Annotated in this window: 61 protein-coding genes and 2 tRNA genes (2 of these 63 only partly in view); 31 read left to right on the top strand and 32 right to left on the bottom strand. The window is 64.3% G+C overall.

Features of this window, described 5'->3' with window-relative positions; genetic code table 11:
- Nucleotides 1-1,627, top strand: the 3' portion of a protein-coding gene (locus VRZ08_RS14110; protein WP_414532930.1) for an amidohydrolase. Its footprint begins 248 nt before the window's first position; 1,627 of the gene's 1,875 nt are visible here — the last part of the coding sequence; its start codon lies off the left edge, out of view; it ends in the stop codon at nt 1,625-1,627.
- A 48-nt stretch (nt 1,628-1,675) separates the two neighbouring features.
- Here the strand turns inward: VRZ08_RS14110 and VRZ08_RS14105 are convergent, their stop codons facing one another.
- Nucleotides 1,676-2,239: a nitroreductase gene (locus VRZ08_RS14105; RefSeq protein ID WP_199851839.1), complete on the bottom strand. Its 564-nt coding sequence runs from the start codon at nt 2,237-2,239 to the stop codon at nt 1,676-1,678.
- 280 nt (nt 2,240-2,519) lie between these two features.
- On the opposite strand from VRZ08_RS14105, the gene VRZ08_RS14100 reads away from it, so the two are divergent.
- Nucleotides 2,520-3,098, top strand: a complete 579-nt coding sequence (locus VRZ08_RS14100; RefSeq protein WP_164636950.1) for a hypothetical protein — start codon at nt 2,520-2,522, stop codon at nt 3,096-3,098.
- Between the two features lie 277 nt (nt 3,099-3,375).
- On the opposite strand, the gene thrS is transcribed toward VRZ08_RS14100, so the two are convergent.
- The gene (gene thrS, locus VRZ08_RS14095; RefSeq protein WP_414532929.1) at nt 3,376-5,439 is read right to left on the bottom strand and encodes a threonine--tRNA ligase; all 2,064 of its coding nucleotides are present in this window, start codon (nt 5,437-5,439) and stop codon (nt 3,376-3,378) included.
- 222 nt (nt 5,440-5,661) lie between these two features.
- Between thrS and VRZ08_RS14090 the strand changes: the two genes are divergently transcribed.
- On the top strand, nt 5,662-6,780 hold the full coding sequence (locus VRZ08_RS14090) for an MFS transporter (RefSeq protein WP_414532970.1): 1,119 nt from the start codon (nt 5,662-5,664) through the stop codon (nt 6,778-6,780).
- A 361-nt stretch (nt 6,781-7,141) separates the two neighbouring features.
- Here VRZ08_RS14090 and VRZ08_RS14085 read toward each other — a convergent pair whose 3' ends face one another.
- Nucleotides 7,142-7,792, bottom strand: coding sequence for an O-methyltransferase (locus tag VRZ08_RS14085; protein ID WP_414532928.1), 651 nt, complete (start codon nt 7,790-7,792; stop codon nt 7,142-7,144).
- Nucleotides 7,793-7,887: 95 nt separating this feature from the next.
- Between VRZ08_RS14085 and VRZ08_RS14080 the strand changes: the two genes are divergently transcribed.
- Together VRZ08_RS14080 and VRZ08_RS14075 are read left to right on the top strand one after the other, a co-directional pair.
- The gene (locus VRZ08_RS14080; RefSeq protein WP_414532927.1) at nt 7,888-8,520 is read left to right on the top strand and encodes a TetR family transcriptional regulator; all 633 of its coding nucleotides are present in this window, start codon (nt 7,888-7,890) and stop codon (nt 8,518-8,520) included.
- Nucleotides 8,521-8,526: 6 nt separating this feature from the next.
- Complete coding sequence (locus VRZ08_RS14075) at nt 8,527-8,952, top strand: DUF3574 domain-containing protein (protein WP_414532926.1); 426 nt, start codon at nt 8,527-8,529, stop codon at nt 8,950-8,952.
- Here the strand turns inward: VRZ08_RS14075 and VRZ08_RS14070 are convergent.
- From VRZ08_RS14070 to VRZ08_RS14060, 3 genes are all read right to left on the bottom strand, one after another.
- Complete coding sequence (locus tag VRZ08_RS14070) at nt 8,942-9,139, bottom strand: TenA/THI-4 family protein (protein ID WP_107345193.1); 198 nt, start codon at nt 9,137-9,139, stop codon at nt 8,942-8,944. The genes VRZ08_RS14075 and VRZ08_RS14070 overlap by 11 nt on opposite strands.
- 43 nt (nt 9,140-9,182) lie before the next feature.
- Nucleotides 9,183-9,434 carry a transcriptional regulator gene (locus VRZ08_RS14065; protein ID WP_107346663.1) on the bottom strand — a complete coding sequence of 84 codons (252 nt, stop codon included), beginning with the start codon at nt 9,432-9,434 and terminating at the stop codon, nt 9,183-9,185.
- Between the two features lie 99 nt (nt 9,435-9,533).
- A complete protein-coding gene (locus VRZ08_RS14060; RefSeq protein WP_107346662.1) occupies nt 9,534-9,743 on the bottom strand; it encodes a cold-shock protein in 210 nt (69 codons plus the stop codon).
- Between the two features lie 278 nt (nt 9,744-10,021).
- On the opposite strand from VRZ08_RS14060, the gene VRZ08_RS14055 reads away from it, so the two are divergent.
- Complete coding sequence (locus VRZ08_RS14055) at nt 10,022-11,275, top strand: arsenic transporter (protein WP_414532925.1); 1,254 nt, start codon at nt 10,022-10,024, stop codon at nt 11,273-11,275.
- 115 nt (nt 11,276-11,390) lie between these two features.
- Nucleotides 11,391-12,128, top strand: a complete 738-nt coding sequence (locus VRZ08_RS14050; RefSeq protein WP_414532924.1) for a DUF3750 domain-containing protein — start codon at nt 11,391-11,393, stop codon at nt 12,126-12,128.
- Here VRZ08_RS14050 and yidD read toward each other — a convergent pair.
- Nucleotides 12,115-12,504 (bottom strand): membrane protein insertion efficiency factor YidD, encoded by a 390-nt coding sequence (gene yidD, locus VRZ08_RS14045; protein WP_414532923.1) that lies wholly within the window; start codon nt 12,502-12,504, stop codon nt 12,115-12,117. The genes VRZ08_RS14050 and yidD overlap by 14 nt on opposite strands.
- A gap of 239 nt (nt 12,505-12,743) precedes the next feature.
- Between yidD and VRZ08_RS14040 the strand changes: the two genes are divergently transcribed.
- Complete coding sequence (locus VRZ08_RS14040) at nt 12,744-13,634, top strand: hypothetical protein (RefSeq protein WP_264052766.1); 891 nt, start codon at nt 12,744-12,746, stop codon at nt 13,632-13,634.
- A gap of 185 nt (nt 13,635-13,819) precedes the next feature.
- Here the strand turns inward: VRZ08_RS14040 and VRZ08_RS14035 are convergent, their stop codons facing one another.
- Entirely contained in the window at nt 13,820-14,272 is a 453-nt protein-coding gene (locus VRZ08_RS14035; protein ID WP_012496819.1) for an iron-sulfur cluster assembly scaffold protein, read from the bottom strand.
- A 267-nt stretch (nt 14,273-14,539) separates the two neighbouring features.
- Between VRZ08_RS14035 and folE the strand changes: the two genes are divergently transcribed.
- Together folE and hisI are read left to right on the top strand one after the other, a co-directional pair.
- Complete coding sequence (folE, locus tag VRZ08_RS14030) at nt 14,540-15,229, top strand: GTP cyclohydrolase I FolE (protein WP_107345188.1); 690 nt, start codon at nt 14,540-14,542, stop codon at nt 15,227-15,229.
- Between the two features lie 28 nt (nt 15,230-15,257).
- Nucleotides 15,258-15,713, top strand: a complete 456-nt coding sequence (gene hisI / locus VRZ08_RS14025; protein ID WP_264052764.1) for a phosphoribosyl-AMP cyclohydrolase — start codon at nt 15,258-15,260, stop codon at nt 15,711-15,713.
- A gap of 9 nt (nt 15,714-15,722) precedes the next feature.
- On the opposite strand, the gene VRZ08_RS14020 is transcribed toward hisI, so the two are convergent.
- Nucleotides 15,723-16,430 (bottom strand): hypothetical protein, encoded by a 708-nt coding sequence (locus tag VRZ08_RS14020; protein ID WP_414532922.1) that lies wholly within the window; start codon nt 16,428-16,430, stop codon nt 15,723-15,725.
- A 194-nt stretch (nt 16,431-16,624) separates the two neighbouring features.
- On the opposite strand from VRZ08_RS14020, the gene VRZ08_RS14015 reads away from it, so the two are divergent.
- Entirely contained in the window at nt 16,625-17,665 is a 1,041-nt protein-coding gene (locus tag VRZ08_RS14015; protein ID WP_414532921.1) for a transglycosylase SLT domain-containing protein, read from the top strand.
- 7 nt (nt 17,666-17,672) lie between these two features.
- On the opposite strand, the gene VRZ08_RS14010 is transcribed toward VRZ08_RS14015, so the two are convergent.
- The 5 genes from VRZ08_RS14010 to VRZ08_RS13990 all read right to left on the bottom strand — a co-directional run bounded on the left by VRZ08_RS14010 (nt 17,673) and on the right by VRZ08_RS13990 (nt 23,079).
- The gene (locus VRZ08_RS14010) at nt 17,673-18,620 is read right to left on the bottom strand and encodes a LysR family transcriptional regulator (protein WP_414532920.1); all 948 of its coding nucleotides are present in this window, start codon (nt 18,618-18,620) and stop codon (nt 17,673-17,675) included.
- Nucleotides 18,621-18,698: 78 nt separating this feature from the next.
- A complete protein-coding gene (locus VRZ08_RS14005; protein ID WP_414532919.1) occupies nt 18,699-20,372 on the bottom strand; it encodes a carbon-nitrogen hydrolase family protein in 1,674 nt (557 codons plus the stop codon).
- Between the two features lie 60 nt (nt 20,373-20,432).
- Entirely contained in the window at nt 20,433-21,230 is a 798-nt protein-coding gene (locus tag VRZ08_RS14000; protein WP_414532918.1) for an ABC transporter ATP-binding protein, read from the bottom strand.
- A gap of 35 nt (nt 21,231-21,265) precedes the next feature.
- Nucleotides 21,266-22,258, bottom strand: a complete 993-nt coding sequence (locus tag VRZ08_RS13995; protein ID WP_414532917.1) for an ABC transporter substrate-binding protein — start codon at nt 22,256-22,258, stop codon at nt 21,266-21,268.
- A gap of 35 nt (nt 22,259-22,293) precedes the next feature.
- Nucleotides 22,294-23,079, bottom strand: coding sequence for an ABC transporter permease (locus tag VRZ08_RS13990; protein WP_119017966.1), 786 nt, complete (start codon nt 23,077-23,079; stop codon nt 22,294-22,296).
- A 445-nt stretch (nt 23,080-23,524) separates the two neighbouring features.
- Here VRZ08_RS13990 and VRZ08_RS13985 point away from each other — a divergent pair, with 445 nt between their 5' ends.
- Nucleotides 23,525-24,694 (top strand): DUF2336 domain-containing protein, encoded by a 1,170-nt coding sequence (locus VRZ08_RS13985; protein WP_414532916.1) that lies wholly within the window; start codon nt 23,525-23,527, stop codon nt 24,692-24,694.
- A 296-nt stretch (nt 24,695-24,990) separates the two neighbouring features.
- Here the strand turns inward: VRZ08_RS13985 and VRZ08_RS13980 are convergent, their stop codons facing one another.
- Both VRZ08_RS13980 and VRZ08_RS13975 read right to left on the bottom strand, forming a co-directional pair.
- A complete protein-coding gene (locus VRZ08_RS13980; protein WP_414532915.1) occupies nt 24,991-25,581 on the bottom strand; it encodes an Hpt domain-containing protein in 591 nt (196 codons plus the stop codon).
- 17 nt (nt 25,582-25,598) lie between these two features.
- Nucleotides 25,599-26,144 (bottom strand): response regulator, encoded by a 546-nt coding sequence (locus VRZ08_RS13975; RefSeq protein WP_011158922.1) that lies wholly within the window; start codon nt 26,142-26,144, stop codon nt 25,599-25,601.
- Between the two features lie 226 nt (nt 26,145-26,370).
- On the opposite strand from VRZ08_RS13975, the gene VRZ08_RS13970 reads away from it, so the two are divergent.
- From VRZ08_RS13970 to VRZ08_RS13960, 3 genes are all read left to right on the top strand, one after another.
- Entirely contained in the window at nt 26,371-26,556 is a 186-nt protein-coding gene (locus VRZ08_RS13970; protein ID WP_234832199.1) for a hypothetical protein, read from the top strand.
- A 363-nt stretch (nt 26,557-26,919) separates the two neighbouring features.
- Nucleotides 26,920-27,096, top strand: coding sequence for a hypothetical protein (locus tag VRZ08_RS13965; RefSeq protein WP_011158920.1), 177 nt, complete (start codon nt 26,920-26,922; stop codon nt 27,094-27,096).
- Nucleotides 27,097-27,358: 262 nt separating this feature from the next.
- Nucleotides 27,359-28,063, top strand: a complete 705-nt coding sequence (locus VRZ08_RS13960; protein ID WP_414532914.1) for an SDR family oxidoreductase — start codon at nt 27,359-27,361, stop codon at nt 28,061-28,063.
- A gap of 172 nt (nt 28,064-28,235) precedes the next feature.
- On the opposite strand, the gene VRZ08_RS13955 is transcribed toward VRZ08_RS13960, so the two are convergent.
- Nucleotides 28,236-29,060 (bottom strand): NAD kinase, encoded by an 825-nt coding sequence (locus VRZ08_RS13955; protein WP_414532913.1) that lies wholly within the window; start codon nt 29,058-29,060, stop codon nt 28,236-28,238.
- 306 nt (nt 29,061-29,366) lie between these two features.
- Here VRZ08_RS13955 and VRZ08_RS13950 point away from each other — a divergent pair, with 306 nt between their 5' ends.
- The 5 genes from VRZ08_RS13950 to VRZ08_RS13930 all read left to right on the top strand — a co-directional run bounded on the left by VRZ08_RS13950 (nt 29,367) and on the right by VRZ08_RS13930 (nt 31,659).
- Complete coding sequence (locus tag VRZ08_RS13950; RefSeq protein ID WP_107345173.1) at nt 29,367-29,663, top strand: His-rich protein BRANT; 297 nt, start codon at nt 29,367-29,369, stop codon at nt 29,661-29,663.
- 92 nt (nt 29,664-29,755) lie between these two features.
- Complete coding sequence (locus VRZ08_RS13945; RefSeq protein WP_414532912.1) at nt 29,756-30,175, top strand: hypothetical protein; 420 nt, start codon at nt 29,756-29,758, stop codon at nt 30,173-30,175.
- 188 nt (nt 30,176-30,363) lie between these two features.
- Nucleotides 30,364-31,077, top strand: a complete 714-nt coding sequence (locus tag VRZ08_RS13940; protein WP_199851837.1) for an outer membrane protein — start codon at nt 30,364-30,366, stop codon at nt 31,075-31,077.
- Nucleotides 31,078-31,260: 183 nt separating this feature from the next.
- The gene (locus VRZ08_RS13935; RefSeq protein ID WP_012496802.1) at nt 31,261-31,386 is read left to right on the top strand and encodes a hypothetical protein; all 126 of its coding nucleotides are present in this window, start codon (nt 31,261-31,263) and stop codon (nt 31,384-31,386) included.
- Between the two features lie 159 nt (nt 31,387-31,545).
- Nucleotides 31,546-31,659, top strand: a complete 114-nt coding sequence (locus VRZ08_RS13930; protein ID WP_107356214.1) for a sodium:solute symporter — start codon at nt 31,546-31,548, stop codon at nt 31,657-31,659.
- Nucleotides 31,660-31,773: 114 nt separating this feature from the next.
- Here VRZ08_RS13930 and VRZ08_RS13925 read toward each other — a convergent pair whose 3' ends face one another.
- Nucleotides 31,774-33,459 carry a methyl-accepting chemotaxis protein gene (locus VRZ08_RS13925; RefSeq protein WP_414532911.1) on the bottom strand — a complete coding sequence of 562 codons (1,686 nt, stop codon included), beginning with the start codon at nt 33,457-33,459 and terminating at the stop codon, nt 31,774-31,776.
- Nucleotides 33,460-33,759: 300 nt separating this feature from the next.
- Here VRZ08_RS13925 and VRZ08_RS13920 point away from each other — a divergent pair, with 300 nt between their 5' ends.
- A complete protein-coding gene (locus VRZ08_RS13920) occupies nt 33,760-34,221 on the top strand; it encodes a GNAT family N-acetyltransferase (RefSeq protein WP_414532910.1) in 462 nt (153 codons plus the stop codon).
- A gap of 16 nt (nt 34,222-34,237) precedes the next feature.
- Here the strand turns inward: VRZ08_RS13920 and VRZ08_RS13915 are convergent, their stop codons facing one another.
- Nucleotides 34,238-34,471: a hypothetical protein gene (locus tag VRZ08_RS13915; RefSeq protein ID WP_164573722.1), complete on the bottom strand. Its 234-nt coding sequence runs from the start codon at nt 34,469-34,471 to the stop codon at nt 34,238-34,240.
- 419 nt (nt 34,472-34,890) lie between these two features.
- On the opposite strand from VRZ08_RS13915, the gene VRZ08_RS13910 reads away from it, so the two are divergent.
- Together VRZ08_RS13910 and VRZ08_RS13905 are read left to right on the top strand one after the other, a co-directional pair.
- Nucleotides 34,891-35,472, top strand: a complete 582-nt coding sequence (locus tag VRZ08_RS13910) for a hypothetical protein (protein WP_414532909.1) — start codon at nt 34,891-34,893, stop codon at nt 35,470-35,472.
- Between the two features lie 146 nt (nt 35,473-35,618).
- A complete protein-coding gene (locus VRZ08_RS13905) occupies nt 35,619-36,065 on the top strand; it encodes a BLUF domain-containing protein (protein WP_414532908.1) in 447 nt (148 codons plus the stop codon).
- A gap of 25 nt (nt 36,066-36,090) precedes the next feature.
- On the opposite strand, the gene VRZ08_RS13900 is transcribed toward VRZ08_RS13905, so the two are convergent.
- Nucleotides 36,091-36,165 (bottom strand) — tRNA-Thr (locus VRZ08_RS13900).
- A gap of 215 nt (nt 36,166-36,380) precedes the next feature.
- On the opposite strand from VRZ08_RS13900, the gene VRZ08_RS13895 reads away from it, so the two are divergent.
- Nucleotides 36,381-36,851 (top strand): hypothetical protein, encoded by a 471-nt coding sequence (locus VRZ08_RS13895; protein WP_414532907.1) that lies wholly within the window; start codon nt 36,381-36,383, stop codon nt 36,849-36,851.
- A 46-nt stretch (nt 36,852-36,897) separates the two neighbouring features.
- Nucleotides 36,898-37,398, top strand: coding sequence for a hypothetical protein (locus VRZ08_RS13890; RefSeq protein ID WP_414532906.1), 501 nt, complete (start codon nt 36,898-36,900; stop codon nt 37,396-37,398).
- 72 nt (nt 37,399-37,470) lie between these two features.
- On the opposite strand, the gene rlmB is transcribed toward VRZ08_RS13890, so the two are convergent.
- The gene (gene rlmB, locus VRZ08_RS13885) at nt 37,471-38,298 is read right to left on the bottom strand and encodes a 23S rRNA (guanosine(2251)-2'-O)-methyltransferase RlmB (RefSeq protein ID WP_107356206.1); all 828 of its coding nucleotides are present in this window, start codon (nt 38,296-38,298) and stop codon (nt 37,471-37,473) included.
- Between the two features lie 209 nt (nt 38,299-38,507).
- Between rlmB and VRZ08_RS13880 the strand changes: the two genes are divergently transcribed.
- The 3 genes from VRZ08_RS13880 (at nt 38,508) to VRZ08_RS13870 (ending at nt 39,665) form a co-directional block, all read left to right on the top strand.
- A tRNA-Tyr gene (locus VRZ08_RS13880) sits at nt 38,508-38,593 on the top strand.
- Nucleotides 38,594-38,826: 233 nt separating this feature from the next.
- Complete coding sequence (locus tag VRZ08_RS13875) at nt 38,827-39,207, top strand: hypothetical protein (RefSeq protein ID WP_414532905.1); 381 nt, start codon at nt 38,827-38,829, stop codon at nt 39,205-39,207.
- 230 nt (nt 39,208-39,437) lie between these two features.
- Nucleotides 39,438-39,665 (top strand): hypothetical protein, encoded by a 228-nt coding sequence (locus VRZ08_RS13870; protein ID WP_264052744.1) that lies wholly within the window; start codon nt 39,438-39,440, stop codon nt 39,663-39,665.
- 56 nt (nt 39,666-39,721) lie between these two features.
- Here the strand turns inward: VRZ08_RS13870 and VRZ08_RS13865 are convergent, their stop codons facing one another.
- A complete protein-coding gene (locus VRZ08_RS13865) occupies nt 39,722-40,003 on the bottom strand; it encodes a hypothetical protein (protein WP_107345160.1) in 282 nt (93 codons plus the stop codon).
- Nucleotides 40,004-40,188: 185 nt separating this feature from the next.
- Complete coding sequence (locus tag VRZ08_RS13860; RefSeq protein ID WP_164571698.1) at nt 40,189-40,440, bottom strand: hypothetical protein; 252 nt, start codon at nt 40,438-40,440, stop codon at nt 40,189-40,191.
- A 762-nt stretch (nt 40,441-41,202) separates the two neighbouring features.
- Between VRZ08_RS13860 and VRZ08_RS13855 the strand changes: the two genes are divergently transcribed.
- Both VRZ08_RS13855 and VRZ08_RS13850 read left to right on the top strand, forming a co-directional pair.
- Nucleotides 41,203-42,411 carry a polysaccharide biosynthesis/export family protein gene (locus VRZ08_RS13855; RefSeq protein WP_264073913.1) on the top strand — a complete coding sequence of 403 codons (1,209 nt, stop codon included), beginning with the start codon at nt 41,203-41,205 and terminating at the stop codon, nt 42,409-42,411.
- A complete protein-coding gene (locus VRZ08_RS13850; RefSeq protein WP_414532904.1) occupies nt 42,408-43,841 on the top strand; it encodes an O-antigen ligase family protein in 1,434 nt (477 codons plus the stop codon). The genes VRZ08_RS13855 and VRZ08_RS13850 overlap by 4 nt, the downstream gene beginning before the upstream one ends.
- Nucleotides 43,842-43,896: 55 nt before the next feature.
- Here the strand turns inward: VRZ08_RS13850 and VRZ08_RS13845 are convergent, their stop codons facing one another.
- From VRZ08_RS13845 to VRZ08_RS13820, 6 genes are all read right to left on the bottom strand, one after another.
- The gene (locus tag VRZ08_RS13845) at nt 43,897-44,559 is read right to left on the bottom strand and encodes a transglutaminase-like cysteine peptidase (protein ID WP_414532903.1); all 663 of its coding nucleotides are present in this window, start codon (nt 44,557-44,559) and stop codon (nt 43,897-43,899) included.
- Nucleotides 44,560-45,110: 551 nt separating this feature from the next.
- Nucleotides 45,111-45,275, bottom strand: coding sequence for a hypothetical protein (locus VRZ08_RS13840; protein WP_414532902.1), 165 nt, complete (start codon nt 45,273-45,275; stop codon nt 45,111-45,113).
- Between the two features lie 94 nt (nt 45,276-45,369).
- Nucleotides 45,370-46,044, bottom strand: coding sequence for a sugar transferase (locus tag VRZ08_RS13835; RefSeq protein ID WP_414532901.1), 675 nt, complete (start codon nt 46,042-46,044; stop codon nt 45,370-45,372).
- An 809-nt stretch (nt 46,045-46,853) separates the two neighbouring features.
- Entirely contained in the window at nt 46,854-47,510 is a 657-nt protein-coding gene (locus tag VRZ08_RS13830; protein ID WP_414532900.1) for a hypothetical protein, read from the bottom strand.
- Nucleotides 47,511-47,566: 56 nt separating this feature from the next.
- On the bottom strand, nt 47,567-49,915 hold the full coding sequence (locus VRZ08_RS13825) for a polysaccharide biosynthesis tyrosine autokinase (protein WP_107345154.1): 2,349 nt from the start codon (nt 49,913-49,915) through the stop codon (nt 47,567-47,569).
- Between the two features lie 58 nt (nt 49,916-49,973).
- A complete protein-coding gene (locus VRZ08_RS13820; protein WP_164636868.1) occupies nt 49,974-50,612 on the bottom strand; it encodes a hypothetical protein in 639 nt (212 codons plus the stop codon).
- A 309-nt stretch (nt 50,613-50,921) separates the two neighbouring features.
- Between VRZ08_RS13820 and VRZ08_RS13815 the strand changes: the two genes are divergently transcribed.
- Entirely contained in the window at nt 50,922-51,638 is a 717-nt protein-coding gene (locus tag VRZ08_RS13815; protein WP_414532899.1) for a metallophosphoesterase family protein, read from the top strand.
- Here the strand turns inward: VRZ08_RS13815 and VRZ08_RS13810 are convergent.
- The 3 genes from VRZ08_RS13810 to VRZ08_RS13800 form a co-directional block, all read right to left on the bottom strand.
- Entirely contained in the window at nt 51,635-52,753 is a 1,119-nt protein-coding gene (locus tag VRZ08_RS13810; protein ID WP_414532898.1) for a glycosyltransferase, read from the bottom strand. The genes VRZ08_RS13815 and VRZ08_RS13810 overlap by 4 nt on opposite strands.
- A 30-nt stretch (nt 52,754-52,783) precedes the next feature.
- Nucleotides 52,784-53,590, bottom strand: a complete 807-nt coding sequence (locus VRZ08_RS13805) for a glycosyltransferase family 25 protein (protein ID WP_414532897.1) — start codon at nt 53,588-53,590, stop codon at nt 52,784-52,786.
- A gap of 75 nt (nt 53,591-53,665) precedes the next feature.
- On the bottom strand, nt 53,666-53,839 hold the 3' portion of the coding sequence (locus VRZ08_RS13800) for a DegT/DnrJ/EryC1/StrS family aminotransferase (protein WP_164636859.1). Its footprint extends 972 nt past the window's final position; 174 of the gene's 1,146 nt are visible here — the last part of the coding sequence; the start codon falls outside the window, past its right edge; it ends in the stop codon at nt 53,666-53,668.

Genomic DNA, 53,839 nt, shown 5'->3' with positions numbered 1-53,839 from the left:
GATGGAGCGCGGCGCGCCGGAGGCGACCGCGGTTGCTGTGGCCGGCAAGCGGATCGTCGCGGCCGGCTCGCTCGACGAGGTCAAGGCGGCGCTCGGCAGTCGGCCGTTCACGGTGGACGAGACCTTTGCAAGCAAGATCGTGATGCCGGGGCTGATCGATCAGCATCTGCATCCGGTGCTCGGCGCGCTGACGCTGGCGGTCGAGGTGATCGCGCCGGAGGATTGGGTACTGCCGGGCGGCACCCACAAGGCCGCCGGCAGCGCCGACGCTTACCAGGCGCGGCTGAAGGCAGCCGATGCCAAGCTCGACAAGCCCGATGCCTGGCTGCTGACCTGGGGCTATCACGCGCTGTGGCACGGTAAGCTCGACCGCGCCGCGCTCGACGCCATCAACCCGACCCGGCCGATTGCGGTGTGGCATCGCTCCTGCCACGAATTCTATCTGAACACCCCGGCGCTGGCGGCGCTCGGCATCACCGAGGCGATGACGCAGAACCAGGGGCAGGCGAGCGAGCAGTCGAACTGGCGCGAGGGGCATTTCTGGGAGGGCGGCCTCAACCTGATGATGACGCCGATGCTCAAGGTGCTGGCAACGCCTGAGCGGCTGGCCTTCGGGCTGAAGCAGATGGTGAGCTATCTGCACGCTAACGGCGTCACCGCCTATATGGAGCCGGGCGCGCTGTACACGCCGGATATGTGGAAGCTGTACGAGCAAATCCTCGGCGCGCCCGAGACGCCGATGTATTCGACCTTCATCGCCGACGGCCGCGGCATCGTCGACCGGGTCGGGCTCGACGGCGCGCTCGATGCGGTGGAAGCGCAGATCGCGGTGGCGCCGGAGGCGCCCGGCCGCAAACTGATGTTCTTCCCCGGCCAGATCAAGCTGTTCGCCGACGGCGCTATCATCTCGCAGCTGATGCAGATGAAGGACGGTTATCTCGACGGCCACCAGGGCGAGTGGATCATTCCGCCGGACGAGCTGGAGCGCCGTGCCCGGCTGTTCTGGAATGCCGGCTACCAGATCCACACCCACGTCAACGGCGATCTCGGGCTGGAGAAGCTGCTCGACATTCTGGAGAAGCTGAACGCCGAGCATCCGCGCGCCGATCATCGCAGCGTGATCGTGCATTTCGCCAACTCGACCGAGGATCAGGTCGCGCGGATCAAGCGGCTCGGTGCGCTGGTCAGCGCCAATCCGTACTACACGACCGGCTTTGCGGATAAATACAGCGCGGTGGGGTTGGGGCCGGAGCGGGCGGACGCGATGGTGCGGGCCAAGTCGGTGCTCGATCAGGGCGTGCCGCTGTCCTACCACTCGGACCTGCCGATGGCGCCGAGTGCGCCGTTGTATCTGGCGTGGTGCGGCGTCAACCGGCTGACGCCGTCCGGGCGTGTCGCCGGTCCCGAGCAGCGGGTCTCGGTCGATGCGGCGCTACGCGCGATCACGATCGAGGCGGCGTATTCTTGGCGCCATGAGGACCAGCTCGGCAGCATCGCGCCGGGCAAGATCGCCAACTTCACCGTGCTCGAGCAGGACCCCTACGCCGTGCCGCCGGAGCAGCTCAAGGACGTGCCGATCTGGGGCACGGTGTTCGAAGGCCGGGTGTTTCCAGTCAGCCGCGCCTAGCGCGCGGGTGGCTGCGGTGCGCTGCCAGCGGCCGCAGCCGGGGTGCGCTTAGAACCGCGTCACGATCGCGTTCAGCTCCGGCCGTGGCCGGTCTTCGATCTCCTTCGGCCGCGTGCCGATGTGGATGAAGCCGGCGAGCTTCTCGTCGCCGCGCAGGCCGAGGCCGCTCAGCACTTCGGGATCGAACGCGATCCAGCCGGTCAGCCAGTTGGCGCCGTAGCCGAGCGCGGTCGCGGCCGAGACGATGTTCATGCAGCTCGCGCCGGCCGACAATTCCTGCTCCCACACCGGCACCTTGGGATGCGGCTTGGGTGACGACACCACCGCAATCACCAGCGGCGCTTCGGACAGCCGGCCCTTCTCGGCGGCGATCTGCTCGGCGGTCGCTTCAGGATGTTTGCGGGCGAACACCGCGCCGATCACCTCGCCGGCGCGGGCGCGCGCGTCGCCTTCGAACACGATGAACCGCCACGGCGCGATCTTGCCGTGGTCCGGCACCCGCGCGCCGATCGTCAGGATGGTCTCCAGCTCGTCCGGCGTCGGACCGGGCCCGGTCATCTCGCGCGGCTTCACCGAGCGGCGGGTCTTGAAGAATTCGATAGGGTCGGAAATGGCCATTCTCCATCAGGTCCAGCGCCGCCCGCAGGCGTGATCCGCAAGGCGCGCGCGTCGGCCGGCAATCTACCGCATGTCGGCGCAGGGTTCGATCAGAACCATACCAAATGCATCAGCCGCGGAATCGACCTTCGGCATAGGAAAAGCTTGCCGGCATTCGGCAATTGTCGCCGTCTATGCGGCCGCCGCGGTTCGCGATCGCATTGATCGGCAAGGCTTCTTTGTGGCGCGAAGTTTGCAATCCCACCACTCGGACGAATTTGGAGTGGGGCGCATTATGAATATCACCGACCGCCAAGGCCTTGGGCTGACACCGTACATGCACGTCACCAAGGCGGATTCGGAGAAGTCCACCGACAAGAACGGGCTCGCGTTCGAAGGCGACGTGTACAGCTTCGCGGACTTGATGAAGGCGCATCCCGAAGCGGTGCGCAAAGTGACGTCCCCCGAAGTCGACGAGATTGCGCGCGTCTGGCTGCAGCAGCAGGATGTCGCACCGACCGGCGCCTCCGACAACGAACCCAATGACGTCTATGCCACCGTCAAGGTCGGCAACGAGGTGGTGGCGACGCTCTACAACAGCGGCCTCGTCAAGATGAGTAATTCCACCGCGGCATCCGTGGACGGCATCGACGAGCCGTCGCTGACAGGGCCGGCGCTGGCGCAGTGGCGGGCCGAGACCTACGCCAAGCTGCTCGGCGGCAAGGTCGAGATCGCCGACACCGCCAAGTCGCAAAGCGAATGGACGCCGCGCGCCGGCAGCGAACGCCAGTACAGCCGCGCCGAACTCGACGCCGCAATCGCCGCCATGCAGAAGGGCACCACCCAATCCCCCGGTGTCGACCGCAGCGCGTAAGCGCGCATGCGCAAATCTTGGTAAGGCGGGCGGCCGCTTAGTCAATCGCGGTTCGCCTACCTATTCGTCAGCGCCGGGTTAGTACCTGCCATCTACGTCATTGCTGCACGCCCCGCCAAAAACGAAAATGCCCGGGACCAGCCCGGGCATCACGTTGAAGAAATCGTGTCGAGATCTTTGCTGAACTCTGCAACAGAATAGAGCTTAGCTCCTTCCATCAGCGCACCGACGAGTATCTGGCTTTTCAAGCACGATACTCGCCGCTAGCCGACGGCTGTTAAGCCGTCCCCCGCATCCGCTTGACGTCCGGCGGGGTCGCCTCGTCCACCAGCGAGGCGATGGCCTCGTCGGTGGGCATCACCTTCTGGCCTTCGCTGCCGAGGCGGCGGACGGAAACCGAGTGGCTCTCGGCTTCCTTTTTGCCGACCACCAGCAGGGCAGGGACCTTGGCGAGCGAATGCTCGCGCACCTTGAAGTTGATCTTCTCGTTGCGCAGATCGATGTCGGCGCGCAGGCCAGCCTTGCGCAGCGCCGCCAGCACCTTCTTGGCGTAGTCGTCGCCTTCCGACGTGATCGTGGTGACGACGACCTGCACCGGCGCCAGCCACAGCGGGAAGTTACCGGCGTAGTGCTCGATCAGAATGCCGGTGAAGCGCTCCATCGAGCCGCAGATCGCGCGATGCACCATTACCGGGGCCTTCTTGGCGCCGTCGGCGTCGATGTAGAACGCGCCGAACCGCTCCGGCAGGTTGAAGTCGACCTGCGTGGTGCCGCACTGCCAGTCGCGGCCGATCGCGTCGCGCAGCACATATTCGAACTTCGGCCCGTAGAACGCGCCTTCGCCGGGGTTGATCTCGGTCTTGATGCGGTTGCCACCCTTGGCCTTGATCTCGGACAGCACCGTGGCCATCACGCGCTCGGCGTGATCCCACATCTCGTCGGTGCCGACGCGCTTCTCAGGTCGGGTCGACAGCTTCACCGTCAGTTCGCCCTCGAAACCGAAGTCGGAGTAGGTCGACAGGATCAGGTCGTTGATCTTGATGCATTCCTCGGCGAGCTGCGCCTCGGTGCAGAACACGTGCGCGTCGTCCTGGGTGAAGCCGCGCACCCGCATCAGGCCGTGCATGGCGCCCGACGGCTCGTAGCGATGCACCACGCCGAACTCGGCGAGCCGCAGCGGCAGATCGCGGTAGCTCTTCAGGCCGTGCTTGAAGATCTGCACGTGGCCGGGACAGTTCATCGGCTTCAGCGCAAACCAGCGTTTGTCCTCGGCGTCATCGCCGGCCGACTGCGCGGCGAACATGTTCTCGCGATACCACTCCCAGTGGCCCGAGGTCTCCCACAGCACCTTGTCGAGGATCTGCGGTGCGTTGACCTCGTCGTAGTCGCCGGCGAGGCGGCGGCGCATATAGCCGACCAGCGACTGGAACAGGCTCCAGCCCTTGGCGTGCCAGAACACCACACCCGGACCTTCTTCCTGGAAGTGGAACAGGTCGAGTTCACGGCCGAGCTTGCGGTGGTCGCGCTTCTCGGCTTCCTCGATCTGATGCAGGTAGGCGTCGAGGTCCTCCTGCTTGGCCCAGGCGGTGCCGTAGATGCGGGTCAGCATCGGGTTGTTGCTGTCGCCGCGCCAATACGCGCCGGCCACCTTCATCAGCTTGAAGGCGGTGCCGATCTTGCCGGTCGAGGTCATGTGCGGGCCGCGGCACAGATCGAACCACTCGCCCTGCTTGTAGATCTTGATGGTCTGGTCTTCCGGAATGGCGTCGACCAGCTCGACCTTGAACGCCTCGCCGTTGTCGGCGAACACCTTCTTGGCTTCGTCGCGGGTCCAGACTTCCTTGGTGAACGGTTTGTCGCGCGCGATGATCTCGCGCATCTTCTTCTCGATCGCCGCGAAGTCTTCCGGGGTGAATGGCTCGTTGCGGAAGAAGTCGTAGTAGAAGCCGTTTTCGATGGTCGGGCCGATGGTCACCTGGGTGCCCGGCCACAGGCTCTGCACCGCTTCGGCGAGCACGTGGGCGCAATCGTGCCGGATCAATTCCAGCGCGCGCGCATCGTCACGGGCGACGAAGTCGATCTGGGCATTGTCTTCGATCGGATCGGCGAGATCGGTCAGCGTGCCGTTCAGCGCCATCACGACAGTGCGCTTGGCGAGTGAGGGCGAAATGCCCTTGGCGATGTCGAGCCCGGTGGTGCCGCGGGGATATTCGCGGGTCTTGCCGTCGGGGAAGGTGATGGTGATCTGGTCCATGGGGGCTACCGGCTTGAGGTTGGAGAGCGTGTATTGGAAGCCGGAGGTGGACGCGGAAGGCTTGTCGCCCGAAGTCTTTTCGGTCATCGGAAGGCTCCTCTGGCTCACTCCTGCGTACGAGCGCAGGTAAGCGGAAAGGGGCTGTATAGCAGGGGAATCGGACGATTCAAGGAACCCGGACCCCGCGGCGGCGCGCATTTCGTCCTGCTGGTGTCGCGGCGCATGCCGGTCTGGCAGAATTTTAATGCACTTGCATGGAAACCCTGCTAGCCTTCCGGAGTGTCCCGCTCGTTCGCCCCCACCGCCCTGATGCTCGGCAATTTCGTCACCGGAACCTCGGTTCTGGCGCCTGCCGGCATGTTGCCGGATCTGGCGGCCGGGCTCGGGGTGACGATCCGCGACGCCGGGCTGCTGATCACCTTCGGGGCGATCGTGCTGTGCATCGGCTCGCCGCTCACCGCCTGGCTGACCAGCCGGATCGATCGCCGGCTGCTGCTGACCACGACGCTGGCGGTGCTGGCGCTCGGCAATCTCGCCTCCGCCTTTGCGCCGAACTATGCGGTGCTGCTGGTGCTGCGGCTGGCGATGCTGTCGGTCGGCGCGCTCTACACGCCGCAGGCCGCCGGCGCGGTGGCGCTGATCGTGCCGCCGGAAAGCCGCGGCGGCACCATGGCGTATGTGTTTCTCGGCTGGTCGCTTGCGGTGGCGCTCGGCGTGCCGCTGGTCACCTTCGCGGCCGATCATGCCGGCTGGCGCGGCGCCTATCTCACCGTCGGCGGCATCGGGCTGATCAGTTTCGTCCTGTTGTGGCTGCGGCTGCCGGGCGGCCTGACTGCGGCGCCGGTGAGCCTGCGCACCTGGGCCGCGGTGGGGCGCAACCGCCGCATCCTGACGCTGCTCGGGGTGTCGTCACTGCAGACCTCCGGTCAGTTCGTGGTGTTCACTTTCTTCGGACCCTTGCTCACCGGCTTGACCGGTGCCGGGCCGCGCGAGATCGCGCTGGTGTTTGCGATCTACGGCGTCTGCGGCTTCGTCGGCAACGTCATCGCCAGCCGCATCGTCGATGGCTGGGGCGCGTACCGCACCTCGGCGCTGTTCACCTCGCTGATGTTGGCCGGCATTCTCGGCTGGACCTTCGGGGCCGGGCATTTCGCCGTGATGGCAGTTGCGGTGGCGGTGTGGGGGCTGGGCTTTGCGGCCTCGAACTCGATGCAGCAGGTGCGCTTGGTCACGGCCGATCCGACGCTCGCCGGCGCAACGGTGTCGCTGAACACGTCGGTGCTGTATGTTGGTCAGGCGATCGGCTCGGCGATCGGCGGCACGCTGTTCGCCGCCGGGCTGCTGCATGTCAACGGCTACGTCTCCACCGCGGTGCTGGGTCTGGCGCTGTGCATGGTGGTGGCCGCGACCCGCGACCGCAACGCTTGAGCGCGGCGCAGCCGCATCGCGCCGCGCTCCGACGTCTCACATAGTTGATCACGCCCAATAGCAGCCGCGTTCCGATCAGCACCGGCGCGTGGGACGGTGAGGCGTGCGGCGGGATCAGCACCGCGATCGCGGTGAAGACGAGGCAGGTGTGTAGCGCCAGCCGGCGGCGCAGCGACAGGGCGGGGGCAGGCGAGGCATCGATCGAACGGACGGCCATGGGAGTCTCCAGGCTGGTCCGCGATCGGCGGCGTCATCAGCGCACGCCGACCGCGATGGATCGGGACGTGCGTTGATTGACGTCGAACGCTTACGGCCGGCGATGCTGGCGGCGGACCGCGGGGCGCGCGCCCCGTCGGAAGTATCAGCCGAGCCGCATCGACAGCTCGACATCGGCGGCGAACGGCACTGACAGATAACCGTTCGCTGGATCGCGCACCCGAGCCAGATAGTCCGGGCAGTGATCGGCGTTGTCGGCGACGATCAGCGCGCCGGGCGCAAGCCGGCTTTCGAGCAGGTCGAGAATATCCGCATACAGCGCCTTGGCGCCGTCGAGCAGCACGAGATCGATGCGGTCGGGCAGATCCTTGCTGAGCGTCTGCAGCGCATCGCCTTCGCGGAATTCGACCAGATCGGCGAGATCGCCGGCTTCGAGATTGGCCTCGGCGCGGACCAGCTTGGCGTGCTCGAACTCGGTGGTGATCAGCCGGCCGCCGCCATTGTCGCGCAGCGCTGCGGCCAGATGCAGCGTCGAAATGCCGAACGAGGTGCCGAACTCGACGATGCTCCGGGCGCGGCACCCTCGCGCCAGCATGTAGAGCAGCACGCCAGTCTCGGGCGACACCGCGAGGGCGTAGTCTTTCAGCCGGCCGTACAGCGTCGCGTAATCGGTCTTGCTACGCATCAGCCGCATCGTGTCGGGTGCAAGCTGGTCGAGCTGCGGCTGTGTGGCCTCGGCTTCGTCGAACAATCGTGTCAGCAGCGGGGCCAGCGGTGAGGTGGTGAGGGTGGTCATGGCGAACTCCAAAGGGAGTGATCAGCGCGATGTTGCGCGTCCTCAGAAATACGAATAAATATTCGCATTCGCTAATCGCATTCCCCGAGACGCCGATGGCCGAACGCCGAAGTGGCTCTATTTCCACGCGAAAACAGCCCCAGCAGGCGCGCTCGACCGAGCTGGTCGCGGCCATCCTGGAGGCGGCTGTTCAGGTTTTGGCGAAGGAGGGCGCGCAGCGCTTCACCACCGCGCGGGTCGCCGACAAAGCCGGCGTCAGTGTCGGCTCGCTGTATCAGTACTTCCCCAACAAGGCCGCGATCCTGTTCCGGCTGCAGAGCGACGAGTGGCGGCAGACCTCGGAGATGCTGCGCGACATCCTCGAGGATCGCCGCGATCCGCCGCCGCAGCGGCTGCGCCGGCTGGTGCACGCCTTCATCCGATCGGAATGCGACGAAGCCGAAGTGCGCGGCGCGCTCGATGATGCTGCGCCTTTGTATCGCGACGCGCCTGAAGCCCGTGCGGCCCGCAAGGCAATGGACGGCACCATGGCGGCGTTTCTGCACGAGGCGGCGCCGAACAGCTCCGAGGCCGCGCGCCTGCGTGCGGCGGAGCTGATCAGTCGCACGATCGCCGCGCTCGGCAAGGACTTCTCCAGCCGCCCGCGCACGGCGGCCGAGATCACCGCGTATGCGGACGCGGTTGCCGATATGCTATGCGCTTATCTGAAGACGCTGCGACGAGGTTGAGAAAAGATGCCGAAGCCGGTCCTGACACGGCTGCTGATCGCCTGCCTTGCAGCGGCGTCGCTCGGCGGTTGTGCGACTCTGCCGACGGCGGCGTGTCTGCCGCCATCGCAGCCGATGCTGAATGCCGAACTGGCATTCGGCCGCAATATCGGCGATCGGCTCGGCGTCAGCGATGCCGAGTTCAGGCGCTTCACCGCGGAAGAAATAACGCCGCGGTTTCCGGATGGGCTGACGGTGGTGGATGGCGTCGGGCAGTGGCGCGACAGCGAGGGCGGCCACATCGTTCGGGAAAAGGCCAAGCTGGTGACGCTGGTGTTCGCCGACGATCCGGCCAAGCGCGCGGCGCTGAGCGCCATCGCCGACGCCTATAAGCAGCGCTTCAAGCAGCAGGCGGTGATGATCTCGGTGCGGCCGAGCTGCGTCAGCTTCTGAGTGCAGCGGCGGTGCCGCGCTCGGTGATCTGATAGTGCGTCGATCGGGGATCGACCGAGGAGCGCTTCAGCCAGCCGAGTTCGACCAGATTTTCGAACGGCTTCTGCTCACGCGCGCCGAACACCTGGCGGCGGCCGCCGTTGGTCTGAATATCGCGGATCAGCTTGAAATCGTCGGCGGTCGCCATCGTCGTCTCCAGCCGGGACCGCGCAAGCAGCACTCCGCATGCGTCAGCTTACGGACGTCTTGCGCGCCCGCTTCTTCGGCGTGGCCGCCGATGGATCTGCCGAAGCCGCCGCAGCGGCCTGTTCGGCCTCGCGGGCGAGCCGCAGCGCGCGCAGTCGCTCCATGTTCTTGCGAAGCGCGACGCCTTCACGCGCGACCTCCGCCATCCGCTGCGCACCTTCCTGCTGTTCGAGCGCCTTGCGGCGTGCCCGTTCGATGCTGGTCGGGGAGGGAGTGGTGGTCTTCTTGTCAGTCATATCCGTCTCCTTCGGCACGCGCGGCAAAACCCGCTCGATCGCAGGGATCGAACGGGCCCATCTGCCGTTTCAGTACATCCGTGAAACGGAGACGCCGGATCAAGCCAGCGCGAGATTTTCCGCGCTGCTCTTGCCGCGCATTCTGTCAACCTTCACCTCGAACGAGACCTGCTGGCCTTCGGCGAGGCCGGACAGCCCGGCGCGTTCAACCGCGCTGATATGCACGAACACGTCGTTGCCGCCGTCGTTCGGCGCGATGAAGCCAAAACCCTTTTGGCCGTTGAACCACTTTACGGTACCAGTCGTCATTTCCATTCTCCAAAGCACATCGTCCGCGCCAACGTGGCACGTGACGTTTCAACTAATCGATGACTTTGGGAAGGAGCCCGCGGGCGCATTCAGAAAGGCACAGCGGCTAATCGAATAACCAAACCGTATAGCATCCGCCCCCGTCATACAAGGACTATATTGTCGCGCGCTGCCTGCAGGGACTGCAACCGTACCGATAGAGACAATCGCAGCATCATCGCTTATCGGTTAGTTCCGCTTCATTCAGCTTGATGTTCCACTTCGCAATGCCAAGTTTCATGCTCTCCCACGATCCTGTTCTGACCTGGAGTATCGTCGCCCTCGCCACCGCAGGGGTGATCATTCGGCCGCTGCGTTGGCCCGAAGCGGTATGGGCGGTCGCGGGTGCAGTGGCGCTGGTGCTGCTCGGTTTACTGTCGTGGCAGGACGCGCTCGCCGGCGTGCGCAACGGCATCGACGTGTATCTGTTTCTGATCGGCATGATGCTGATCGCCGAACTGGCTCAGCGCGAGGGGCTGTTCGATTATCTCGCGGCGTTCGCGGTCCAGCACGCGCACGGTTCGCCGCAGCGGCTGTTCCTGTTGGTATATGTCGTCGGCGTGTTTGTGACGGCGCTGCTCTCGAACGACGCCACCGCGATCGTGTTGACGCCGGCGGTGTATGCGGCGACGCGCGCGGCGGGTGCTGCGCCACTGCCGTATCTGTTCGTATGCGCCTTCATCGCCAATGCGGCGAGCTTCGTGCTGCCAATCTCCAACCCGGCCAACCTGGTGGTGTTCGGCGAGCACATGCCGCATCTCGGCGGCTGGCTGCAGCAATTCACGCTGCCGTCGCTGGCGGCGATCGTCGCGACCTATCTGGTGCTGCGTCTGGCGCTGCGCCGCTCGCTCGCCGCGCAGAGGATCGAGATGCGGGTTGAGACGCCGCACCTGTCGCGCGGCGGCAAGCTCGCGGCCGTCGGCATCGGAGCGATCGCGATCGTGCTGCTCACCGCCTCGGCGCTCGACGTCGCGCTCGGCCTGCCGACCTTCGTGTGCGGCCTCGTCACCACGGCGGTGGTGTTGGCGGTCGCTCGGCAGTCGCCGGTTCCGGTGCTGAAGGGCGTGTCGTGGAGCGTGGTGCCGCTGGTCGCAGGGCTGTTCGTGATGGTCGAGGCGCTGAGCCGCACCGGGGTGATCGGTGCGCTCGGCGGCCTGCTGCGCGAAGTGGTGGCGGACGCGCCGCGGCTCGGCTCGTGGGCGGCCGGCATCGTCACCGCGATCGCCTGCAACATCGGCAACAACCTGCCGGTCGGCCTCGTTGCCGGCTCGGTCGCGGCCGACAATCACCTGCCGCGCGAGACCATCGCGGCGCTGCTGATCGGCGTCGACCTCGGGCCGAACTTCTCGGTCACCGGTTCGCTCGCCACCATCCTGTGGCTGGTGGTGCTGCGCCGGAACCAGATCGAAGTCACCGCCTGGCGGTTCCTCAAGCTCGGCCTCGTGGTGACGCCGCCGGCGCTGATCGCAGCGCTCGCAGCCGCGGTGTGGTGAGAATTCCGCGCTGCTAACAACGCGCCGTTCCTGCACGTCCGCGTGATCGGTTCTGGCGAGGGCAGGGGTGCCGTCTATATTGTTCGGCATCCTCATTCGCATCGACCATCCCCACGTGAGACGTTTCGTGCTGATCCTGTTGTTGTTGCTGATCGTGCCGATCGCCGTGTCGGCCGGAAAATATTGGCTGGGTGATCGAAGCGTCGATTGGCAGAGCGCCGACCGGTCCAGCGCCGGACTGCTGCCGCCGGCGGCGCAGAATCCCGATGCGGTGGTGCGGGTGTTTGCCGCGCGTACGGTGCGCTGGCGCGGCATCTTCGCCGTGCACAGCTGGATCGTGGTGAAGCCGGCGAACGCATCGCGCTACACACGCTACGACTACACCGCGTGGGGCACGCCGATCCGCGTCAACGGCTTCGTCGCCGACGGCCGCTGGTTCGGCGACGAGCCGCAGCTGATCGCTGCCGCCGACGGCGAGGCCGCCGCGGCGATGATCCCGAAGATCGAGGCCGCGGTGAAAGGCTATAAGCTCGCCGCGTACGGCGACTATCGCGCCTGGCCGGGGCCGAACTCCAACACCTTCGTGGCCGCGGTGATCGCGGCGGTGCCGGAACTGCGCACCACGCTGCCGCCGACCGCCATCGGCAAGGACTATCCGTGGGACGGCGGCTGGGTTGCCATGACGCCGTCCGGCACCGGCGTGCGCGCGACGCTCGGCGGTTATCTCGGCCTGACGCTCGGCTGGATCGAGGGCCTCGAACTCAACGTGCTCGGCGCCGTTATCGGCCTCGACCTGCGCCGGCCGGCGGTCAAACTGCCGGGTCTCGGCCGTATCGGTGTCAGTGCGGCGTAAGCTGCGAATGTGAGCTGCAGCCGCATGGCGCGGCAACATCCGGCGGCGGCGCGTTGACGCCGCGCCAGCGGGCGTAGCGCCACGGCAGATACCAATGTGCGCCGGGCGGCAGGACTTGCGGAACCAGATCGATCCCGGACGTGCCCCACGGCTGGCAGCGCAACAGCCGCGCCAGCGTCATCCAGCCACCCGCCCACAGTCCGAACCTGCTGATCGCTTCGTCCCCGTACATCGAGCAGGTCGGATAGTGCCGGCAGTTGTAGCCGACCAGCGGCGACAGCGTGTGACGATACAGCCAGATCAGTCCGCGCCCGATGTTCCGCGGCAGCCGCAGCACTGCTGCGATCCAATCAGTTCCGCGACTTGGTAGTTGCATGAGCAGATGCCGGTTCGATGAGCGGCGGTTTGCGCGGTTCCGTTGCGGGGAACCGCGAGGCGCCGACATTTGCGCAACACTCACCCGAAACTCGCGCGCTGTTGAGCGCATCGCAGCAAAACGCGGTGGTGTTTGCGGTTGATCAAAGTTAGCTTTTTCACAACGGTTAAGTAACAGACACGTGACAGATTCGCGTTGGAACTTGTGACGCAGTTGCTGCCGGAGCGAAGGAAGCCAGGTTGGGACGCGCAGTTCTTTCTTGTCTGAACGGTGGGGCGCTGGGGTTGGTCGCAGCGCTCGGCATCGTTCTACTCGGGTTCGCAGCCGACAGCAGCATTCCTGTCACGGCCGGCGCCGCCAGTCTCGAAGCGCGGCGGCAGCCGATGAAGTTCGGCTGGGTCGCCTGCGATCCGGATTGCGGCGGCTGGATCAGCGCCATCGGCATCGTCACCACCGATACTCCGAAGGATTTTGAGGACTTCGCCCGCGATCGCAAGCTCGGCGGCGCCACTGTGGTGCTGGATTCGAGCGGCGGCTCGGTCAACGACGCCATCACGCTCGGCCGACGCTGGCGCAAGCTCGGGCTGGCCACCACGGTCGGCACCAGCGTGCCGTCCGCATCGCCGCTTGGCAGCCGCGCCCGGATCGAGCCCGGCGCCTACTGCGAATCGATGTGCGTGTTCCTGCTGCTCGCCGGCAATTCCCGCTATGTGCCGGAAGGCGCCCATGTCCGGGTGCACCAGATCTGGATGGGCGACCGCGCCGAGGATGCCCGCGCCGCCAGCTACACCGCACAGGACATGTCGATCGTCGAGCGCGACATCGGCCGATTGGCGAAGTTTACGTTCGAGATGGGCGGCACCGGCGATCTGCTGTCGCTCGCCCTCAGCGTGCCGCCGTGGGAAGACCTGCACGAGCTGTCGCGGCAGGAGCTGCGTGACACCAACCTCATCACCACCCAGGCGATCGCCGATCTGTTGCCCGGCCTCGCCGGTGCATCGGCCAAGACCGTGGCATCGGCCGAGCCGAAGCCGGTGCAGGATCGCTTCACCCCGCAGCCGGCAGCCGCCACCAAGACCGCCGAAGCGCTCCCGACCGGCGGCACCGCCGCGGCGCAGCCGGGACACTGAACCCGCCGACGATCCAGTCGTCATTCCGGGGCGCTCGCGACAGCGAGCGAACCCGGAATCCCGAGATTGTTGTGCGTTGTCTTTCACAACGTCGAGATTCCGGGTTCAGGCGCTGCGCGCGTGCCCCGGAATGACTCGGAGGGAGCTGAGCTCGCGCCCCGGAATGACTTGTGGAGAGGGCGGGCTTAGGCCGTCGCCTTGGCGCCGTCGTTTTGCGCTTCGATCTGGCCGATCGCGTCGACCACCGCGTCGAAGGTCAGCAGCGTCGAGGCGTGGCGGGCCTTGTAGTCGCGGACCGGCTCGAGCATCGCGATGTCGGCCCATTTGCCGTCGGGCGGGGCGCCGTTCTCTTTCAGCATCTTGCGCACGGTCTCGCGCAACGCCTTGAGTTCGCTGGCGGTCGAGCCGACCACGTGGCTCGCCATGATCGACGACGAGGCCTGGCCGAGCGCGCAGGCTTTGACGATGTGGGCGAAGTCGGTGACGGTGTCGCCGTCCATCTTGAGGTCGATCGTCACGGTCGAGCCGCACAGTTTGGAATGCGCGGTGGCGCTGGCGTCGGGATGCTCCAGCCGCCCGATCCGCGGAATATTGCCGGCCAGTTCGATGATGCGCTTGTTGTAGACGTCGTTGAGCATGCCGCGAATTCCGTGCCGGCGCTGGGCACGCCGGTCGCCCGGAGGCGGCGACCTTGGCGGTTCCGGCTTGCCGTCTTATATAGGAAGCGTGGCTTTCGAAATGAAGCCTCGCCGTGCGGCTGACTGCGCCGCGCGGAGGCCGCGAGCCGAAATCGGTCAAACACTTGGCCGGCCGGGCTCGCCGAAGGGATCAAGACGACCGGCTGTTGTCCGCCCGTCTGCCCGGTGACACATCCGGCCCAACAAGGCCGGTCGAACGGAGAGAAGATGGACGCCAAAATCAAGCCGATCCGCGGCACCAAGCCGGCCGAAGGCCGCCCCGAATTCCAGCCCGCCGAGCTCGATCCGTCCGAGTTCCTCGAAGTCGCGGTGCAGCCCGATCAGCCGCGCCCGTCGCGCGCCGAGGCGGAAGCCGCGGTGAAGACGCTGCTGTCCTATATCGGCGAGAACACCGAGCGCGAGGGCCTGCTCGACACCCCGCGCCGGGTGGTCGAAGCCTATGACGAGCTGTTCCAGGGCTATCACCAGTGCCCGAAGGAAGTGCTGGAGCGCACCTTCGGCGAGACCGCCGGCTATGACGACTTCGTCCTGGTCCGCAACATCAGCTTCACCTCGCATTGCGAACACCACGTGATGCCGTTCTATGGCAAGGCGCACATCGCCTACACGCCGGTGGAGCGCGTGGTCGGGTTGTCGAAGCTGGCGCGGCTGGTCGACATCTTCGCCCGCCGGCTGCAGACCCAGGAGCATCTCACCGCGCAGATCGCCGCCGCGATCGACGAGGTGCTGAAGCCGCGCGGCGTCGCGGTGCTGCTCGAAGCCGAGCACACCTGCATGTCGGTCCGGGGTATCGCCAAGAAGGGCGCCACCACCTTCACCAGCCGCTACACCGGCGTGTTCCGCGATAATCCGGCGGAGCAGGCGCGGTTCATGTCGATGGTCAGGGACCGCGGCTAACGCGCGAGTCCTGCAAGGCAATTCAATCGTGTCCAGCGAATCGCGTTCAAGCTCTTCACCCGTTGCGCCCGATGACATCGAGGAAGGCGTTGTGCTGCGCCCGAAATTCGATGCGCACGGGCTCGTCACCGTCGTCACCACCGATGCGCGGACCGGCGACGTGCTGATGGTCGCGTTCATGAACGACGAAGCGCTTGATCGCACCATCCAGACCGGCGAGGCCTGGTACTACAGCCGCTCGCGCAAGCGGCTGTGGAAGAAGGGCGAGACCTCCGGCCACATCCAGAAGGTGCTGGAGATGCGGGTCGACTGCGACCAGGACGCGGTGTGGATCAAGGTCGATCAGACCGGTGGCGCCGCCTGTCACACCGGCCGGCATTCCTGCTTCTACCGCCGCATCGACCGCGGCGGCGACGGCGCGCCGGTGCTGATCGAAACCGACTCCGAGCGCAAGTTCGACCCGGACAAGGTCTACGGCAAATAGCCCTGTGGATCAGGCCAGCCGGCTGGCGACCTCGCGCTGCTGCTGCACCAAGTCCGGACCGGTCTTCGCGCCGGTCGGATCGGCGATGCTGTCGATGTAGTCCATCGCCGCCGATCGCAATTGGCCATCCTTCAGGCTGATCACGCCCGACAGCGTCTGAATATTCATCGAGCGGACGTTGTAGTTGCTCCAGGCGGTTTGCTGCTGTTTGCTGCCCTGGGCGCTGGAGCCCTTTTCCTTGTTGTAGAGCTCGAGCGCGGCGTTTGCCGCCTTCAGCGCGTTCAGGCCGGAGATTTCCTTCAGCTCCTTGGCGACATCAGGATTGTCGGCGAAGTACTTCTCGATCTTCGCTTTCCACGGCCCTTCGGCGGTGACGTTGCCGAATTTGTCGACCTGCAGCCTGACGGCGTCGTCGAGATTGACGTTCATTTTCTTGAACGCGTCGGTGAGCTTGGCGGTCAAGGCATCGGTGCGCTTCTGCAGGCTCTCGTCGAACGACAGCGCGAGCTGGTCGCTGGCGGCCGTGTCAGCCTTGGCCTTGTCGAGAATCGCTTTGGCGCGATCGGAGAGCGTGACGGTGTCGACCGCACCCGTGGCCGCGGTGGTGGCGGACTGCGATGTCGCCGATGCGGTGGCGGATGGGATCGCGCCGGCCTGCGCCTGGCTCGCCAAAAAGGCCGAGGTCCCAGCGGTGGTGGAGTTGGTGATCGCGGCCATGGCTTTCTCCCGATGACTCTGCGCCCCGGTCAAACTCCGAGCGGACGGGCAAGAGTCTAGCCATCTTGAGTTAAGCGAGCGTCAAAACGCCCGTGCAAGCTGTATCGGGTTTCAGTCGTTAACACTGCGTTAACCATAATCCCGCAGGGTCGCCGTGGCGGAAGGGCGCTCGCAGCGGAGAGCGGGCAGGGGCTATGGCGGTCGAGATTTCAAATCCGGCGGTGATGATCGTCGATCCGGCGCGGACCAAGGTCGCCGGCGCGATCAAGCAGGCTGCCGGCGCCACCGGCACCAGCTTCCAGTATCTGCTTGCCACCGCCAAGATGGAGTCGGACTTCAACCCGACCGCCCAGGCCAGCACTTCATCGGCACAGGGCTTGTTCCAGTTCATAGAACAGACCTGGCTCGGCACAGTGAAGGAAGCCGGCGCGCAGCTCGGCTACGGCCAATATGCCGATTCCATCACCCGCTCGGCGTCGGGCAGCTATTCGGTCAGCGACCCGTCGGCGCGTGCCGCAATCATGAATCTGCGCAACGATCCGGTGGCGTCCTCGGCGATGGCCGGGGTGCTGACGCAGTCGAACAGCTTCAAGCTGACTGGCGAGATCGGTCGCCGCCCGTCGGATGCCGAACTCTACATGGCGCACTTCATGGGCGTTGCCGGCGCCGCCAAGTTGATCAACGCCGCGAGCGACACGCCCAACGTCGCCGGCGCCGCGCTGTTTCCCTCGGCGGCGGCGGCCAATCAGTCGATCTTCTACGATCGCTCCGGCAACGCCCGCAGCGTCTCCGAGGTGTATTCCAATCTCGCGACGCGCTACGAGGCGGCCGCCAATGCACCCGCAACGCAGAGTGCGATCGCCTCGGTCGCCGGCCTGCCGGTGACGCTGGCTTCGGCCGCACCGCAAGTGCCGGTCGACAACGCCGCTTATCTGGCGAGCTTCCCGGACGTGCGCAACGTCACGCCCGCGCAAGCCGGCGACGCCACTCGCACCGCGACATCGCAGCGCGGCAACGAGCCGATGTTCCGTTCGCTGTTCCTCGGCGGCGACCGCGCCGAGCCGATATCGCCTGCTGTGCAATCGCTGTGGACCTCGCCGTCGCAGACGGCCATGCCGTCACAGACGACGATTCCGTCACAGACCGCGCTGCCGGACCCGCCGCGCACTCCCGAAGTCCGCACGCCGACTCCGCTCGATCTGTTCAGCGACCGCAACGGCACGTTCGCGAGCTGAGCTTAGTTCAGCCATTCCGCTTGCGGCGACTGCGCTGATTTTGCACCGAGTTCAGGAACGCCTTGTCGGCCTCGATCCGCTTTTCCAGAAACGTCGTGACCGCCTTGATCCGCGCGACGTGAAGCAGGTCTTCGTGGACCGACAGCCAGATGTCGCGCGTGGTGAACAGTTCGGGCATCACCGGAAATAGCTCGGCATTGCCGGACGCCACGTAGGACGGCAGCATTGCGATCCCTTGGCCGGCCGAAACGGCGATCGACTGCGCCACCAGACTGGTGCTGCGGAAGATCGTGTGCGGCGGCCGCAGTACGTCGGACAGCCAGCGGTTTTCCTTGCTGTAGATGTAGTCCTCGATGAAATCGATGAAGGCGTGGGTTTCCAGCTCCTTCACCGTTGTCGGCGGGCTCCGGCCTCCGAAATACGCATCCGTCGCGTACAGCGAGATCCGGAATTCACCGACCTTCTTGATCGACAGTCGCTTTCCGTGCGGCCGGAAGAAGCTGACGAAAATATCCGCCTCGCGCCGGCTGAGGTCGAGCAGCCGCGTGTCGGTGATCAGTTCGATCTGGATCGACGGGTAGATCCGGTTGAAGTCGGCGATGCAGCGCGTGAGATAAAAGCTGCCGATCCCTTCCATCGCGGCGATCCGCACCGCACCGCCGGCATCGGCGGTATCGGTCCCGATCGCCTCGACGATCGAGTTGGCCTGGCTTTCCATGCCCTCGGCATATTGCAGCAGCCGCATGCCGATCTCGGTCAGCGTGAAGCCCGACTTGCTGCGTTTGAACAGCGTCGAGTTCAGGCTGCGCTCCAGCTCGCGGACGCGGCGGCTGACGGTGGTGTGGTCGACCTTCAGCTTGGCGGCGGCGCGGACCAGACTGCGCTGCCGCGCCACTTCGAGGAAATAGACGACGTCGTTCCAGTCGTACCTGATGGTGCGCTGAGTCTTCGCCACGCCTGCTGCGGTCTCCCCGGCACGGCCGGCGCCGATGCGCCGACCTTCCGTTTGTGTCCGGACAGCCACCGAACGGGACTACGCCGCGACGATGGGAGCGTACGTCTCCACCAGCCGGTTTGCAAACATGTCCACCTTCGGGATCATCATCTTCTGGCGGCAGACCGCCAGATCGATGTGCTTGGGCATCACCGCGCCGAGCTTCATGACGCGCGGCGCGGCGATGTTGATGTCCCATTGCGGAAAGCCGGTCGGCGGGATCACCACGCTGCCGCCGGGGTAGGGGCTGTCGACCCGGTTGGCGAGGACGACCGCGACCCGATTGTCCTCGGCCCGCAGCACGGCGAGCAGTTCGCGCTCGAACGGCTCGCGCAGCGCCGCCGGCCATAGGATGATGTCGGCCGCGCCGATCGCGAGGCAGCGCGAGGTCTCGGGAAACACCGCGTCATAGCCCGACATCACGCCGATGCGGCCGAACGGTGTGTCGAACACCGGATAGTCGAAGCCGGCGACGGCCCATTTGCGCTCCTCGGCGGTGAGATGCGTCTTGCGATAGCGGCCGATCTCCTTGCCATCGGGACCGATCAGCACGGTGGTCACATAGAGCCCCGCAGCGGCACGCTCGACGATCGGCGCCGCGATCAGGCAGCCGTAGCGCGCGCTGATCTTTGCCGCCGCGGCAAGGTTCGCCGCGGCCTGATCGGCGGCCGCAGCCGCTTCCGCGGGCGTCAGGATGTACTGCGCACTGAACGCGTATTCGGGCAGGGTGATGACCTTGGCACCGAGCTTGGCGGTGTGGTCGACCATGTCCAGCACCTCGGCGACGCTGCAGTCCGGCGTGACGTGGATCTGCACCGCCGCCACCTTGGTCACCGATTTCGACGGGATCAGCGGACGATCGGCGACGCCATAGACCGGCGTCTTTTCATAGGGCAATGCCATGATGCCGTATGTCTCGGGACGGCGGTCGGCGATCTTGTCGTTGGCGGTGTAGATCGATTTGTCTGCTGCGGCGTCGAGGTCGATGGTGGCGATCGACATCCCGTGGGTGTCGTAAGGCACCTTCGACAGCACGCGGCCCTTCGGATCGACGATCATGCTGCCGCCCGGATAGTAGATCGAGCGCTCGTAACCGGCCTTCGTGGCAGCCACCAGCCACACGCCGTTCTCGTAAGAGCGCGCCGGGCCCCACATGTCTGCCTGGTCCATCGCAAAGAAGTTCGCCATGTCGACGATCACCTCGGCGCCTTGCATCGTCATGGCGCGGAAGATCTCGGGGATGCGGCCGTCGAAGCAGATCAGGAGGCCGATCTTGCCGAGATCGGTATCGACCACCGGGCAGCCGCGCTCGCCGAACGCGAACCAGTTCTGATCGTGGGTGGCGAGGAACTGCTTGTGATAGTGGCAGGCAACTTCGCCCTTGCGGTCGAACATGATGCCGGTGTTGAAGATCTTCTGCTTGGCCGGATCCCATTCGGTGATGCCGCTGGCGATATAGACGCCGTGCTTGCGGCTCAGCGCCGCCAGCGCCTTGACGAACGGACCTTCGGTCAGCGTCTCGGCCAGTTCGCGGCAGTGCTCGGGCGAGTCGAACAGATAGCCGGTGTCCATGCATTCCGGGAACACGATCAGTTCGGCGCCCTGCCGGACGGCGTCCTCGACGTAAGCCGTCGCGAGCGCGATGTTGAAGTCGAAATCGCCCAACTTGGCGAGTGTCTGCACCGCAGCGGCGCGAAACCGGCGCTTCGTCATGTCAGTCTCCAGATTGTAGGGGTGGTTCGGATCTTTCAGGTCCGGCTCAGCCGGCGCCCGTCATTTCTTTACTTCCTGCCAGAAGCGATCGAGGCAGTGACGCTTGAGCGTCATGAACGCATCGCCGGTGGTGACGGCGCGGTCGCGCGGCCACGGCAGACCGATCTCGACGATCTCCGCGACCTTGGTCGGGCGCCGCGTCAGCAGCACCAGCTTGTCAGCCTGCTCGATCGCCTCGTCGAGGTCGTGCGACACCAGCAGCATGGTGGTCTTGGTCTTCATGAAGATCTTCTGCAGCTGCTCGCGCATCGACATCGTCATCTCGTAGTCGAGCGCCGAGAACGGCTCGTCGAGAAACAACACCTCGGGCTCGGTCACCAATGCACGCAGGATCGACACGGTCTGCTGCTGCCCGCCCGACAGCGTGTAGGGATAGGCATTGAGATCGATGCGGATCTCAAACTCGGCCAGCAGCTTCTCGATCCGCCGCTTGCGCTCGGCGCGCGGCACGCCCATCACCTTGAGAGGGTAGTGGATGTTGTCGATCGCCTTCAGCCAGGGAAACAGTGCCTCGCGATAGTTCTGGAATACGTAGGAGATTCGCGTCTCGCTGATGCGTCGGCCATCGTACAGCACCTCGCCGGCGTCCATCGGCATTAGGCCCGAGATCATGTTGATCAGCGTGCTCTTGCCGCAGCCGTTCGGACCGAACACCGAGATGAACTGGCCGAGCGGCAAGTCCAGGTCGAAGCCGTCGTAGATGACGGCGTCGTTGAAGGTCTTGCGCAGGCCGCGGATCGTCATCTTCGCCTGCCGACCGGGCTTCGCGGCGGTGGGCGTAGGGGCAGTCTCGGTCATCGGCTCCGGCCGCAATTGGAGGACGCTGCTCGGGCTCATTCGCCGAGATCCGCCTTGGTCAGCAGCTTCTCGCGAACGTTGATCGGCCCCGGCACCACGCCTTCGGCGATGAACACATCGACCAGCGCCTGATAGGATTTGACGTCGGTGTCGTTGAGATCCTTGAAGCCGCGCAAGTAAGGCTGCGCCACCAGATCGAGCTGATCGGCCTTGATCGGCGTGTAGGCCGGCAGCACCGCCTTGTATTTGTTGAAGTCGGCGTTGACGAGGTCGGTGGCCTGGTCGATCACCGCAACGACGCGGCGGGCGACCTCGGGGCGCTCGGTCATGAACTTGGTCGTCATCACCGACGCGCCGGAGTAGAACGGATCGGCGATCACGCTGGCGACCGGATTGGTCATCGCGCGCTTGGCCTTGCCGGAGGCGACCGCGATCGAGCCGACCGGCTCCAGCGACAGCGTGGCGTCGGCCGTGCCGCCGACCACCGCCGGCACCTGCATCGCGACCGCAAGGTCGACCAGCTTGACGTCCTTGTCGGGATCGAGGCCCGCCGCTTTCACCATGTGGCGGGAGATCGTCCGCCACATGATGCCGGGCACGTGGCCGAGCGTCTTGCCTTTGAGATCGGCGAAGCTCTTGATGGTGCTGTCCGGCTTGACGATCAACCCGTCATTGATGCGGTCGACCTTGATGCCGCCGCCCTGCAGTCCGAAGACCTTCAGCTTGCCGGGAAATTTCGACTCCGCGATCATCGCGATGCCCGCGGCAGCGCCGGGCGGGCCGAAATCGGCGCGGCCGGCGATCAGCGCGTCGATGATCTGGTTCGGCGATTCCATCTTGGCGGAGTCGATCTCGATGCAGGCCTTCTCGAACAGCTTCTGATCGAGCGCGACGTAGTAAGCGGTGGTCTGCATGATCGGCAGCCAGGCTGCGGTGACCTTGTCCATCTTGTCGCAGGCCGCCTGCGCGCCGCCGACGGTGGAGAGCGCAGCCGTGAGCGTGGCGGCCAGCAGGAATGATTTGGACATCGTCGTCTCCTTGTGAACGAGGGCAGCGGTGCGGATCATTTGCCCGACCAGTGGATGATCGAGCGCTCGATAAACAGCAGGATCAGATTGAGGCCGTAGCCCATCGCGCCGGCGATCAGGATCGAGCCGTACATGTCGGTGAGTGAGTAGGAGATCTGCGCATCGATGATGCGGTGGCCCATGCCGTCGGTGGCGCCGATGAACATCTCGGCGACGATGATCACCACCAGCGCCAGCGACACCGCCGTGCGGAGTCCGATGAAGGTCTGCGGCAGGGTCTCGAAGAAGATGACGTCGCGGAAGATGCGCAGCGAGGACGCGCCCATCGACCGCGCGGCGAGGATGCGGGTCTGCCGCGCGTTCATCACGCCGTAGGCTACGTTGAAAACGATCACCAGCCACGCCGCGAATGCCGCCACCGCGATCTTGGCGAGATCGCCGAGCCCGAACAGCAGCAGAAACAGCGGAAACATCGCGGTCGCCGGCGTCGAGCGAAAGAAATCGACGATGAACTCGACCGAGCGATACACCGCAGCCTTGGCACCGAGCACGATGCCGACCGGAACGCCGGCGACGATCGCAATCGCGATCGAGTAAGCGACGCGGACCATGGTGTGCCAGAAATCCTTGGTCATGCTGCCGGACCAGATCGCAGCAGCGGTGTCGCGAAGGGTGTCGACCGGGGAGGGCAGCAGATCCTTGTTGACCCAGCCGCCACGCGCGGCGAGCCACCAGACGCCGAACAGCAGCAGCGGGCCGACAGCGAGTTCGGTCGCGCGTCGCAACCTTGCCGTGGTGGCTTTCGAGATGGCTGTTTGCACGGCGCTCTCCTGCTGATCAGGTCGAAGTCGTTAGTTAGCTCGCTCATCATCGCTGACGGCGGCGGGATGAAAATGACGAATTGTGCAACGCAATGTGCAAATCTGCATATTCAAATCGGCAGGATGAGCGATCAATCTGTAATCATACACTGTCGAGATTGTGGGCAGTCTGGCGCCTTCCGCGGCTTCGCAAGATGCTGGGTGCCGTGCGCGGAGAGGACGCGACATCGCATGCGGAGCTGTTCGTTCGCGGAGCGGCGGCAAGTTCGTGGTGGCACGCGGACGTCTGTGGCCGGGCAAGTTTCCGTCCGCCCGTGGAGCCTTAACGAAACGTCAACGAACTCAGCCGGTTATGGTGAACCCTTTGTTAAGGGGCATGGTTTATTGATCGCTTATGAGAGGCGCCGAACAGGCGTGAGGTGAAGTTGCGTCGGCCGGAAGTGTCATGATTGTTCGGCAGTTCATCAGTTGGATCCGTCACGCACCGGCCGGCGAACGCGCCGAAGCCACCCGCGCTCTCGCGCGCGCCTGGTTGATTTCCGATCTCACGATCGACGACCGCATCGCCGCCGAAGGCGCGCTGCTGTTGATGCTGGATGATCCTGCTGCCCAGGTGCGGCAGGCGATCGCCGAAGTGTTCGCATCCCATCCCGACGCCCCGCCGACGATCGTGCGCGCACTCGCTTCCGATCAGGCCTCGGTGGCGCTGCCGGTGCTGGAATTCTCGCCGCTTTTGCTCGACGCCGATCTGGTCGACATCGTCGCCACCGGCGACAACGCCGTGCAATGCGCGGTGGCGCGGCGTTTCCAACTGCCCGCCGCGGTGTGCGCGGCGATCGCCGAGGTCGGCTCACCCGCCGCGGCGCTGGAGCTGATCGAAAACCCGCACGCCGAACTGGCGCCGTTCTCGTGGGACCGCATCGTCGAGCGCCACGGCCATCTCGCGGCGATCCGCGAGTCGATGCTGGCGCTGCCCGACCTGCCGGCGGCGACGCGGCTGGCGCTGGTGGCGAAGCTGTCCGACACCTTGCAGCAATTCGTGGTGGCGCGCGGCTGGCTCAGCGCCGACCGCGCCGCGCGCGCGACCGGCGAGGCGATGGACCGCTCCACCATCGCGATCGCGGCGCGCGCCCGCGGCGCCGACATGGCGGCGTTGATGCGGCATCTGTGCGAGACCCGCACGCTGACCGCGGGACTGATCCTGCGCGCGCTGCTATCCGGTAATCTCCTGCTGGTCGAACACGCACTCGCCGAACTCTCCGGCACTGCGCCGGCGCGGGTTGCGGCGCTGCTCGCCGACGGCGGCCGCACCTCGCTCAATGCGCTGCTCGGCCGCGCCGGGCTGCCTGAAACCGTCTTCCCGGCGTTCCGCGCCGCGCTCGCCGCCGAGCGCGAGATCGGCTTCGTCGCCAATGAATCCAGCGCCGCACGGCTCCGCCGCCGCATGGTCGAGCGGGTGCTGACCCAGTGCGAGACCGATCCGGATGCGGCGGGCCCGCTGCTGATCCTGCTGCGCCGCTTCGCCACCGAATTCGCCCGCGAAGAAGCCGCCGCGCTGCGCGACGAAGTGATCGCCGAAGAAGCCAGCTGGCGCTACGCGCCGGTTGCGGCGTAGGTCCAATCCCTGTCGCATTGCTACACGCACCAACATAGTTAGCGCTGAACCACTCCGCCTCGAGTCATCCCCGCGCAGGCGGGGATCCATATCCTCTGGCTTCGCAAGTGAGGGAAGGTGGCTGACGCAGGGCTTCAATCGAGATGCTGCGGCGTATGGGTCCCGCCTACGCGGGGACGACATGTTGACAAGCGATGCCAGATAGCGGGTCGACGAGGTGCGGAGGCTCAGACGCGACGGGTTTGCCGCGCGCGAAGCGCTACGCGGCGCCCCCGGAATGACGAGCGCGGGACGACCTACTCGTCCGGTGCGATGCTCGGGGCGAGGATGGCTTCGAGGTGTTCGGGGCGGTCGCGGTTGACGGCGGCGAGGTAATCGTCGGCGACGCCGCGCAGCTTGCGGTTCAGCGCGCGCTGCACTTCGGATTTCTGGCCGCCGGCGCCTTCGCGCACAATCGCCTGGATCGCGGCGACGTGGTTGGCGATCAGTTCGGCCGGCACCTTGGCGAGATCGGGCGCGTGCTCGATGATCCGGCACAGGCTGGCGGCGGTCGCGGCCGCGGCCGGAAACCCGAAGGTGGCGGCGTCGCCCTTGATGTCGTGGGCGGCGCGAAACAGCGCGGCGCGGCTGTCCTTGGTGACGCCGTCACGCACCAGATCGGCATGGGCGGCGGCGAGCCGCTGGCATTCCTCGGCCATCCAGTCGCCGAACTCGCCGGACAGCGACGCCAGCGCGGCTTCGGCGCGCGCCACCGGATCGTCGGCGGTCTCGGCCGGGGTGTCCTCGGCCAGCCGCCGCATCGCGCGGCGCAGCGGGTTGGCCTGGGTGATCACCTGATGGGTCGGGAAGGTCGCGACCTGAATGTCGCCGGGGCGTGGCTTGCTCATGGCTGTCGAAACGCCTGCTAGGTGTTGACCCGGGCCTTATCGAGCAGCGACGGCTGCTGGATGATGTCCGCTTCGCCGCCGTGGCGCCGCTCCGGGCCGATATAGCCGGCGGTGGTGTTGCGGCGGCGGTCGGGGCCGAAGTAATTGCGGGTGCGGATGAACGGGCGCGGGCTCGCCACCACGTTGAGGATGCGCTGATACAGCCCCTTCGACGAGATCGGCTTGGCGAGGAATTCGGTGACGCCGGCATCGCGCGCCAGCGTGACGCGGCGCTTTTCCGAATGCGCGGTCAGCATGATGATCGGCGCATACGGATTGCCCTTGGCCTCCGGCTGCCGGATCATCTGCGCCAGCTCCAGCCCGTCGAAGATCGGCATCTCCCAATCGGTGATCAGGATGTCGGGCGAATAGTGGCTGTACATTTCCAGCGCGGTGGCGCCGTCTTCGGCCTCATAGACTTCGCGGGTGCCGAACGAGTGCAGCAGCGTGCGCAGGATGCGCCGCATGTGCGGATTGTCGTCGCAAATCAGGAAGCGCAGCTTGTTGAAGTCGATCCGATACATGGCCCGGCCCGGGAGCGCTGTGCGCCGATAAACGTTGCGTTAACGATAGCGGCGCGTCGTTAAGGAAGGGTTGAGGGCCCCGGTGGCGGGCAGGCCGCCGGCGAGGGGGCGACTTTCGGCTGCGACCGGATATCGCACCTTTGGCGAATCCGGCGTCGCGAGATCGCAGTGGCGGTGGAACCCGAAATCGTGCCGACTAGGGACTGTACTGATTCGGATGGCGCGCATGACCACGACCACCCCGCATTGCCCGACCTGCAACCTTCCGCTGGAGCTGATCGGCAATCGGCCGCTGGTGCAGGGCTATCAGGTGCGCGAATACAAATGCACGACCTGCGAGGCGGTGACCCACCGCGCGATGCCGTGGGACCACTCGCTGACCGAGCCGCACGGGCCGTTCTATCACGAGTAGCTTCGATGCGATCACGCCCCGCACCGGCCGGACCGTCCGTGGCACGATCGCTCCCCGACATCCCGCTTGCTGATAGAGGTCGCCGCAGCGCACGTCGCTCTCGCCGCCTAGCAGTGCGTCACGCTTGGCGTGTGCTCCCTCGTTGCGCTGCACTGCACAACAGATCGCTTAATCAGCGATTATCCATCGCACACGACAGACGCATCGAAGCGGCGATCGGTTGTTCCCGGTCATTCATGATTATGACTCCGGCGCCTAGCATCATGTATCGTTCATGCAGCGACGCAGCCGGCTGTCCCAGCCGGCCTGCGCGCCACGCGGCCCGCCAGCCAGCGGCCGTGCTCATCAAGGAAAGGGACGACCATGGGTGACGACGTCGTAGCGTTCGCAGTGTTCACGCTGATCTGCAGCGCGTTCCTCGCCGGACTGATGTTCAACTACACCCGCCGCATCAACCGTCTGCGTAGCACCGTCTCCGCCCTGACCACCCTGACCGAGCTCGTCCCGCAACCGGTGCCGGTGCGCAGCAAGAAGGGCTGATCGCCCGTCAGCTTTTTTCGCGCGGCGCGGACAACCTCTCCCCAAGTCATTCCGGGGCGCGCGCGACGCGCGCGAACCCGGAATCTCTCGTCGCGCGCGGCATGACCATGCAAGCCGTCGCATCATAAATCCCACATCCTCCGTCTCTGATTGCTTTGTGATCGCGCCACGCCGCGCCGCCGTTCGCATGGCCCCGCCGTTGCTGCTATCACGCGCGGGGCAGGCCGGTGCCGGCCCGCTGGAGCAGCAGACGGAGGCAAGCATGGCAGTCGACAAAGTAGCCCTGATCACCGCGGGCGGCAGCGGCATGGGAGCTGCGGCGGCGCGAGGGCTGGCCGCGGATGGCTTCCGCGTCGCGGTGCTGTCGTCGTCCGGCAAGGGTGAAGCGCTGGCGCGCGAGCTCGGCGGCTTCGGCGTCACCGGATCGAACCAGTCGAACGTCGATCTGAAGCGCCTGGTCGATCAGGCGATGGCGCAGTGGGGCCGCATCGACGTGCTGGTCAACAGCGCCGGCCACGGCCCGCGCGCGCCGATCCTCGAGATCTCCGACGAGCAGTGGCATCAGGGACTCGACGTCTACTTCCTCAACGTCGTCCGCGCGACGCGGCTGGTGGCGCCGATCATGCTGCAGCAGAAGGGCGGCGCCATCATCAACATCTCGACCGCCTGGGCGTTCGAGCCGAGCGCGATGTTTCCGACCTCGGCGGTGGCGCGGGCGGGGCTCGCCGCCTACACCAAGATCTTCGCCGACCAATACGCCGCCGACAACGTCCGGATGAACAACGTGCTGCCGGGCTGGATCGACAGCCTGCCGACCACCGAACAGCGCCGCGACACCGTGCCGATGAAGCGCTACGGCACCAGCGCCGAAATCGCCGCCACTATCGCTTTCTTGGCTTCCGACGGTGCCGCTTACATCACGGGGCAAAACATCCGGGTGGACGGCGGCCTGACGCGGGCGGTGTGAGGGCGGTCAACAGGAGAGGCGCAACCGTTCAAGGACGGCAACAGAAGTCGCACCGCGACGCCTCTCCCCAAGTCATTCCGGGGCGCGAGCAACGCTCGCGAACCCGGAATCTCGATCGAAGTGAAAGGTGAGTCGTTGCCTCGGGCTGAGCGCGGGAGGTGAGGCCGGGTGATCAATACCCAAACTGCTCGCTCAAGATCCGTTCTTCCAGGCTATGCCCCGGGTCGAACAGCATCCGCATCGCGATGGTTTTGTCGGAGATCACTTCGACGCGGCGGACGTCGCGGGCTTCGTCGTGGTCGGCGACGGCGGCGACCGGGCGCTTGTCGACTTCGAGCACGTCGATCACCACGTAGGCAGTGTCCGGCAACAGCGCGCCGCGCCAGCGGCGCGGGCGGAATGGCGAGATCGGGGTCAGCGCTAAGAGCTGAGCGTTCATCGGCAGGATCGGGCCCTGCGCCGACAGATTGTAGGCGGTGGAGCCCGCCGGGGTTGCGACCATGATGCCGTCGGCGACCAGCTCGCTCATCCGCTCGCGCTCGTCGATGCTGATGCGCAGCCGCGCCGCCTGGTGGCTCTGGCGAAACAGCGAAACCTCGTTGATGGCGTGATGGATATGCACCTCGCCGTAGATGTCGGTGGCGCGCATCAACAGCGGGTGGATCACGGTCTCGCGCGCGGCGGCGAGGCGGGCACGCAAGTCCACCGTCGAATACTCGTTCATCAGGAAGCCGACGGTGCCGCGGTGCATGCCGTAGATCGGCTTGCCGCTGCGCATCTGCTGATGCAGCGTCTGCAGCATCAAGCCGTCGCCGCCGAGCGCGACCACGACGTCGGCCTCGTGGGGCTCGGCGTTTCCATAGAGCTGCACCAGCTGCGCCAGCGCGGCCTGCGCCTCGGCGCTGGTCGAGGCGACGAAGGCGATGCGGTCGGTCGCGATGCGCGGCGATGCGGGGCGGGGCGAAGGGTCGCGGCCTTGCCGCGCGAACGTGCTCATCGAAAGCGGCCTCTGACGGCGGCGGACGGCTGACAGGCCATCGTGGTGCCGGCCGCCTCTCACCGTCGCCGGTCTATACGACCTGTCCGGGGGTGTCGAGGCGAGGGGGCTAGCGGGCTGTCGGCGCCGGCGCGGCGCCAGCGTGCATGACCAACAATTCATGCTGATGAACGGAAGCCATCGGCGGCCGTCAGGTGCGGTTCAGTGCCGCGGATCTAGGGTCGGCACCGTGATCGAGCACCCGGCCGCTCCGGCCCCGCGTTCGGATCAAGCGAATTTCGAACCGCCTGTTCAAGGAGACCCACCATGATCAAGACCCTGTCCGCCGCGCTCGTTGCCGTTTCGATGCTGGCCGCCCCGGCGCTCGCAGCCTCCGCCGACAAGACCCCGGCCGCGCCGGCCACCACCCAGACTGCGCCGGCCGGCAAGACCGCGCAGGCCGCCCCGGTGCAGAAGCAGGCCGGCAAGCATCACGCCCAGCGCCACGTCGGCAAGCACCACGCCTCCAAGCATCACGCCAAGCACCAGGCGATGAAGCAGCCGGTCGCCAAGCAGCATCTGTCCAAGGCGTCGATCCGCCACATCGCGCCGAAGCGTGGCTGATCCTCAGCCATCCTAACGCCCGCCGTGCCGCGCTTCCCCTCGCGGCACGGCGGGCGATTGATTTCGCTGCCCGGCGCGCTATTGCATGAGGCATGCGCCGTCCCGCGATCCCATTGTCGACCTTCCTGCGCCCGCTGCGCGCCGCTCTGGCGCTGCCGCTCGCGGCGCTGCTCGGCGCCTGTGCGATCGGCGGCTCGATGTCGTTCGACACCGACCCGCCGCAGCCGTTTCCGGTGAACTATCGCAGCGAGATCCCGGCCTTCCTGCGGACCTATCTCAACAACCCATCGGGCCTGCGCGATGCCGCAATGGCCGAGCCGGTGCAACGGCCGGTCGACGGCCGGGTGCGCTGGGTATCGTGCCTGCGCTTCACCCCGCGCGGCGGCACGCTGCAGGACATGGCGATCGTGCATGTAGACGGCCGGCTCGACCGCGTTGCGCCGCATGCCGGCGAGCTGTGCACCGGCGTCGTTTATGCGCCGTTTCCCGAACTGGAAAAATTGTCGCGCTAATCCCGACCGGATCGCAATCTGCCGCGACTAATCTGATGCCGGCCTGGCAGGGAAGAGTTCCCGAGTGTTGCGGCGTCGTCACAGTCCTGCTGAATGATTGCTACGCCGTCGCCACCGGGCAACCAAACGATTGCCATGCTGTTTTGAGCACATCGGAACGCATCGAAAGAGGGACGACGATGAAGACGATGAAGAACACTCTGCTCGGCGCAGCGGCGGTGATCGCGCTCTCCGCTCCCGCCTTTGCCGCCGACCTGCCGCCGCGGCCCTACACCAAGGCCGCGCCCGCCTATACGGCGCCCGAGGTGGTTTACAATTGGACCGGCTTCTATGTCGGCGGCCACGTCGGTGGCGCCTGGGCTGGCGATAACAACATCACCGGCAACTCCGGCCGCTTCTTCGGCGGTGTGCAGGGCGGCGCGGACTATCAGTTCGCCACCAACTGGGTGATCGGTATCGAAGCCCAGTATAGCTGGATGTCGTCGAACAACACCGGCGTGATCTTCCCGGGCGGCAGCACCGCGACCGAAGACACCCGCGGCCTCGGCTCGGTCACTGGCCGACTGGGTTACGCCTGGGGTCCGACGCTGGTTTACGCCAAGGGTGGCTACGCCTGGCGCGACAGCGATCTCAGCGTCGCCGCGCTCGGCGGCGTGCCGTCCGGCTACACCACCAGCGGCAGCCGCAACGACGGCTACACGGTCGGCGCCGGCCTCGAATACATGTTCGCGCCGAGCTGGTCGGCCAAGGTCGAGTACCAGTACTACAAGTTCGGCGACACCACCTTCACCGGCGGTCCGGCGGACGTGGTCGGCACCTCGTTCCGCAACGACGAGCACACCGTCAAGGCCGGTATCAATTACCGGTTCGGCTGGGGTGGTCCGGCGGTCGCCAAATACTGATTGGCGATCCGCTAAGTATCGATCCCGCCTCACGAATCGTAGCTTCAAGGCCGGCCTCAGCGCCGGCCTTTTTGCGTCAGCCGGAAGGGGGCTGAGAGTCGGGAATCGAAGGTTAACGAGGGTTAAATCCGGCGAAAAATATCGCTTGGGACTCCAAGGCTAGAATCACCCGATGGTCCGGTCATGACATCGGGTTCCAACATGACGACGATCCTGAAAACCCGCATCGATAGCGCTCCGTTCGGCCTCACCCTGGCGTTGCTGGGGGCCTGCGCGGTCAATCTCACCGTTCTGGTGCGGTGGCTGTGAGCGCTGGAATGCCCGCCGCCGCCGCGGTTGACCGGCATCAAAGCCGGCCCGCGCCGTGCAGCAATAATCGCGCAAGAGTTGCGGCGCCGCGGATGCGACGCCGCCGATCGTAGCAGCCTTTTGGGCTACTACCGCCCGTCCTTGCGGAGGACTGATCCGATGAGCGAGACCGACCTACTGGTAGTGGTTGCGGCCGGCCTGTCGACCTTGGTGATCTGGCTCGGCGTCGTCATCCAGGGCCGTATTGCCGCGGCGCTCGCCTCGCGGCACTGATCCCTGAGCAACGTCAGCCCGCGCTCTTGGGCTGGCTCTGAAACCGAACCGGCGCCACGCGGGAGCCGGGCGTGATCGGCTGGCTCGGATCGCGCTGCGGCGATGCGTGCCGTGTCAGGCGGCGCGTACCGTGCTGAGAAACTTCGCGACTTCGCTACGCAGCCGCTCGCTGTCATGCGACAGCCCTTGGGCGGCCGACAGCACTTGGCTCGATGCCGAGCCGGTCTCGGTGACGCCGTGCTGCACCTCGACGATGTTCGACGATACCTGCTGGGTACCTTGCGCAGCCTGCTGCACGTTGCGGGAGATTTCCTGCGTAGCAGCGCCTTGCTGTTCGACTGCCGCCGCAATCGTCGAGGAGATCTCCGACATCTTGGCGATGGTCTCGCCGATCTCGCGGATCGCCCGCACCGACTGATCGGTCGCGCTTTGGATGCCGCCGATCTGGGCGCTGATTTCGCCGGTGGCCTTGGCAGTCTGCTCGGCCAGCGCCTTCACTTCGCTCGCGACGACCGCGAAGCCACGGCCGGCTTCACCGGCGCGGGCGGCTTCGATCGTGGCGTTCAGCGCCAGCAGGTTGGTCTGGCCGGCGATGGTGTTGATCAGTTCGACGACGTCGCCGATCCGTGCCGCGGCCGCCGACAATTCGCCGACGCTGGAATTGGTGGTGCGGGCCTGCTCGACCGCCTCGGTGGCGATCCGTGCCGAGTCCTGCACCTGACGGCTGATCTCGGAAATCGATGAGCTCATCTCCTCGGTCGCCGAGGCCACCGACTGCACGTTGGTGGACGCCTGTTCGGAGGCCACCGCGACGCGGGTGGTGCGTTCCTGCGAACGTTCGGAGGTGCCCGCGAGCGTGCGCGCCGAGGCTTCCAGTTCGGTCGACGCCGACGACACCGTCTCGACGATCTCGCCGACCGCGGCTTCGAACGAGTTCGCCAGATTCATCATCACCGTCTTGCGCTCGGCTTCGGCCTTGCGGTCGGCGGCGAGCTTGTCGTCGGCCTCGCGCCGCGCCTTCTCGGCGAGCATCAGATGAATGTCGTTGACGGCATTGGCGATCTGGCCGATCTCGTCACCGCGCTCGGTGCCGCTGACATCGACATCTTGGCCGCGCGCCATCGCCTGGAGATCACCGACCAGCCGGGCGATCGGGCGGGCGACACCGAACTGCACCAGCGCGAACGCCGCCGCCAGCACCGCCAGGAAGGCGCCGCCAACGATCACCACCGTCGAGGTCACCGCGCTCTTCACGTCGGCCGCGGCTTCATTCGAGCGCTTTGCCAGCGAGTCGTCGAGCCGGGTGGTGATGGTGCGGACGTGATCGCGTAGCGCTTCGGTCTGCGGGATCATCGCGCGGTTGAGGCGGGAGGCTTCCTCGTTGTTGTTGGCGAGCGCTTCCTTCTCGAGCTTCGGATAGCTCTTGGTCATGATCTCGTCGAACATCGCCGCCGCTTTGTCGAAATCGGCGGCGAATTGCGGCAGCGCCTTGCGACCAATCACAATCTGATCCTGGAAATCCTTGTAGTTGGCGCGGACCTCCTGGACGACTTCGTTCATCATTGCAGGATCCGTCTCGGCGGTGAGCCGCCACGCCAGTCGCCCGAAATTGTAGACGCGGGAGTTGACCCGAAGATTCGCCTTCATCCCGGCGACGTCCTTGTCGATCATCTCCGCATAGATGCTGACCGCTTCGCTGGTCTTCGACGACGAGTGCCACAATCCGAACGCCGTGACCAAACCGAGCAGCAGGAAGCAGGCGAGGATCTTGTACAGCAGCTTGATGTCGGAGAGTTTCATGGGACGGTCCGTTCGAAAGAGCGGGCGAGATCGCGAAAGTCGGGGAGCGGGGCGCGCGGAAAGGCATCGCCGGCGCGATCGGCGAGGCGGACGGCTGCCGGGCGGCCGGTCGGCGCGGCTGCGTGCGTGGATGTGCCGGACAGGGCACCGAAGCGCGGACTCATGCGAAGACGCTCCGTTGCGAAGCACGAGTGATCTGGCAGTCGGTGGTAACTGAATGGGACTATTCGATCGTTAATTCGGAGACTGGTACATCTACCAGTAAGGCGAGCTGATCACTCCGGGAGGAAGCCGCGACCGATGTCCACCGTCCCGATCATCGTTCTCGCGTCCGGTATGGCCGAGCTTGAGGTGTGCGCGCGGTGGCGCGCCGAGACGTTCTCGGTGCTCAACGCCAGCGCGGCAGACGAACTGGCTTCGCTTGAGGCGTTCGTGGCAGATCCAACCGATCAGGTCGCGCTGGTGGCGATGCATGATGGCGAGCCGGCCGGGACCGCGCTGCTGGCTCGGTCCGAGATTGCCCCGGTGCACGATGTCACCCCCTGGCTCGCAGGGCTTTACGTCGCGCCGGCCCATCGACGCCATGGCGTCGGCGCAGCATTGGTCCGCGCGATCGAGGACCAGGCGCGGCAGCGCGGCCACCGCCGGCTGTTTCTCTACACCGCGGACGCGGCGGACTACTATCAGCGGCTGGGATGGGGCGTCGTCGATCGCACACGCTGGAACGGCGCCGACACGGTACTGATGGCGATCGATCTCTAATCTTGAGGGGAGCGGTTCAGCTTGCGCCGCTGCCGCCACCGGCCGCCTCCATCTCGGGCGAGCCGATCACCGTCCACGGCCTGCTGGCGTCCGGTCCGACCCCGAACAGGTCGATATGGCCGCACCGTCGGCATTCGTAGGTGCGATGCTCGCAGCCGTCGGCTGCGGGCGTGTTGCGCGTCAGGTTGGCCACGGCTCCGCACATCCGGCACGGATGGAAGAAGTAGTCGCGGTGTTGAAACGATCGCATGCCGGATGATTCCCTTCTGGGCGATGAAACTCAGCTTTGCAGCTCTGACGGGAACGGTATTGCGTTACATCAAGCCCGGCTTAGTTCCAGACGGGGATTTCCAGGAGGCCAACGCGACGATCTTATGGTGTCGATCACTTGGCGGCGCGCTGCGCCTCAGCTCGGCGATGTTCCGAAAACCAGTCACATGCAGACGGAAAATTCAGCATTCCATGGAAAACGCGCTGAGCCCGTAACATCCCGAGATAGTGGGCGACGACCCGATCCGAATAGATGCGACACTGTGGCGAGGTGTAGGGAGGTCTTGCGGATTGACCGGTCATTGGCTCTCGGATAGCGGCATGCGCCGTACTCCTGTTGCGTTCCGGGTCGCGCTGGGAGTGAACGGCAGCAGCCGATACACGAGGAATTCCGCGAGCATGATTGTGAACCCGAGCAGCGCCGAGGTCGTCCGCCACGTGCCTCACCGTTGGCTGATCAACCAGTGGGCGAGAGCGGGCAGTCGGGTCACCGACCCCGCCATGGTGCCGTTCTCGTTCGAGCCGGCGAGCGTCGACATGCCGCGTTCGATCCTGACCCGAGTGATGGGGGCGGACGAGCCGCGGTATCAAATCCTTCACTATGGATCGCTGCTGTCGGCGGCCAGCGGACTGGAGGCGCGGGGACTGTATCTCGACGAGGTGCTGTCGCCAGCAACGCGTGACTACATCCTGGCTCAATACGACCTCTGCCGCCGCATCCGTAAGCCGGTCTATTCGATTTCTTGCGTCTCGGACGTGCACGATGTGCCGGTGGACTACGAGAAGTTGCTGTTGCCGTTCACCAATGCGCAAGGCGAGGTGCATTGCATCTTCACTGCGACGCTGCTGATTAGCACCGAGGGACGGTTCGAGCGCGACGGCATCTTCGCCAATGGCGACTTTCCTGCGCCCAATTCGGTTGCGGTGTATTCGATCGACGTCGGTCGCGAGGATCACCCGCACCTTCGGGCGGCGATCTGACGGCCTATAAGCCGAGATTCGATCCACGCCTGTGGATTTGCGTTCGAACAAGTCCTTCGCCCGGCGTCTCCGTATGATTTTGAACTGAGCGGACTGCGCGCCGACAGTATTCAAGATCAGGGATTCCAGTGGGGGAAAGGGGTTCGATGCAGGATGAGCTGTTTCGCGTTCTCTATGTCAGCCGAAACCGGATCGAAGGACCGCTCGATCGGCTGTCGTCGGAAATCGCCGGCATCCTGGCCACCTCCCGCATCAACAATGCCCGTGCCGGGATCACCGGGGCGCTGATCGTCAACAGCGGGTTCTTTGCCCAGGTTCTCGAAGGACCGCGCAGCGCGGTCGAGAAAGTGTTCGAGACCATCCAGCAGGACGGACGCCACAGCGACGTCCAGGTGCTGCTCGCCAGCCCGATCACCGTTCGCGCATTCCCGAACTGGTCGATGGCGTTCGTCGGACAGTCACCGCGCCACCAGCACGCGCTGGCCTGGCTGCAGACCGAAACCGGCTTCCACACCGGCCACCTGATCGGCGAGCGGCTCTACACCATCGTGATGGAGATGGCCTATTCCCAAGAGGCGGGGGACGTCGCGTAGGGACGAAGCTTGCTTGCGGGGGAGATGGTGCCGGCGGAGAGGATCGAACTCCCGACCTTCGGTTTACAAAACCGCTGCACTACCGCTGTGCTACGCCGGCATCGGGCAGACAGCTAGCAGCGCCGCCGCGGATCGACAAGACCGCCGCGGCTGGTTTCCGAGGGGCGGACAGGGCGCGGGATCGAAAGAGCGCGTTAACGACGTTGCGGCGGAACGCAGCAGGCGGACCCGAAACCGCGCTCGCGCGTTAGGCTGAGCGGTCGCGAGCGGCCGTGCCTTAACCCATCTGCCAGGCTTTTCCCTTACCGTTGGCGCATGTCTGATCCTTTCACCTTTCGGCGTCTGGCCCAGGCGCTCGCGCTGCTGACCGTGACCGCGGCTCCGGCTTTTGCCGAGAGCGGCGGGCGGGCGATCGTGATTCCCGGCCGGCCCGGCGTGCCGATCATCATCAACGGGCGCGACGCGTCTTATGCGACGATCGAAGGCGACTGGGGGCTGGAGAGCGGCAACCACGTGCAGCCGACGATCTATGGCAGCCGGCCGGTGGTGTATCCGGAGGTCGGCCACTATTACCCGGGCTCGAACCGGCTGCCCGGCTACGGCCGGCTTGAGGTCGAGCCGCCGGCGGACCGCAAGCTGCCAAAGCCGGCCGAGAGCTTCCATCAATCCTGGGAAGTGGAATCGCGGCCGCCGCAGCCGGCACCGCCGACCCCGATGATCGAACCCCAGGTGCTGATCGCGCCGCCGTTTGACGAGCCGCGGCCCGGTCCGCGGCCGTACCGTTGATGGCAACCCGCACGATCCCGACGACGACATCGAACAGGAGCGTAGTATGCGTACGATGATTTCCGGACTGGTCGCGGCGGTTGCCGTGGTGACCGCGAGCGCCGCGCCGGCGCTGGCCTGCGGAGGAGGGCTGTTCGGCAACGGCTGCGGGCCGTGCGGCCCGGTGGTCAGCCCATGCGGCAGCGACTACGCCACGTTCGAAACCGGCTACGGCTATGGCTACGGCACCGCGTCGTTCGAGCGCCTGCCGGACCCGACCCGGTATTATTACGTCAACCAGGGCCCGGCCTATACCGGCCCCGGCCGGTTCGCGCCGCGCCCCTATTACGACGAGCGTGCCGTCTCGGTGTATCGCACCGGCACCGCCTATACCGGCGGCGCCTACGCGCACGCCATGACCCATCAGGTGATCGGAGAGCCGTCCTGGGGTCCGGTGGTGGTGCGCTATCACGGCCGCCATCACGCCCGTTCCTGGGCGCATCGCCACCATGCCGGCTGGCACCACGGCCACCGCAACCAGGGGCCGATCCATCGCCCGCGCGATTGATTGATCGGCATTTCGCCGGCTTGAAAGCGCCCGTCCGCAGCCGATGCGGGCGTGCGTTCTGCGTTCAGAACCTTAGCGGCGGCCCATCAGGCCGAGCCGGCTGGCCCCGATGTACAGCGCCAGTGCGGCCGCGTTGGAGACGTTGAGGCTTTTGATCTCGCCGGGCATGTCGAGCCGGGCCACGGTGTTGCAGGTCTGCCGCGTCAGCTGCCGCAGGCCCTTGCCCTCGGCGCCAAGCACCAGCGCCAGCGGCTGGCGCAGCTCGACCGCGGCAAGGTCGTCATCGCCCTCGCTGTCGAGACCGACCGTGAGGAAGCCGCGGTCGTTCAGCTCGGTCAGCGCCCGGGCGAGATTTTGCACCAGCACCAGCGGCACCAGCTCCAGCGCGCCGGACGCGGATTTGGCGAGCACGCCGGTGGCTTCCGGGCTGTGCCGGGCGGTGGTGACGATCGCCTGCACGGCGAACGCAGCCGCCGAGCGCAGGATCGCGCCGACATTGTGCGGATCGGTGATCTGGTCGAGCACCAGCACGATGCCGTGCTGGGGCAGGGTGTCGATTCGCGGCACCTGCAGCGGATCGGCCTCGGCCAGCATGCCCTGATGCACCGCGTCCGGTCCGAGCTGGCGGTCGATCTCCGACGGCCGAACGATCTCCGGCGCGATTCGGGTGTCGATGTGCTCCTCGGCCAGCTTGCGGGCGGCGTTCTCGGTCAGCCACAGCTTGCGAATCTTGCGCCGCGGATTGGCCAGAGCGGCCGTAACAGTGTGCCAGCCGTACAGGATCACGGGCCCGTCGCCATCGCGTTCGCGGGCTTCGCGGCGGAACCCGCCTTGGCGGGGCTTGCCGCGGGGCGGGCCGTCGCGGCGGGAAAAGCGGGGATTCGGCGGTCTGTCGCTCATGGCGGCGCTTGTCTCACGCTCTCTTGCACAAGGCAATTTCGCTTCCACCGTCCGATATGACGAAGGAGTGTCGAAATCGTCATGGGGTTGGTTGACTTTAGGGGGCCGCATCGCCCATAACCGCGCCGCGTTGCAGGCCCGCCCGCGGGCTCGCTGCGGCTTCCGGTCCCGGTTTTGCCTGCCACAGGCGTTCGGCCGGCGGCCCGGGCGGGGGAGTGTCCCGAGTGGCAAAGGGAGCTGACTGTAAATCAGCCGCCTCATGGCTTCGCAGGTTCGAGTCCTGCCTCCCCCACCATCCAGCCGATCAGTTTGCCAATGGCCGGTGGTGTTTCCGCAGAGCGACGAGCGGCGGAATGACTTTCCAAGAGAATGGGGTTCGATCCGGGCCCTCATCCGGCTAACCGATCTTCCGCACCTGCGGTCTGTCCCTCATTCAGAGAAGCTCTCGTGCGCCCAGTTCTCCTGACGGCCTTGATTCTGATCGCGACGGCTGAAGCTGCTGTTGCCGCTCCCCAATTCGGCGCTGCGATGAAGCTGCCCGATGTAACAATTGCCGCACGCGCGACGGCAAGTATGGATTTCGGCGCCGCCGTTCGCGATATCCTCAACGCCGAGCAGGTCATTGAGGCCGCGCTGCAAACCGGCGACGAACGGAAACTGGACGAGCAGTCCAGCCGGCTGCTTCGGCTGCAATCGACGCTCGTCCAGGAGACGGAGCAGGGCGACGCGCGGCGCGCCTGCTCGCAGGCAGCTGGCGACCTGTCGGCCGTCGCATCCCTGATGCGGCGCGCGACGCGGGGCGATGAGCCGGCGAAGGCGATGTTGGCAGCCGAAAAGACCGGACAGTCCTACCGCGACCATCTCGCAAGCGGCGACAAGGCGATTGCCGCCGCCAATCTCAGCCGCTGAGGCGGCAATCGGTCTGGAAAGACGTCGGAGCTGCGGCCGGCGCGCGCAGTGGATTTGAAGGCCGACGGTATCAGCTACCGTTTGGTGACGTCCGGCGCGCATTGCGGAAACTTCAGTCTGGAACAGCCGGCATCTGACCTTATCAACATGCACGGCAATGTCGCGGCTCGCGGATTTGCAACTGCTCTATTCTTAGTTACGCTCGGGGCAGTTGGATCTGGGAGGATCTCATGCGAGCTGTGATCTTGGTGGTTTCTGCCATCCTGTCGATGGCCGGTAGTGCATCCGCACAGAGCGTGGTGCCACAACGCGACATGTACGGAAATCTGGTCCGCGATCGCGGCGGGTCGAACAACATCGGTGCGGCGGACCGATCTCAGGCCGGCCGAGGAAACGCGAACGATTTCTCAAGCCGTCAGGGCGCGCCGAACAATGCCGGATCGCGGCCGGATAGATAGAAGCCTATCCGAACCGCCGTTTGGTTGCCGCGGCGCTTATTTGATTGAGATTTAGGTTACCACCAAATCATCGCGCGGTCTGGGCTACCGCAAACGAGGACGTACTCACGTCCGTAGCGGCGGCTCTTGCCGACCGTCTTGATGCACGCCGGATGGATCGCCAGGTTGTAGTGGAAGGGCGGGCTATCGAACGATCCGTGCAGCTTACAGAGGTAGGCGTTGTCCGGACCGCAGGTCGTGACCGGATAGAGCCGGCTTCGCGCAGATGCAGGCTCAGACACTGCGATGGCTGAACTGCCCAAAATCAGCGAAATGATCGCAAGCTTACTCAAGTTCATATCAGGTCTCCGAAACCAGAATCCGAATTTCCATCAAGTATCTGCCCGAAAAGCGAGCTGCACCAGATCACGCTTGTAGCACAAGGATCGAAATCCAAGAGGCTAATCTTATTGCCGGAGAGGCCAGCTGGCGCTTCTCTGTGCGAGGCCGCGTCAGAGGGCACAAGAAGATCGCGGCTACGCGCCTAAAGCACCATTCGCGTTCGACGGGACTGGTACAGCGTCTGTGCGAGCAGGCCGAAGAAATACCCGGCCTGGATGGCCGCCTGAGCCGCGAACACGACCACGATCGTTCTTGTGAAGCTGTATCCAAATCCGATGCAGATGCCGATCGTCAGGAGCAGCACCACGGCGAGGGCTTGAAGCAGTCCCACAAGCCGAAATCTCAGTCCAATCAAGAACCCCGCCGCCGCTAAGCCAATAGCCAAATACGCCATTACGGCCTCCCGCGGCTTCCTCCGTGGGCGTGACTCCAGCTCAGTCGAATGGATTGATAAATCATTGCCGCTCTCCCCCCAAGCGCCTTTCGAGCGCCAGCCCCACTTCAGGTGCAGCGATCAGAGCACCGCTCACTCCTGATTGCATGAACATATGACTGTCGAGCGATACTGGGTGGAACTTTGTTTAATTTGAGGAGGGTAGCTCGACTGTCGGGCCAGGAAAGTAACTGCGGATAGTATTTCTGAAAATCGCCCAGTCACTTAATGCCTAATCAAAGCTCGGAATTTGCACCAGGACTGAGACCCTGGAGGTTGGTGGCGCTCCTCGCCCGGGGGGGCGATCACCCGTCCCGTGGAAGGGAGGGGCGACCAAAGGGAAGGGGCGGCATAGTTCGTAGCCGGATAGAGCCCGCCGTGCCGGCCTGGTGGCCTTCTGGACCGGCCCGAGTACCGACTATCCGGACAAGAATGAGGGGCTGCGGAGGGCGGAAATGGGCCTTTTCGGTCACGGAAGTAGTGAATAGCACCGTCCAGTGTGGCTCAACTGCAACGTGTTTCCGCAGAATGAGGGCGGACGGGGGGAGCTTCTTCAAAAGCCTGTGCCCTCTAAGTAAGGTTCTGGGAGATATTCGAGGCTCGAATCGGAGGGACCGGTCGTCTCACCTCCCGACAAGGCCGCAGATTGATGTTCGTCCCCTGGACGCGCCGACCGGCACTGGTTGACCGCGGCCCCTGTGGCGCGATTCAATGAGGTTGCGCGTGGTACGCAAGACGTTTCAGGTGCTTGCTGGTCTGCTGTTGCTGATTTCGATGTCAGCATGCTCGGTTTTGCCGGGTACGGGCCCTTCAAGTGAATCAGTTGAAAATTATGCTGCGGCCGGGGTCCGGTCGACCACGGCATTGCCTTACGCGCTGGTAGACGTCTCGGCCGATACCATCGGCTTCCTGTCCCAGCCCAACGTCGTATCGTTCAAAGGCTCGTTCAAAGACAGGCGTCCGAAGCCTCAACAGGTGGTCGGCGTCGGCGACGTGCTGAACATCTCGATCTTCGAAGCCGCGCCAGGCGGCCTGTTCACCCCCGGTCAATCTGCCGGTGCTCGCCCCGGTAACTTCGTAGATCTGCCGCCGCAGGCCGTGGACCAGCGCGGCAATATTTCCGTTCCTTACGCGGGCGAAGTGCCGGCGGCGGGGCGGACGCTGCCGGAAGTTCAGCAGGCGGTCGTCGCGCGGCTGCGGAATCGCGCGATTGAGCCCCAGGTCGTGGTGAGCCTCAATCAGCAGCATTCGAGCGTCGTGAGTGTTCTTGGCGACGTCAATGCGCCGGGCGTGTTCGCGCTCAACAGCGTCGGCGAAAAGCTCCTCGCTGTGGTGGCGCGCGCGGGCGGACCGAAATACGAAGCGATCGAAAGCTATGTGACGCTTCAGCGCGACGGCAAGAAGGTCAAAGTCCTCCTGAGCCGGATCGTCCATGATCCGTCCGAGAACATCTTCATCCGTCCCAACGACGTGATCTTCATCACCCGAGAAGCTCCGACCTTCACGGCTCTTGGTGCTCTCAATCAGAACGTGTTCGGCTACAATTCCGAGCTGACCTTCGACGTCGAAACGCTGACGTTGGCCCAGGCGATCGGCAAGGCCGGCGGCCTGAACGATCAGCAGTCGGATCCGGCCGAAGTCTTCGTCTTCCGCTACGAAGATCGGCCGCTGCTCGAGAAGCTCGGCGTCGACACCAACCGCTTCGTCTACGACCGCATTCCGACCATCTATCACGTCAACCTGCGTGATCCGTCGGGCATGCTGCTGGCCTCTGGCTTCCAGATCCGAAGCAAGGACGTCATGTATGTGGCGAATGCGCGGGTGGTCGACTACTACAAGCTCCTGACGCTGATCAACAACACGGCCAACACCACCTCGAACGTGTCGAACGCGGCAATCAATGTGAACGCTGCGACGAAGACTCGTTGGTGACCGATAGGACCTCTCCGATTGCTTCGGCGGTGGACCCGGGCGCAAAGCCCTCCCACGCCGAGGCTCTCGGAAAGGTTCAGCTAGGGCTCACCCTCGCAGCGTTTGCACTGGCGCCACTGCCATTTGGCTCCGTCGACACGATCTGGGTACTGGCCTGGGTGGTTGTGCTGTCGCTGACCCTGCTCGGGCGGCCAGTGCGATCGGTTTCCCGTGCCCAATTCCGTATCCTGATTGCATTTTTGGTCGTCTGTGCCGCGTACCTGGTCGTGGCGGCGATCCAGATCATTCCCGGCGTATCGTTTGGACCGAACTCGGCCGCGTGGCAGAGGGCAGGGGAGCTCATGCAGCTCCCGACTCCTCTGAGAATATCGGCTCGCGCGGAGATTCCTGTCGTAACCGCCGGGCATTACCTGCTTCTGGTCACTTCGGTCCTTGCAGGCTTCTGGATCGGAACCTCGCGAAGCAACGCCGAGACGCTGTTCAAGGTCGCCCGCTATTCGATCCTGCTCTACGCATTATATGGCTTGCTGGCGCGGGCGTTCACCCCGGGATTGGTGCTTTGGCAGCCGAAGACCGCCTACCACGGGGATTTGACGGCTACCTTCATCAATCACAATACCGCCGCTGCCTTGCTCGGCGCCGGGGTGATCTTGTGGGCCTGCTCGATCCAGCAGCAGCTCAGGTCCTTCGGCCCGCTTTCGCTTCGGCTGTTGATGCTGAGCCCGTCCAATGAAGCCGTCGGGATCCAGATTGCCACCCGGGCCGCAGCAGGCTTGCTGTGTTTCCTCGCGCTGCTCTCAACGGGCTCGCGCGCAGGCCTTGCCTGTGCCGTTCTGGGGCTTTTCGCGGCGATCCTCCAGATGGTCGCCGGGCAGCTCAGGCTTCGCTTCGTCTACGGCTTGTTGATTGCGGCTGTCGGCTTGGTCGTGATCGCGCTGTGGCTGGCGCAAAGTCAGAGCGTCATGACGCGCGGCATGTTCGATGAAGGCCGGTGGATGGCCTACAAGCATGCTCTCCGCGTGATTGCCGAAAGCCCGATCTTGGGCATTGGCGCCGGAGCTTTTGGAGACGTGTTTCCTGCCTTTCGAGGCGGCGATATGTCGATGTGGGGCGTCTGGGACTACGCCCATTCGACACTCGTTGAAATCGCCGTCGAAATGGGGCTCCCAATCGCCTTGCTGGTCTGTATGTCGGCGATCGGCTCACTGGTCGTTGTGGCGCGGGCCGGGACGCGTTCAGTCGGTCAAAGTCGGACCTTCCTGTGTGCCATCAGCGGCATCATGGTCATGACCTTCCTGCATTCGCTGATCGACTTTCCGATGCAGGTCCCCGGCTACTCGATCCCCTTCGGCATCCTAGTCGGCTGTGGCCTCGCTTCGGCAACGCGGGAGCGAGGAGCGGAGACGGGCGAGGCTGCGGGGCATCGCTGAGCTGATCACGGCGCGTTCTGGGAGCGCCCGACGCAGCTCGCCGGCAGGCGCTGGGCTACTCGGCGGTTCGCTGAGCGGCGAGCTGAAGGCGGGCGGGGACTCTGAGGTCGGCCGGCTCGGCCATCTTCCTGCCGACATCAAACCAGAGACGAGCATCAGCGCGAGACTGAATCTTCAGCCATTCGTAGTCGGTATTCTGCCAGGAGCGGATCGACGGCGTCAGATTGTCGAGCACAAGGTCGCCCTCAGTCGTCGAGACCAGGAGCACAAGGTGCCCAATCTGGTCGGGCGTCCGCACCACCGACAGCCGCAGCGCTCGCGCCGGCAGCCCGCTTTCGATCAGGCGGTGCCTTTTGGTGACGGCGTAATCGTTGCAGTCCCCTGCCTTTGGCCCGATCGTCCAGCCGATCTTCAAATCCGATCCATAGACTTTCTGGATCGGTACGATCTCGGAATTCACGCTGCGATTGATTGCTTCCAGCAATTTGAGCGTCGATGGGGAAAGCTCGACGCGGTCGGTCGGATCGCGATCCGACGCGCAATCCGACGGATAACGCATGCAGAACCGCACATGCTGAAAGGGAGCCAATGCCGGGGTCGCCTCGGCCAGCACCTGGACAACGCCGCTCCGGCCCGTGATAGGCCGTGCAACCGAAGAGCTGGCAACGACGATGACAGCCGCCAGCGAGAGGATCGGACAGAGCAGCTTCTTCAGCATCGAACGCAACTGATCTTGGGCTTGCCTACGGGAACGGCTGGTCCAGAGGATGCATCTGCGGAGTAAAGGAACGGCTACAGATCGAGGTTAACGATCAGTGCTGCTCTTAAAGTGTGCTGTGTCAGCGGAAGCGAGCCGGCGAACCGGTAACGTGGCTGCGGCCGCCGATTGCCTCCAAGAGCAGAAGTCTACCAGAAGTCGGCCAAAAGGCTACGACGGCGGTGAGGCTCGATGAGGGCCGCTGGAGGCTTCTTTCGCGTGTGACGCTGGCGGAGACTGGACGGGCCTGCAATAATCCGAGATGACGGCGAAGCCGGGGGAAGCCCTGCGGGCGATGCGATTAATTCGCTAGGATTCAATGGGCGAGGCGGTCGAGCTGCCGGCGCAAAGGCCGATGCATTAATTCAGTGCGAAGTGTTTCTCGCGTCGAAGATAAGTCGGAGAACTGCACCAGGCGCTCTGAGCGGCCGAGGTGGTTGCGGATCGGCTCTGGCAGCCGGGGGCCGAGAGATACCTATTACAAAGGCATGTCCGCCTTCAGAGATCGTGGTTTACTTGAAAAAGAAGAGCCAGACTGCGGCGACCACATTTTCCAGCGAGAGACTCAAGCCCATGACGAGCAGCCCGGTCCATGCCAACAGGGTGGCCGCGTTGAGAGCGACCAGGATTTTAAATACGCTCTTACGTTTCGGATGAGTGATGAGATCGGTGCTCACGTCTTTGGTCTCGGCGAATTGTCTGTTGCAGTGTTCCTTTGTCGCTCCAGTTGCGCGCTGAGTTCATGTCACAAAACGCCTCACCCTAACTGTCTCAATATGCGCCGTACGCGGTGAGGAGTGTCGGGATGGTCACCAAGATGATCCGTAGATCGAGGCGGTGCGACCAGTTGTTCGCGTAGTAGGAGTCTAGAGCCACACGCCGATCATACGTCGTGGTGTTGCGGCCGCTGACTTGCCAGAGTCCTGTCAATCCTGGGCGGCATGCGAGATATTCCGCCGAGCAGTGACCGTAACGGCTTAACTCTTCTTCAGTAACAGGGCGCGGCCCGACGATGCTCATTTCGCCCTTCAGTACGTTGAAGAGTTGCGGGAGCTCGTCCAAGCTCGATTTGCGAAGTGCGGCTCCAACAAGCGTAATGCGAGGGTCTCGACGCAGCTTCTGAGTCTGTCTCCATTCCTCCGCGGCCTCCGGATCGCTCTCCAGTAGTCTTTGAAGTCTCTCGTTGGCGTCGACCGCCATGGTCCGGAATTTCAGACAGTCAAACCGCTGCCCGTTGAATCCGACTCGCCGGTGGCGGAAAATCGCCGGCCCGGGAGACGAGATCATCGTCGCGAAGTAGCACAGAAGTAACAGCGGAGCCAAAATCAGCAAGCCCGAAAGCGCCAAGAGAAGATCGAGGGTTCTCTTCGATGCGCAACCAACCGGAGTTGGTCGATTCCTGTCGGCGAGATCAAGCTCCGTATCTGTTCTCAGCAATCCATCCATCGTCGCACTCTCAAAGCCGCCCGTAGATGTCCAGATAAACTGTCACTCAAAGTGTTATTGAATTGAATGTTTATCAAATTGCGGATGGTGAATAAACTGTTGATCGCACCATTGTCGATGCAAGTTCGCGTTAAGATAAATCGCGGTGTTGACATATAGAGCAACAAACCGCCTCGGACCGCGAAAGTCGCGTCCCAACAGCCCTTTCAGACATCATTGGAAATGGTTGCTCGTCCCAGAAGTGACGCTGGCTCAGGCGTTGCGGTGATGTCGATTCAGTGGATATCGAGCTCGTCAGAGTCGAAAGACTCCGAGTGGCGACGCTCTCGAATTGGCTCTTTGCCAAGCTCCTAACGGCCTGCGCTATTGCGTGCCGAGTGTCCGTCGATGCAATTGCTCGACGTGGCTCAGAGTTTACGAAGTAATAGGTCGTGGCTTGTCACTCTGAAGAGTTCGATGGTGTGGGTTGCTGTTTAGGAGATCGCTCGCTCATCCGGCTGCGCGGTGTTCGGCGACCTGTGTCGAGGCGTCCTTGGGGCAGTCGAGCGGATTGACCAAGGCCACCATGCCGTCTTTGCACTCATGACTGGAGCGGATGCGGTGAGAGCATTCGGCGTTCTTCCCCGCGAACCTGACTCCCTGGGCTGGATTGCAGAGCAGGGAGGTTGCTTTGTGTTGCTGGAAGGAGCGAGGGCTTGCCGTCTATGCGCGGCCTGCCGGCTCTCTCAGGCTGGATGCTGCCGGTGTCTGGAGGGCTGAGGAGGCGAAGCCTGCCGTCCTCGCATCTGCCGCAGGATTGAAGCGATGGGTCAGGGCGAGAGTTTCGCCACGGCTGCCTTGAAACGCAACTGGGTGCGGACGTCGAGCTGCTCGACCTCGGCGTTCAGAAACTCTTTCACCCCCTGGTGAGATCGCGCGTAAGCCTGGGCTGGCAGCTCCACGTATCCATCCAGCAGCAGTTGGCGAAACTCGGAGACAATCTTGCTTCGTGTTGCATCCGGGGCGAGTGAAGCAACCGGAGCTGCAACTGCGATCCGCCGAACAGCAATCCAGGCTTCGCGCGGAGACGTTTCGTAGGAGCGTTCGAGCAAGGCGAAGGTATCTGCGTCGAGCCGCCCAGCCTGCACCGCCAAGCCAAATAGAACCAGCCACGCGAAGGACTCGGTCGGCGCGCAGGAGAGGGACTGATGGGCGCGAGTTCTGAGATCCGTGGTCCTGCGATCGAACTCATTTGTCGCCCCAGTCCGGAGTGCGGCGTCGGCGAGCGGGATCTCGAGCATGATCAGAGCGCGTTGCGCACGGGTGTCGCAGGCATCAAGCGCATGAGCTGAGCGACTGTTCAGCACCGTGGTGCTGAAGCTGTCGTCGAATGTCTTGAAGCGCAGAAGATGGTCGGTAAATGCCTCGAAGCGATCGATCGCGATTGCGCGGTGAAAGTTGGCGACCGCCCAGCCGATACCAATCACACCGATCGCGAAACATACGAACTTAATCGTCGTGGACCGACGAGAATCTGAGGACGTCAATTTGCGGTCTGCTCGTTCTCGTGCTTGGGAGCACCATAGTAATAATAACTGTGGCTGCGATACGAGTAGCCCTCGAGACGGCGCATGACGTCTTCGTCCGTCTTGTTGAGGACGGCACCCAGTAGCCGCTCGGACAGAGAGCGAGAGACACCGACCGCGCTACGGACTTCGTCGCTCATGGTCGCTCCCCATTCGACAACCAGGACGAAGGCGTCGAACAGGTGCGCCGCGGCCTTGACGTCGACCACCGGAAGAATGGGGGGGAGGTCGACGATGATGTACTCGTAATTGCCTGCGGCAGACTTCAACATCCGCTTCACGGACGGCGAGGTCAGCACGTCCGCGCTGTTGATCGGCTTCATCTCGGTGGCCGATGGCAGAAAATCGAATTTGTAGACCGGATCCGTGACGACCAGGTCGCTCAATTGGAGCTGATCGGCGACGAGTTCGAGCAGGCCGCGCTTGTTCTTATACCCAAGTGTTCTGCTTAGAGACGGATTGCGCAGGTCGCCGTCGATCAGCAGCGTTCGCGCGCCGCTCTTCGACAAGAATGCTGCAAAGCTGGCGCAGATGGTTGTCTTGCCCTCTCCGGGGCGGGCGGACACGATGCCGATCACGCGTCCTCCACCGGGGCTCAGGTCAATCGCAACCTTGATATGGCGGAGGGCTTCTGCGGTCGCCGAAAACGGCGCAACGTCGTTGATCTTCTCAAAGGCCGCAGAATTCGCCGGGCTTTTCTCGCGAGGTTGCCCCGAGACGTTGTCGCGGCGATGGACGAGCTGCTTCACCGCCCGCGACAGCCGGGAGGAGGTTGTGGCGGTCTGGGACGCTAGAGACGGATCCGCGAAGGACGGGATGATCGCAAGGCAGCTTGTGCCCAGGATGGTTTCCAGTTGCGCTCGGGTGTGGATCCGGCGGCTCATCCGGTCGCGCGCGAAGGCGGCGAGGATACCCAATGCCAAGCCTGATATGGCGGCGAGGGCGAGGGTTAGATTGGTTTTTGGCGAACTGCGGACCGAAGGCGGCGAGGCAAGGGTGACCACTCGTGCCTCGGTCGACGGAAACGACTGCTGTTGAACCGATTGGGTAAACCGGGTCAGGAAAGTCTCATAGATGCCACGGTATGTGGTGGCCGCGGTTTCGAGCTCCCTCAGATGGACCTGCGCCTGGCGCGTTCCGGTCGATAATTGAAAGACCTCGAGCATGCGTTTGTCGATCGAGTCTTCCTGCGTCTTTGCGATCTGGACTTCGCTGCGGTAGCTTTCGGCGATCCGGCTGACTTCATCCCAGATGGCTTGACGAACGTTGGCCATTTCCGACCTGAGATTGCGGGCGGCCTGATGGTCAGGTCCGTAGCGCGAGCTCCATTCGGCTTCCTTGCTCTGGTTGTCGAGATACTGCTGACGAAGGCGGGTAATAACCGGGTTGCTGAGGGCGTCGGTCACCACCGGATCGGGAATTTCATTGCTTCCCTTTTCCTGGCGCAGTTCGAGAACGCGGGTGATCCGCTCCAGCTTGGCTCGGGCTTGACTGGTTTCTGCCCGGGCCTTTGCAAGCGCGATGCCGAGCTGATCGAGCTCCAGGTCGCTCGCGAGCTTGCCGTCGCCATTCACGATGATCGAGTTGCTCGACTTGAAGTCCTGAACCGCCCGATAGGCATCGCTGGCCTGCTGGCGGAGTTCTCCGATCCTCTGCTGCAGCCACTCGCTGGCGCGCCGGGTCGCTTCGAACTTGGCCTGGATCTGGTCCTCGATGTAGGCGTCCGCAAACGCGTTGGCGATGGCGGCCGCTTTCTCCGGCACCAGCGACGTGAACGAAATCTGCTCGATGTAGGATCGCCCGAGCCGGATCACCTTGAGATTGTCTTTCACCCGGCTGAGCGCACGTGCCTCGAGTTCGCTGGGCGTGAGCTGCGGCGAGATCGGGCCATCCAGATCCAGAAGCTGATAAAGCCGGTTGCGAAGTCCGGTGCCGGACCCGATGAATTCCGGGTCCTCGTTCAGGCGAAGCTTTCGAATGACCTGCAGGGCCACCTTTTCGGACTTCGTCGTCTCGATCTCGCTTTCGACCGACGCATCCTCGACCATCCGGTTCTCGGTCGCGAACTCGGACTGAGTCCAGGTGACACGTTTGGTGTCGATGATCATGTCGGTTTGGGCGGTGTATCGAGAAGGTGCCGCGGCCAAATAGGCGAGCGCGAGCGCGATCGAGAACACCGTCACCAGGCCGATGAAGCGCCAGTGCCGGGCAACGAAATCGCTGACGTCCAGCAGGGAGAGCGCGTCCTTCCCGGTGCCAATACGAGGCAGGCTACCATCTTGAAGAGGCTGACCGGCGAAGTTCATACGGCAGTCCTAAACCGTCATCGGCGTTGATACGGAAAATACGAGTGACAGGCGGGGGTCAGCGTGTAGCGCTGACCGATCCGCCGGCCGTGACTGACTTGACGTTGTTATCAGTGCCATCGACGGCAACGATAGCGCGGGCGCCGGCGGTGATCTGCGTCAGCAGCGAAGCCCCACCACCGACAGCGGGATTCAGAGTAACGCGAGCCGAGCGGTTCGGGTTGTTAATGATGACGCTCCCTGCGGAGCTGGTCGCGGAGGCGGCCGCCGCCGCTGTGGCCGCAGTCGAAAGATCTCCTGCGATCGCCGCGAATGTCGCCTGGAATTCACCATCCGGGAGCGAGGCGACAGCTTGCTGGATCAGCATGGCGGACTGAGCATCGATCGTCGTGCAGGCGGTGGCCGCTTGCGCAAGGCCAGCCGCGATCGCCGTCTTAAGTCGCGGCGGTGCGCTTGCTGCTAACTTCACGATGTCCATCGCAAGTGTCGCGTCGGTGCCGACCAAGTCTCGAACGGCTGTTTCCACCGCGCGACCGTCCGTCGTGGGATTCAGCACAGCCTTCGGATTTGATCTGAACTGAGCGATCGCCTGATCAGTGAGCGGCGGATTGATACAGGCGGCTGATGCCGACCAGCTATAGAAGGGGATGGAAGAAACAGCCGCTAAAAGCGCTATGCGACCCAGCCTGCTCGCCATCTGACGACTCCAAGGTACTGTTTATGAATATAAATTTTGTAGTTTTTAGATACATTAAACGCCCAATAGGTTCAACAACGGTCGCCGGTTATAGTTGATTGTGATCAACCAGAGGGCGCGCGATCGAGCCCAGTATGACTATGAAAGATAAAGGGAGTTTCCTTCGTGTTGACATGTATGTCACCGGAGCAAATAGGGGGATATGTTGAATCCGAGTAGCGGTACCTGTGGGCGAAAGGCTAAAGCGGCGTGAGCAGATGGGGCGGGAAAGCTGAACAGGATCTCGGTTCAGGGAAATTTGAGCGTTGGTTGCCCTTTCTGCCCGACGGATTGCGGATCTATGCGGTCGGTGACGTGCACGGCCGAGCCGATCTTTTGGAGCGGCTGTTTCACCTGATCGATGATGACCTGGCTAAGCGCCCGGTGGTTCGCTCCGTCTGTGTGTTCCTCGGCGACTACATCGATCGTGGGCCCAAATCGCGCGACGTCATCGACAGCCTGATCCGGAAATCACGTGAGAGGGAGCTCGTTTTTCTCCGCGGCAACCATGAGGCCGTCGCGATCAAATGCCTGTCCGATGAAGGCGTCTTCGAAAACTGGATGCGCCGCCTCGGCGGGGTCGAGACGCTGGTGTCCTACGGCATAGAACCGAAGAAGGTGCTGTCAGAAGCGGGTGTTGCAGAATTGCAGTCGGCCTTCCGGGATGGTCTTCCGGATGCGCATCACCGGTTCTTGAAGGGGCTGCAGAGCACGTTTTCCTGCGGCAACGTATTCTTTGCCCATGCCGGCGTGAAACCAGGCGTTGCACTCTCCGACCAGACCGAACGCGACCTGCTCTGGATACGCGACGAATTCCTGTCGTCGACGGTGAACTTCGAAAAACTGGTTGTGCACGGTCATACGCCGGTTCAGCGGATTGATGTGCGATCGAACAGGATCAATATAGATACCGGCGCCTTCGCCACGGGGCATCTGACGTGCCTGGTGGTGGATCGCGACGCTCTAAAGGTGCTGGCGACGGGCTAGCCTTTGCTGCGCGCGGTGGCCTCCGCTTTTGCCGCCAACAGCTGGTCGATGTGCGAGCGGAAGCCGTTGAAGAACGCCTGTTTGCCGAACCGGGCGGCATGATTGGCGATCTTGGCCGGATCGATTTCGATGTCATCGAGCTGCAGGATCGCCGCGCGGATTTGCTCGACCTCCTGTGCCTGAAAGAACAGCCCGGAGAGTCCGGGTACGACGGTTTCGGTTGCTCCGCCTTTTCCGAATGCGATCACCGGGCGCCCGGCCGCCATCGCTTCCACCGGCACCATGCCGAAATCTTCCTCGCCGGGGAAAATCAGCGCGCGGCAGTGCATGTAGTGGTCCCTCAAGACCTCGAAAGGTTGGGCCCCCATGACGGTCACATTCGGTCCGGCGATCCGCTTCAATTCGTTCAGCATCTCTCCGCCGCCGATCACAACGAGCTTTCGGCCGATCTGGTTGAACGCCTGGACGGCCAGATCCGGTCGTTTATAGGCCACGAGCTCGCCGGCCATCAGGTAGTAGTCGCCCAGTTCTGATGCCGGAACGGGGGTGAATGCGGCGGTGTCGACGGGAGGATGGATGACGACGGAGTCTCGGCGATAGTATCGGCGGACCCGGTCTGCAACTGTTGCCGAATTTGCGATGAAGCTGTCGACGCGGGATGCGGTCGAAACATCCCACATCCGAAGATAGTGAGCCAACGGCGGCATCAGCAATTTCGTCAGCCTGCCGGCGCTATTCCGATAGTCGTGATACATATTCCAAATGTACCGCATCGGCGTGTGGCAGTAACACACGTGCAGGGCATCCGGTGGTGCGATAATGCCTTTGGCAGGCCCGGACTCGCTGCTGATGACCAAGTCGTAGCCGCTCAGGTCGAGGTGCTCGAGCGCGAGCGGCATCAGCGGCAGGTACGATTTATACATCGAGCTGGCGCGGGGCAGGGAGTTGATGAACGACGTCGTCACGCGATGACGACGAATCCGATCGCTGACCGCCTCGGGGACGAACACATGAGTGAAAATGTCGGCCTGCGGGTAGAGTTCGCAAAGAGCCTCGATCACCTTTTCGCCGCCCCGCATCCCGACGAACCAGTAGTGTACGATCGCGACCTTCAACGGATTGCACTCCAGGCTACGCGCTTCTGTTCAAGGATCGCGGCGTGGCTCGACATCCACTCGACCGACCTGCCGAAACTGCCAATGGCGCTGCCGCAAGCTCTCGTCGCTCTTGCGAAGCTTGGCGTTCGTCAGAATCTTTCGGGCCTTGTTGATGACCCGTGCGCCCTGCCAGACCACGTTCTCCAAGCCTCGGACTTCGACAGTATGTGGAGGCATCGGAATGGATGTCGGCGAGAATCGCTCGATAATCGGGTAGGGAAAGATCGAGTAGATCGGCAGCTGTGTGATCCAGAACGAATCCATGGCCAGGTCGACGGTCGCGCGGATCGATCGGTAGCTGTCGAGGAAGCGGCGCGCTGCCATGCGTGACATCAGGTAGGCTTGGGCGCCCGCCGGGCTTGTGGTGAAGCGGACGATCGACCGGTCGTAGAAGAAACCGAGATGAACAGCCTTGGCGTAATGTTTGCCGAACAGCCGGACGTATTCCAGCCCGTTGTCGGCGCAGAAGGCACAGAACTGGTCGAGCGGAAAATCGGTATCGAAGATGACGTCGTCTTCGAGCACCAGGATGTAGTCGGCCTGGTTACTGTCGACAAACTGATGGAGGATCGCGGCGTGGCTCGAGCAGACGGCAATTTCCGGAGGGGACAGATTGCGTCCGAAGTGTCGCCGCAGCTCGGCGCTGTCGTAGTGCAAGTTGGGGCACATCAGCGAGGCGTGGGCATCGAAGTACTGCCAATCCAGCGACGTCTTGCTGAGCATGGCGGTCATCTGGCTCCGGCGTGCGGTGGCAGTCGGTAAGCTCAAGACGACGATTTTGACCGATGGGTTCATTGCCTGTGGCTTCGATCTCGGAGCATCCAGCGTGACCTCGAACACGTCGCGCTGAATGCACGCATTCAGGTGTCTCTAGGACGCCGCCTTGAGGAGGGACCGTCCGCGCCATTCCATGAATGGAATCGGGTATTGCGGCCCGAGCGAGACGCGGCAGGTCCGGGACAGGATGTCGAGCGTCCGGCTGCACATGTCTTCCGAATATTGGATGTCTCGCTTGGCCCACTTCCACGGATTCATGCGATCATC

Source organism: Rhodopseudomonas sp. G2_2311, assembly GCF_047501505.1.
GTDB classification, from domain to species: Bacteria; Pseudomonadota; Alphaproteobacteria; order Rhizobiales; family Xanthobacteraceae; genus Rhodopseudomonas; species Rhodopseudomonas palustris_H.
The sequence above is the reverse complement of the archived record's forward strand: the minus strand, read 5'-3'. Positions and strand labels throughout refer to the sequence as shown.

Coding starts and splice junctions, on each gene's coding strand:
- VRZ08_RS14090 (WP_414532970.1), top strand. CDS start 5,662: ATGCTCGGCAATTTCGTCACCGGAACCTCGGTTCTGGCGCCTGCCGGC.
- VRZ08_RS13905 (WP_414532908.1), top strand. CDS start 35,619: ATGCAGGATGAGCTGTTTCGCGTTCTCTATGTCAGCCGAAACCGGATC.
- VRZ08_RS13960 (WP_414532914.1), top strand. CDS start 27,359: ATGGCAGTCGACAAAGTAGCCCTGATCACCGCGGGCGGCAGCGGCATG.
- VRZ08_RS14020 (WP_414532922.1), bottom strand. CDS start 16,430: ATGGCCGCGATCACCAACTCCACCACCGCTGGGACCTCGGCCTTTTTG.
- rlmB (WP_107356206.1), bottom strand. CDS start 38,298: ATGAGCGACAGACCGCCGAATCCCCGCTTTTCCCGCCGCGACGGCCCG.
- VRZ08_RS14065 (WP_107346663.1), bottom strand. CDS start 9,434: ATGACTGACAAGAAGACCACCACTCCCTCCCCGACCAGCATCGAACGG.
- VRZ08_RS13895 (WP_414532907.1), top strand. CDS start 36,381: ATGTCTGATCCTTTCACCTTTCGGCGTCTGGCCCAGGCGCTCGCGCTG.
- VRZ08_RS13930 (WP_107356214.1), top strand. CDS start 31,546: ATGAGCGAGACCGACCTACTGGTAGTGGTTGCGGCCGGCCTGTCGACC.
- VRZ08_RS13935 (WP_012496802.1), top strand. CDS start 31,261: ATGACATCGGGTTCCAACATGACGACGATCCTGAAAACCCGCATCGAT.
- thrS (WP_414532929.1), bottom strand. CDS start 5,439: ATGACCGAAAAGACTTCGGGCGACAAGCCTTCCGCGTCCACCTCCGGC.
- VRZ08_RS14005 (WP_414532919.1), bottom strand. CDS start 20,372: ATGACGAAGCGCCGGTTTCGCGCCGCTGCGGTGCAGACACTCGCCAAG.
- VRZ08_RS13985 (WP_414532916.1), top strand. CDS start 23,525: ATGATTGTTCGGCAGTTCATCAGTTGGATCCGTCACGCACCGGCCGGC.
- VRZ08_RS13825 (WP_107345154.1), bottom strand. CDS start 49,915: ATGAACTTCGCCGGTCAGCCTCTTCAAGATGGTAGCCTGCCTCGTATT.
- VRZ08_RS13860 (WP_164571698.1), bottom strand. CDS start 40,440: ATGGCGTATTTGGCTATTGGCTTAGCGGCGGCGGGGTTCTTGATTGGA.
- VRZ08_RS13965 (WP_011158920.1), top strand. CDS start 26,920: ATGGGTGACGACGTCGTAGCGTTCGCAGTGTTCACGCTGATCTGCAGC.
- VRZ08_RS13865 (WP_107345160.1), bottom strand. CDS start 40,003: ATGAACTTGAGTAAGCTTGCGATCATTTCGCTGATTTTGGGCAGTTCA.
- VRZ08_RS13915 (WP_164573722.1), bottom strand. CDS start 34,471: ATGCGATCGTTTCAACACCGCGACTACTTCTTCCATCCGTGCCGGATG.
- VRZ08_RS13845 (WP_414532903.1), bottom strand. CDS start 44,559: ATGCTGAAGAAGCTGCTCTGTCCGATCCTCTCGCTGGCGGCTGTCATC.
- VRZ08_RS14035 (WP_012496819.1), bottom strand. CDS start 14,272: ATGCTCAACGACGTCTACAACAAGCGCATCATCGAACTGGCCGGCAAT.
- VRZ08_RS13870 (WP_264052744.1), top strand. CDS start 39,438: ATGCGAGCTGTGATCTTGGTGGTTTCTGCCATCCTGTCGATGGCCGGT.
- VRZ08_RS13875 (WP_414532905.1), top strand. CDS start 38,827: ATGAAGCTGCCCGATGTAACAATTGCCGCACGCGCGACGGCAAGTATG.
- VRZ08_RS13995 (WP_414532917.1), bottom strand. CDS start 22,258: ATGTCCAAATCATTCCTGCTGGCCGCCACGCTCACGGCTGCGCTCTCC.
- VRZ08_RS13920 (WP_414532910.1), top strand. CDS start 33,760: ATGTCCACCGTCCCGATCATCGTTCTCGCGTCCGGTATGGCCGAGCTT.
- VRZ08_RS13970 (WP_234832199.1), top strand. CDS start 26,371: ATGACCACGACCACCCCGCATTGCCCGACCTGCAACCTTCCGCTGGAG.
- VRZ08_RS14055 (WP_414532925.1), top strand. CDS start 10,022: ATGCTCTCCCACGATCCTGTTCTGACCTGGAGTATCGTCGCCCTCGCC.
- VRZ08_RS13910 (WP_414532909.1), top strand. CDS start 34,891: ATGATTGTGAACCCGAGCAGCGCCGAGGTCGTCCGCCACGTGCCTCAC.
- VRZ08_RS14100 (WP_164636950.1), top strand. CDS start 2,520: ATGAATATCACCGACCGCCAAGGCCTTGGGCTGACACCGTACATGCAC.
- yidD (WP_414532923.1), bottom strand. CDS start 12,504: ATGCAACTACCAAGTCGCGGAACTGATTGGATCGCAGCAGTGCTGCGG.
- VRZ08_RS13945 (WP_414532912.1), top strand. CDS start 29,756: ATGCGCCGTCCCGCGATCCCATTGTCGACCTTCCTGCGCCCGCTGCGC.
- VRZ08_RS14085 (WP_414532928.1), bottom strand. CDS start 7,792: ATGACCACCCTCACCACCTCACCGCTGGCCCCGCTGCTGACACGATTG.
- VRZ08_RS14015 (WP_414532921.1), top strand. CDS start 16,625: ATGGCGGTCGAGATTTCAAATCCGGCGGTGATGATCGTCGATCCGGCG.
- VRZ08_RS14070 (WP_107345193.1), bottom strand. CDS start 9,139: ATGGCGACCGCCGACGATTTCAAGCTGATCCGCGATATTCAGACCAAC.
- VRZ08_RS14080 (WP_414532927.1), top strand. CDS start 7,888: ATGGCCGAACGCCGAAGTGGCTCTATTTCCACGCGAAAACAGCCCCAG.
- VRZ08_RS13975 (WP_011158922.1), bottom strand. CDS start 26,144: ATGTATCGGATCGACTTCAACAAGCTGCGCTTCCTGATTTGCGACGAC.
- VRZ08_RS13950 (WP_107345173.1), top strand. CDS start 29,367: ATGATCAAGACCCTGTCCGCCGCGCTCGTTGCCGTTTCGATGCTGGCC.
- VRZ08_RS13940 (WP_199851837.1), top strand. CDS start 30,364: ATGAAGAACACTCTGCTCGGCGCAGCGGCGGTGATCGCGCTCTCCGCT.
- VRZ08_RS14075 (WP_414532926.1), top strand. CDS start 8,527: ATGCCGAAGCCGGTCCTGACACGGCTGCTGATCGCCTGCCTTGCAGCG.
- VRZ08_RS14000 (WP_414532918.1), bottom strand. CDS start 21,230: ATGACCGAGACTGCCCCTACGCCCACCGCCGCGAAGCCCGGTCGGCAG.
- VRZ08_RS13890 (WP_414532906.1), top strand. CDS start 36,898: ATGCGTACGATGATTTCCGGACTGGTCGCGGCGGTTGCCGTGGTGACC.
- VRZ08_RS13980 (WP_414532915.1), bottom strand. CDS start 25,581: ATGAGCAAGCCACGCCCCGGCGACATTCAGGTCGCGACCTTCCCGACC.
- VRZ08_RS13820 (WP_164636868.1), bottom strand. CDS start 50,612: ATGGCGAGCAGGCTGGGTCGCATAGCGCTTTTAGCGGCTGTTTCTTCC.
- VRZ08_RS14060 (WP_107346662.1), bottom strand. CDS start 9,743: ATGACGACTGGTACCGTAAAGTGGTTCAACGGCCAAAAGGGTTTTGGC.
- VRZ08_RS13955 (WP_414532913.1), bottom strand. CDS start 29,060: ATGAGCACGTTCGCGCGGCAAGGCCGCGACCCTTCGCCCCGCCCCGCA.
- VRZ08_RS13835 (WP_414532901.1), bottom strand. CDS start 46,044: ATGGATGGATTGCTGAGAACAGATACGGAGCTTGATCTCGCCGACAGG.
- folE (WP_107345188.1), top strand. CDS start 14,540: ATGGACGCCAAAATCAAGCCGATCCGCGGCACCAAGCCGGCCGAAGGC.
- VRZ08_RS13925 (WP_414532911.1), bottom strand. CDS start 33,459: ATGAAACTCTCCGACATCAAGCTGCTGTACAAGATCCTCGCCTGCTTC.
- VRZ08_RS13805 (WP_414532897.1), bottom strand. CDS start 53,590: ATGAACCCATCGGTCAAAATCGTCGTCTTGAGCTTACCGACTGCCACC.